At 68.8% G+C, this 56269-nt stretch carries 53 protein-coding genes and 1 pseudogene (1 of these 54 cut by a window edge); 26 read left to right on the top strand and 28 right to left on the bottom strand.

Annotation, left to right across the window (positions count from 1 at the left end; translation table 11 throughout):
* Nucleotides 1–224 (bottom strand): hypothetical protein (locus tag KEG38_RS34645; RefSeq protein WP_272424541.1); only part of this gene is annotated, 224 nt, incomplete at its 3' end.
* A gap of 529 nt (nt 225–753) precedes the next feature.
* Here KEG38_RS34645 and KEG38_RS34650 point away from each other — a divergent pair.
* The 3 genes from KEG38_RS34650 to KEG38_RS34660 all read left to right on the top strand — a co-directional run bounded on the left by KEG38_RS34650 (nt 754) and on the right by KEG38_RS34660 (nt 1937).
* On the top strand, nt 754–882 hold the full coding sequence (locus KEG38_RS34650) for a hypothetical protein (RefSeq protein ID WP_272424543.1): 129 nt from the start codon (nt 754–756) through the stop codon (nt 880–882).
* A gap of 94 nt (nt 883–976) precedes the next feature.
* Nucleotides 977–1201, top strand: a complete 225-nt coding sequence (locus tag KEG38_RS34655) for a hypothetical protein (RefSeq protein ID WP_272424544.1) — start codon at nt 977–979, stop codon at nt 1199–1201.
* Between the two features lie 52 nt (nt 1202–1253).
* A complete protein-coding gene (locus KEG38_RS34660; protein ID WP_272424546.1) occupies nt 1254–1937 on the top strand; it encodes a helix-turn-helix domain-containing protein in 684 nt (227 codons plus the stop codon).
* A 128-nt stretch (nt 1938–2065) separates the two neighbouring features.
* On the opposite strand, the gene KEG38_RS34665 is transcribed toward KEG38_RS34660, so the two are convergent.
* The 3 genes from KEG38_RS34665 to KEG38_RS34675 all read right to left on the bottom strand — a co-directional run bounded on the left by KEG38_RS34665 (nt 2066) and on the right by KEG38_RS34675 (nt 3443).
* Entirely contained in the window at nt 2066–2566 is a 501-nt protein-coding gene (locus KEG38_RS34665) for a hypothetical protein (protein WP_272424548.1), read from the bottom strand.
* A 346-nt stretch (nt 2567–2912) separates the two neighbouring features.
* Complete coding sequence (locus KEG38_RS34670) at nt 2913–3173, bottom strand: hypothetical protein (protein ID WP_272424550.1); 261 nt, start codon at nt 3171–3173, stop codon at nt 2913–2915.
* Between the two features lie 129 nt (nt 3174–3302).
* Nucleotides 3303–3443 (bottom strand): hypothetical protein, encoded by a 141-nt coding sequence (locus KEG38_RS34675; RefSeq protein ID WP_272424552.1) that lies wholly within the window; start codon nt 3441–3443, stop codon nt 3303–3305.
* On the opposite strand from KEG38_RS34675, the gene KEG38_RS56150 reads away from it, so the two are divergent.
* The 4 genes from KEG38_RS56150 (at nt 3396) to KEG38_RS34690 (ending at nt 5647) form a co-directional block, all read left to right on the top strand.
* Nucleotides 3396–3587 (top strand): sigma factor-like helix-turn-helix DNA-binding protein, encoded by a 192-nt coding sequence (locus tag KEG38_RS56150; protein ID WP_372518211.1) that lies wholly within the window; start codon nt 3396–3398, stop codon nt 3585–3587. The two genes, KEG38_RS34675 and KEG38_RS56150, sit on opposite strands and share 48 nt — an antisense overlap.
* The gene (locus KEG38_RS34680; protein ID WP_272424553.1) at nt 3544–4077 is read left to right on the top strand and encodes an RNA polymerase sigma factor; all 534 of its coding nucleotides are present in this window, start codon (nt 3544–3546) and stop codon (nt 4075–4077) included. The genes KEG38_RS56150 and KEG38_RS34680 overlap by 44 nt, the downstream gene beginning before the upstream one ends.
* 438 nt (nt 4078–4515) lie before the next feature.
* Nucleotides 4516–4731: a hypothetical protein gene (locus tag KEG38_RS34685; protein WP_272424555.1), complete on the top strand. Its 216-nt coding sequence runs from the start codon at nt 4516–4518 to the stop codon at nt 4729–4731.
* A gap of 103 nt (nt 4732–4834) precedes the next feature.
* Nucleotides 4835–5647 carry a hypothetical protein gene (locus tag KEG38_RS34690; protein ID WP_272424556.1) on the top strand — a complete coding sequence of 271 codons (813 nt, stop codon included), beginning with the start codon at nt 4835–4837 and terminating at the stop codon, nt 5645–5647.
* 103 nt (nt 5648–5750) lie between these two features.
* Here KEG38_RS34690 and KEG38_RS34695 read toward each other — a convergent pair whose 3' ends face one another.
* Nucleotides 5751–6284 carry a hypothetical protein gene (locus KEG38_RS34695; RefSeq protein ID WP_272424557.1) on the bottom strand — a complete coding sequence of 178 codons (534 nt, stop codon included), beginning with the start codon at nt 6282–6284 and terminating at the stop codon, nt 5751–5753.
* 10 nt (nt 6285–6294) lie between these two features.
* Nucleotides 6295–6693 (bottom strand): hypothetical protein, encoded by a 399-nt coding sequence (locus KEG38_RS34700; protein WP_272424559.1) that lies wholly within the window; start codon nt 6691–6693, stop codon nt 6295–6297.
* 454 nt (nt 6694–7147) lie between these two features.
* Here KEG38_RS34700 and KEG38_RS34705 point away from each other — a divergent pair, with 454 nt between their 5' ends.
* Nucleotides 7148–10990, top strand: coding sequence for an NACHT domain-containing protein (locus KEG38_RS34705; RefSeq protein ID WP_272424560.1), 3843 nt, complete (start codon nt 7148–7150; stop codon nt 10988–10990).
* A gap of 3 nt (nt 10991–10993) precedes the next feature.
* Here KEG38_RS34705 and KEG38_RS34710 read toward each other — a convergent pair whose 3' ends face one another.
* From KEG38_RS34710 to KEG38_RS34720, 3 genes are read right to left on the bottom strand one after another with little or no spacing between them, the layout of a single operon-like run.
* Nucleotides 10994–12196, bottom strand: coding sequence for a Bcr/CflA family multidrug efflux MFS transporter (locus KEG38_RS34710; RefSeq protein WP_272424562.1), 1203 nt, complete (start codon nt 12194–12196; stop codon nt 10994–10996).
* Nucleotides 12197–13888 (bottom strand): RluA/RlmK domain-containing protein, encoded by a 1692-nt coding sequence (locus KEG38_RS34715; protein ID WP_272424564.1) that lies wholly within the window; start codon nt 13886–13888, stop codon nt 12197–12199.
* A 4-nt stretch (nt 13889–13892) separates the two neighbouring features.
* Nucleotides 13893–14849 carry a LolA family protein gene (locus tag KEG38_RS34720; RefSeq protein WP_272424565.1) on the bottom strand — a complete coding sequence of 319 codons (957 nt, stop codon included), beginning with the start codon at nt 14847–14849 and terminating at the stop codon, nt 13893–13895.
* A gap of 153 nt (nt 14850–15002) precedes the next feature.
* Between KEG38_RS34720 and KEG38_RS34725 the strand changes: the two genes are divergently transcribed.
* The 3 genes from KEG38_RS34725 (at nt 15003) to KEG38_RS34735 (ending at nt 16913) form a co-directional block, all read left to right on the top strand.
* Entirely contained in the window at nt 15003–15659 is a 657-nt protein-coding gene (locus KEG38_RS34725) for a hypothetical protein (protein ID WP_272424566.1), read from the top strand.
* A gap of 91 nt (nt 15660–15750) precedes the next feature.
* Nucleotides 15751–16398 (top strand): hypothetical protein, encoded by a 648-nt coding sequence (locus KEG38_RS34730; RefSeq protein ID WP_272424567.1) that lies wholly within the window; start codon nt 15751–15753, stop codon nt 16396–16398.
* Nucleotides 16399–16445: 47 nt separating this feature from the next.
* Nucleotides 16446–16913, top strand: a complete 468-nt coding sequence (locus tag KEG38_RS34735; RefSeq protein ID WP_272424568.1) for a hypothetical protein — start codon at nt 16446–16448, stop codon at nt 16911–16913.
* 17 nt (nt 16914–16930) lie between these two features.
* Here KEG38_RS34735 and KEG38_RS34740 read toward each other — a convergent pair whose 3' ends face one another.
* The 3 genes from KEG38_RS34740 to KEG38_RS34750 all read right to left on the bottom strand — a co-directional run bounded on the left by KEG38_RS34740 (nt 16931) and on the right by KEG38_RS34750 (nt 20113).
* On the bottom strand, nt 16931–17521 hold the full coding sequence (locus tag KEG38_RS34740; protein ID WP_272424570.1) for a serine protease: 591 nt from the start codon (nt 17519–17521) through the stop codon (nt 16931–16933).
* A 57-nt stretch (nt 17522–17578) separates the two neighbouring features.
* The gene (locus KEG38_RS34745) at nt 17579–18604 is read right to left on the bottom strand and encodes a ParB/RepB/Spo0J family partition protein (protein ID WP_272424571.1); all 1026 of its coding nucleotides are present in this window, start codon (nt 18602–18604) and stop codon (nt 17579–17581) included.
* A 69-nt stretch (nt 18605–18673) separates the two neighbouring features.
* Nucleotides 18674–20113, bottom strand: a complete 1440-nt coding sequence (locus KEG38_RS34750; protein ID WP_272424572.1) for a serine/threonine protein kinase — start codon at nt 20111–20113, stop codon at nt 18674–18676.
* Between the two features lie 121 nt (nt 20114–20234).
* Between KEG38_RS34750 and KEG38_RS34755 the strand changes: the two genes are divergently transcribed.
* Nucleotides 20235–22076 carry a thrombospondin type 3 repeat-containing protein gene (locus KEG38_RS34755; protein ID WP_272424573.1) on the top strand — a complete coding sequence of 614 codons (1842 nt, stop codon included), beginning with the start codon at nt 20235–20237 and terminating at the stop codon, nt 22074–22076.
* Here the strand turns inward: KEG38_RS34755 and KEG38_RS34760 are convergent.
* Together KEG38_RS34760 and KEG38_RS34765 are read right to left on the bottom strand one after the other, a co-directional pair.
* Nucleotides 22015–23433 carry a hypothetical protein gene (locus KEG38_RS34760; protein WP_272424574.1) on the bottom strand — a complete coding sequence of 473 codons (1419 nt, stop codon included), beginning with the start codon at nt 23431–23433 and terminating at the stop codon, nt 22015–22017. The genes KEG38_RS34755 and KEG38_RS34760 overlap by 62 nt on opposite strands.
* A 13-nt stretch (nt 23434–23446) precedes the next feature.
* The gene (locus tag KEG38_RS34765) at nt 23447–24487 is read right to left on the bottom strand and encodes a tetratricopeptide repeat protein (protein WP_272424575.1); all 1041 of its coding nucleotides are present in this window, start codon (nt 24485–24487) and stop codon (nt 23447–23449) included.
* A gap of 98 nt (nt 24488–24585) precedes the next feature.
* Between KEG38_RS34765 and modB the strand changes: the two genes are divergently transcribed.
* The 5 genes from modB to KEG38_RS34790 all read left to right on the top strand — a co-directional run bounded on the left by modB (nt 24586) and on the right by KEG38_RS34790 (nt 30048).
* On the top strand, nt 24586–25263 hold the full coding sequence (modB, locus tag KEG38_RS34770; RefSeq protein ID WP_272424576.1) for a molybdate ABC transporter permease subunit: 678 nt from the start codon (nt 24586–24588) through the stop codon (nt 25261–25263).
* On the top strand, nt 25260–25985 hold the full coding sequence (locus tag KEG38_RS34775; protein ID WP_272424577.1) for an ATP-binding cassette domain-containing protein: 726 nt from the start codon (nt 25260–25262) through the stop codon (nt 25983–25985). Before modB ends, KEG38_RS34775 begins: the two co-directional genes overlap by 4 nt.
* The gene (locus KEG38_RS34780; protein WP_272424578.1) at nt 25961–26371 is read left to right on the top strand and encodes a hypothetical protein; all 411 of its coding nucleotides are present in this window, start codon (nt 25961–25963) and stop codon (nt 26369–26371) included. Before KEG38_RS34775 ends, KEG38_RS34780 begins: the two co-directional genes overlap by 25 nt.
* 134 nt (nt 26372–26505) lie before the next feature.
* On the top strand, nt 26506–28875 hold the full coding sequence (locus KEG38_RS34785) for a 3-hydroxyacyl-CoA dehydrogenase/enoyl-CoA hydratase family protein (RefSeq protein ID WP_272424579.1): 2370 nt from the start codon (nt 26506–26508) through the stop codon (nt 28873–28875).
* Nucleotides 28876–28884: 9 nt separating this feature from the next.
* The gene (locus KEG38_RS34790; RefSeq protein ID WP_272424580.1) at nt 28885–30048 is read left to right on the top strand and encodes a thiolase family protein; all 1164 of its coding nucleotides are present in this window, start codon (nt 28885–28887) and stop codon (nt 30046–30048) included.
* A gap of 298 nt (nt 30049–30346) precedes the next feature.
* On the opposite strand, the gene KEG38_RS34795 is transcribed toward KEG38_RS34790, so the two are convergent.
* The 3 genes from KEG38_RS34795 to KEG38_RS34805 form a co-directional block, all read right to left on the bottom strand.
* Nucleotides 30347–30745: a hypothetical protein gene (locus KEG38_RS34795; protein ID WP_272424581.1), complete on the bottom strand. Its 399-nt coding sequence runs from the start codon at nt 30743–30745 to the stop codon at nt 30347–30349.
* Nucleotides 30742–31017 carry a hypothetical protein gene (locus KEG38_RS34800; RefSeq protein ID WP_272424583.1) on the bottom strand — a complete coding sequence of 92 codons (276 nt, stop codon included), beginning with the start codon at nt 31015–31017 and terminating at the stop codon, nt 30742–30744. The genes KEG38_RS34795 and KEG38_RS34800 overlap by 4 nt, the downstream gene beginning before the upstream one ends.
* A gap of 131 nt (nt 31018–31148) precedes the next feature.
* Nucleotides 31149–31517 (bottom strand): AAA family ATPase, encoded by a 369-nt coding sequence (locus KEG38_RS34805; RefSeq protein WP_272424584.1) that lies wholly within the window; start codon nt 31515–31517, stop codon nt 31149–31151.
* A gap of 142 nt (nt 31518–31659) precedes the next feature.
* On the opposite strand from KEG38_RS34805, the gene KEG38_RS34810 reads away from it, so the two are divergent.
* Nucleotides 31660–32616 (top strand): patatin-like phospholipase family protein, encoded by a 957-nt coding sequence (locus KEG38_RS34810; protein ID WP_272424585.1) that lies wholly within the window; start codon nt 31660–31662, stop codon nt 32614–32616.
* A gap of 31 nt (nt 32617–32647) precedes the next feature.
* Here KEG38_RS34810 and KEG38_RS34815 read toward each other — a convergent pair whose 3' ends face one another.
* Genes KEG38_RS34815 through KEG38_RS34835 form a run of 5 tightly spaced genes read right to left on the bottom strand, consistent with a single transcriptional unit; the run spans nt 32648 to nt 36744 of the window.
* Nucleotides 32648–32944 (bottom strand): type II toxin-antitoxin system RelE/ParE family toxin, encoded by a 297-nt coding sequence (locus KEG38_RS34815; protein WP_272424587.1) that lies wholly within the window; start codon nt 32942–32944, stop codon nt 32648–32650.
* The gene (locus KEG38_RS34820) at nt 32941–33201 is read right to left on the bottom strand and encodes a CopG family ribbon-helix-helix protein (protein WP_272424589.1); all 261 of its coding nucleotides are present in this window, start codon (nt 33199–33201) and stop codon (nt 32941–32943) included. Before KEG38_RS34820 ends, KEG38_RS34815 begins: the two co-directional genes overlap by 4 nt.
* Nucleotides 33202–33255: 54 nt before the next feature.
* Nucleotides 33256–35115, bottom strand: a complete 1860-nt coding sequence (locus tag KEG38_RS34825; RefSeq protein WP_272424591.1) for a hypothetical protein — start codon at nt 35113–35115, stop codon at nt 33256–33258.
* Entirely contained in the window at nt 35112–35903 is a 792-nt protein-coding gene (gene hisF, locus KEG38_RS34830) for an imidazole glycerol phosphate synthase subunit HisF (protein WP_272424593.1), read from the bottom strand. The genes KEG38_RS34825 and hisF overlap by 4 nt, the downstream gene beginning before the upstream one ends.
* 43 nt (nt 35904–35946) lie before the next feature.
* Nucleotides 35947–36744, bottom strand: a complete 798-nt coding sequence (locus KEG38_RS34835; protein WP_272424594.1) for a hypothetical protein — start codon at nt 36742–36744, stop codon at nt 35947–35949.
* A gap of 263 nt (nt 36745–37007) precedes the next feature.
* Here KEG38_RS34835 and KEG38_RS34840 point away from each other — a divergent pair, with 263 nt between their 5' ends.
* Together KEG38_RS34840 and KEG38_RS34845 are read left to right on the top strand one after the other, a co-directional pair.
* Nucleotides 37008–37835 carry a siderophore-interacting protein gene (locus KEG38_RS34840; protein ID WP_272424595.1) on the top strand — a complete coding sequence of 276 codons (828 nt, stop codon included), beginning with the start codon at nt 37008–37010 and terminating at the stop codon, nt 37833–37835.
* Nucleotides 37836–38093: 258 nt separating this feature from the next.
* Entirely contained in the window at nt 38094–39095 is a 1002-nt protein-coding gene (locus tag KEG38_RS34845) for a DUF6607 family protein (protein ID WP_272424597.1), read from the top strand.
* Here KEG38_RS34845 and KEG38_RS34850 read toward each other — a convergent pair.
* Nucleotides 39079–42522 (bottom strand): annotated as a pseudogene (locus tag KEG38_RS34850) (CHAT domain-containing tetratricopeptide repeat protein). The gene KEG38_RS34845 and the pseudogene KEG38_RS34850 sit on opposite strands and share 17 nt — an antisense overlap.
* A 71-nt stretch (nt 42523–42593) precedes the next feature.
* Here KEG38_RS34850 and KEG38_RS34855 point away from each other — a divergent pair.
* From KEG38_RS34855 to KEG38_RS34865, 3 genes are all read left to right on the top strand, one after another.
* Entirely contained in the window at nt 42594–42854 is a 261-nt protein-coding gene (locus tag KEG38_RS34855; protein WP_272424598.1) for a ClpX C4-type zinc finger protein, read from the top strand.
* 594 nt (nt 42855–43448) lie between these two features.
* Nucleotides 43449–45305, top strand: coding sequence for a zinc ribbon domain-containing protein (locus KEG38_RS34860; RefSeq protein WP_272424599.1), 1857 nt, complete (start codon nt 43449–43451; stop codon nt 45303–45305).
* 2 nt (nt 45306–45307) lie between these two features.
* The gene (locus KEG38_RS34865; RefSeq protein WP_272424600.1) at nt 45308–46567 is read left to right on the top strand and encodes an outer membrane protein assembly factor BamB family protein; all 1260 of its coding nucleotides are present in this window, start codon (nt 45308–45310) and stop codon (nt 46565–46567) included.
* Between the two features lie 344 nt (nt 46568–46911).
* Here the strand turns inward: KEG38_RS34865 and KEG38_RS34870 are convergent, their stop codons facing one another.
* On the bottom strand, nt 46912–49110 hold the full coding sequence (locus tag KEG38_RS34870) for a sensor histidine kinase (protein ID WP_272424602.1): 2199 nt from the start codon (nt 49108–49110) through the stop codon (nt 46912–46914).
* A gap of 82 nt (nt 49111–49192) precedes the next feature.
* Between KEG38_RS34870 and KEG38_RS34875 the strand changes: the two genes are divergently transcribed.
* The 3 genes from KEG38_RS34875 to KEG38_RS34885 are packed head-to-tail and all read left to right on the top strand — an operon-like array spanning nt 49193 to nt 52139.
* Nucleotides 49193–50770, top strand: coding sequence for a L,D-transpeptidase (locus KEG38_RS34875; protein WP_272424603.1), 1578 nt, complete (start codon nt 49193–49195; stop codon nt 50768–50770).
* 54 nt (nt 50771–50824) lie between these two features.
* Nucleotides 50825–51214, top strand: a complete 390-nt coding sequence (locus KEG38_RS34880; RefSeq protein ID WP_272424604.1) for a hypothetical protein — start codon at nt 50825–50827, stop codon at nt 51212–51214.
* A 1-nt stretch (nt 51215) separates the two neighbouring features.
* Nucleotides 51216–52139 (top strand): alpha/beta fold hydrolase, encoded by a 924-nt coding sequence (locus tag KEG38_RS34885; RefSeq protein ID WP_272424605.1) that lies wholly within the window; start codon nt 51216–51218, stop codon nt 52137–52139.
* On the opposite strand, the gene KEG38_RS34890 is transcribed toward KEG38_RS34885, so the two are convergent.
* The 4 genes from KEG38_RS34890 to KEG38_RS34905 form a co-directional block, all read right to left on the bottom strand.
* Complete coding sequence (locus KEG38_RS34890) at nt 52123–53151, bottom strand: hypothetical protein (protein WP_272424606.1); 1029 nt, start codon at nt 53149–53151, stop codon at nt 52123–52125. The two genes, KEG38_RS34885 and KEG38_RS34890, sit on opposite strands and share 17 nt — an antisense overlap.
* Nucleotides 53152–53239: 88 nt before the next feature.
* Nucleotides 53240–54001: a 4'-phosphopantetheinyl transferase family protein gene (locus KEG38_RS34895; RefSeq protein ID WP_272424608.1), complete on the bottom strand. Its 762-nt coding sequence runs from the start codon at nt 53999–54001 to the stop codon at nt 53240–53242.
* Nucleotides 53998–54825: a metallophosphoesterase family protein gene (locus KEG38_RS34900; RefSeq protein WP_272424609.1), complete on the bottom strand. Its 828-nt coding sequence runs from the start codon at nt 54823–54825 to the stop codon at nt 53998–54000. The genes KEG38_RS34895 and KEG38_RS34900 overlap by 4 nt, the downstream gene beginning before the upstream one ends.
* Before the next feature lie 19 nt (nt 54826–54844).
* A protein-coding gene (locus KEG38_RS34905) for a serine/threonine-protein kinase (protein ID WP_272424611.1) crosses the window boundary here: on the bottom strand, nt 54845–56269 show its 3' portion. The gene runs 495 nt beyond the window's last position; 1425 of the gene's 1920 nt are visible here — the last part of the coding sequence; the start codon falls outside the window, past its right edge; it ends in the stop codon at nt 54845–54847.

Here is a 56269-nt window from a genome sequence, read left to right on the forward strand (position 1 = left end):
GGGCCGCGAACAGTGGCGGGGGCCTTCGAGGCACAAGGGAGGCGACTTTCGCGCGGCGCCCCGATCGGCGCGAAGTGCTCGTGAACGTCGCCGGGGCCCGGGGCCGGGCCTGCGTCGCCGCTCGCGTGCACGCCTTCCTCGCCGCTCTTCTCGGCCGTGGTCGCCGTGGTCGCCGTGGCCGCCGTGGCGCAGCTCGTCGGCGTCGTCGTGCTCGAGCAGGCCATGCGGCCCGTGGCAGGGCGAAGGGCCCTCGGGCGGGGCTCGTCGGCGTCGCCGTCGCCGTGAGGGCCGCGGCCGTGGCGGAGCTCGTCGCCGTCGCCGGCATCGGCCGGGAGCTCGTCGCGGTCGAGTGCGGCGGGGTCGAGGTGGCGTCGACCTCGTGCCCGAGGGCATCGCCCTGCTCGCGCCGCCGCTCGCGTTCCTGCCGGCCGGGGAACGCCTGGGAACACGGAACCACGGCGCGAACCTCGCCTTCGTCCAGGTGCGGCGGGTCGAGCGCGCCGGTCACCTCGAAGGCCCCGACGTCATCATCGGCGAGGTGGGGCCCGGGGCCGGGGTTACGCCGGGACGAACCATTGCGAGGGCCGTGGATCGCGAGGGCCGCGAACAGTGGCGGGGGCCTTCGAGGCACAAGGGAGGCGACTTTCGCGCGGCGCCCCGATCGGCGCGAAGTGCTCGTGAACGTCGCCGGGGCCCGGGGCCGGGCCTGCGTCGCCGCTCGCGTGCACGCCTTCCTCGCCGCTCTTCTCGGCCGTGGTCGCCGTGGTCGCCGTGGCCGCCGTGGCGCAGCTCGTCGGCGTCGTCGTGCTCGAGCAGGCCATGCGGCCCGTGGCAGGGCGAAGGGCCCTCGGGCGGGGCTCGTCGGCGTCGCCGTCGCCGTGAGGGCCGCGGCCGTGGCGGAGCTCGTCGCCGTCGCCGGCATCGGCCGGGAGCTCGTCGCGGTCGAGTGCGGCGGGGTCGAGGTGGCGTCGACCTCGTGCCCGAGGGCATCGCCCTGCTCGCGCCGCCGCTCGCGTTCCTGCCGGCCGGGGAACGCCTGGGAACACGGAACCACGGCGCGAACCTCGCCTTCGTCCAGGTGCGGCGGGTCGAGCGCGCCGGTCACCTCGAAGGCCCCGACGTCATCATCGGCGAGGTGGGGCCCGGGGCCGGGGTTACGCCGGGAATTACTCACGTTTCCATCGTTCGCCCTTGTTCGTGAGCCGTGAACAGATATGTTTGACGTTCACGGCGCAACGGAGCACACTGTTTCCATGGTTCGCTTCGACGCTCCGGACGGTGCCAGGTTCGCCACGTCATGCCCCGGCGAGGGGTGGGGTTCCGTCGGCTGGACACGCCTCGACGCATGGCGCGGAGCTACAGGTTACCGGGAGCTCGCCGCGCGTCTCGGGTGCAGTCCGGGCCTGCTGACAGGCTGGAAACAAGGCCGAACGCCAGCGGCGCCGTACCTCGAAAAGCTCGAAGCCCTGGCAGACATCCCGCCGATCGCGTGGTCCTGGTGGACGCGTACCGGCGCGGGGAAGGCCGCGCCTTCCGATGCCCCGCGCACGGAAGCGGAAGCGCCGCCGCCGTCCGATCCCCCGCACGATGCGCCGCCCGTTCTGGGAACTACCGCGGAGGAACTCCGCGCAAGCGTCGCACGGCTGACGAAGATCCTACAGACGGGCAAGCTCTCCCCGGCGCAGATCGCGACGTTGGAAGGCAAGCGGATCACGGCTCTAACCGCGCTGGCGAAGCTCGAACAGGCCGCATCGATCGAGAATCACCCCGAGTGGCCCGGGGTCATGGCGGATCTCGTGGACGCAGTGTTTGACGCGATCGACGCGGCCGGGGTCGTGGTGAAGGCCGAGATCGGGATCGGGGCCCTGATCGCCGACCGTTTCGAGGCTCTACAGGCCAAGCGCCACGGGCGCGAGCCCCGACGAAATGCCGCGTAAACGGACCCGCAACGCGCGAACGAACGCACGGACGAACGCCGGAACGCGCGCGTCCGTGCGGCAAACAACGTCGAGCGCTGGACGTGCCACGTGAGGTGACCCCGCGCACGTGCGCCTCCGGGACTGAGTCATTGGTGCGTTGTTGGTCCGAGACGCCGTGGCCAAACATAGTCGAAGAGGATCAGCTTAAGGGTATTGAGGTCATTAAACGTACGCCTGCCTTGTATAACTCTTCCAGTCGGCAGGGTGATTGACCCGCGCCAGCCACCAGTCACGGGGACAATACAAAATTTGTAACCTTGCGTTTTGAGCTGCATGCCCACGACAATGGGCCTGTCGCTTATCAAGCGTTGTGGCCAGTAACGCTTAACCCACTTCGCCCGTCGAGCCGCCCGGTTTTTCAAACGGCGCTCGCGGCTCACTCCCTCGTAACCATCAGCCATCTTTTCGGCGCATACGCATCCGACACGTAGATCCGGCACATGCTCTGGATGGTGCATCCAGTGGACGTAGCGGACATTTTCGTTGCCGCACATTTCACATGTGTGGATGGTATCCTCAAGGTCTTCGACGTCGATGCACACCCACCCGCGCTGGGGGATGTTCTCCTTGTTCCAAAGGAACGCCATCGATCATGCTCCCTAACTAAGCGCCGGACAGCAGCTTCAACGCTCGCAGGCTGGAGGGTACAATGCGCATGGAGCATACCGTACCCGAGCACGTGCTGCGCCGGAAGGCTGCGCATTTGTGCAGGTGCGGGCAGGCTCCGCGGGATTTGCATTCCCGGTCCGGCAACCGCCCGTCTTGCCTGATCCGTCACGCCGTGAGCCCTCCCCGATCCGCTCGCCGGGGTAGCAGGCGAGGCGGGAAGGCCGGATAGCTGTCGGCCGAATATCTGTCATTCGGTCCGATCTGTCCCTCCGCGTATCGTGGACATTCGCGATCGAACCTCGTTTCCGGCCGCGGAGCATATCATTACCAGATGATAATGTGCCAAGAAAAACGTTCGTCCTTCGCTAAAATGGCTTGAACTCGCCACGCGAGCGCCCGTAAATCGAGCTCGGGCCGCCCGATGCGGTCCGGGAGCGATGCACAATGCAGCGCAAGGGACCCGAGCGCCCGACGGGCGCCAGCGGGGCGGGATTCGTCCGCCTTTTTGCCAGAGAACGGCCGCGAATTGTCGCGAAGCTGCGCCGGCTCGGTGTGCATGAGGTCGACGCGAACGACCTCGCGCAACGTGTGTTTTTGCAATACTCCCGGCTAAACAGGGCGCCGCGGAACCCTGCCGAATGGCTCATGCGAACGGCATGGTTTCTCGCGATGAATTGGCGACGCCTCGCCCGTCATAGGGTCGAGGTGCTCATGTCAGGGAGAGACCTGCAAAGGTGCGCCTTCGACCCGTCGCCCTCGCCAGAAGAGCGCGCCTCGCTTGGGGAATGGCTCGATCGGGCCGAACGGCTGCCGCCCGTCGAGCGCGCAGCGCTGCGGCTCCACCTCGAAGGCCATTCGATCGACGAGATAGCGCGCAGGCTCGAAACCTCGCGCGCTACCGCTTGGAAACGATTGCACGCTGGACAAGAGCGGCTGAAACGAACGGAGGGACGCCATGCAACGGCAATGGGTGGTCAACGAAGAGACAGGCGAGCATAGCGAACGGATCACGCTGGATCAATCCGATCTAGAGAAACTTCGGCCCTACGTCTGCGGCATTGCTCGCCGGGTAGGCGTTATCCCTGCCGACCGTGACGATTTGGCGCAGGACGTGCTTTTCGCATTCTGGCGATATTCCGACGAGCGACGGATCCGCGTCATCGAGGGGAAGGCCGACGTGGACGCCGCACGGACGCTCATCGCGGCGTTTGCAGTCCGGGCCGCCCGGCGCTATCGGCGGAGCGCAAGGTGGAGCGGTGGGGGCCCGGCAGACGAAACACCCTCGCGCGGGGGGGATCCCGCTCTCCGTTTCGAGGCTCGCGAAGCTCTTCGGATGGTCGAGCGATTGCCTCCGAACCTGCGCAGGGTGGTCGAGCTCGACGCGCTCGAGTACACGACAAGCGAGACTGCCGAGAGCGTCGGCGTGGTGCTCGGCACTGCCAAAAGCAGGCTTTCCCGGGCGCGTGACTTGCTGGCAATCATGAGGTGATCCGCCTCCCTGGTTCGGTCGGCCGATCGGACGGGCGTAGAAGCCCCGGGCGCCCCCTCACGAGCTCGCCCGGGGCCATCGGCGCGGCTTACGCCTTCCGGCGCTTGCGAGTGCTCTTGACGGCCGAGACGGGCGCATCGTGGCCCGACGTCGGGGGCTCACCGAGGAGGGCGTCTAGGGCTCGCATGGCGCGCCGCGCGCCTTCGATGTCACCTGCCTTGATTGACGCGTCCAGGGCTGCCCGGAGGGCCGCCGTCGCGGCGTCCAAGGGGTTCGTCGGGGGAGTCGCGGTCCCCTCGCGTTCTTGTCGGGATTCTGTCACGCTACCAGGAATCGCGGGGTTAGCTTCTCCGATCGCCATGGGTGGACCGACTGACAGATCCTCGTTTCCCGCGGGTTCTAGCTCGATCGGGTCGATCTCGTACTTTGGAAAAGGCGATGGGGCGGGAGCTCGGGCTCACGAAGAAGCAGCTTGACAAGATACCGTCGGTGATCTTGACGGAGGCCCAGCACAAGAGGATCACGACGTTGCTCAATGATGCTAGGCAGCGGCTGCCCCCCACGAGCAAGGAAAACGTCTGGAAGGTATACGAGGAGGTGTATGAGGACTTTCCGCACTGGCTCGCAGCCATCAAGCCCTATTTCGTGAAGTGAGATATCGCGAGACGAGGACATGAAAACCGAGGTCAAGGTTCTTTTCCATGCTCAACACATCCCTGGTGGACTGGAAGCCGTGTTCGGCCCGGCGGGGATACCGATGGATGCCGCGAAAGTGCAAGACTTCATGCTGCAACGCAAACGGCAGATTTGGGTAGACCTGACGCTCGACGAGACGGACGAACGCCTGTCGCTGCTCTTGAACCTCCTCAAGGACCGCGGAATCAGATGGCTCGAACGGCGTTACGACTGCTTCACCGATGAAGAGCTTGAGTCAGCACGCCTGATCGCCGCGTGGTACGACGTCAACGCCAGGGTCTTCGGGGGGCCCAGGATGGGCACGACGTACGACATGTCAGACGCCTGCAATCGGTGCGGCGCCGGGGCCCGGCAGACGTCCGCGATGATCATCGAGGGCGAAGACCTCCCCAAACTCGAAGGCCGGCGCGCGGCCACGACGTCCTACGACGACGTGCTCGTGGACGAGAAGCTCGCCGCGGCGCTCGCGCAGAGCGGCGCGACGGGGCTTTCGTTCCGGAGCGTCTTCGCGGCGTTCGAGGAGCGGGGCTTCCAGATTCCGTGGCGGCAGCTCTGCGCCACGCATACCCTGCCTCCCATGTCTCCCCGTTCGACCGGGGTCTACCCCTACAAGCCCTGCGCATGCGGGCGGAGTAGCTTCACGGGGAAGGAGGAGGTCCCTATGCGCATTGCCTACCGCGCCTCGGACGTCGCCGATATCCACGACGTGAACGTGACGTGGGAATGGTTCGGTGAGGTGAATTTCGAGGGTGACGTGAGCGACGCCCTCTTCCCATACCCCTTGTTCCTCGTCACCCCCAAGGTCCGCCGCATCTTCCAGGGCGCCGGCGTCACCGGGTTCGACTGGATCCCGATCCGCGTCGAGGATGGCTGAGCCACGGCCCCCCGTCCACGCGACACCTTGAGAGGGGTAGGTCGCCGCGGCTGTTTCGAAATTTTCCTTGACAAACGTTCTGAAAGCAGGGCTGTCCAGCCCTCTACTGCGTCGACTGTGCCGGAGGTTTCCCGCCAAGGTCGCGAACCACCTGAAGCTCCATCTTCCCCGTGCGCGGCGCCGCCGATCCGGACGAAGCCGGCGAAATCCGGACGACGATGGGCTTCCCGGATCGGGGTGGAGTCTTCGCCGACGACGCGGCGGGCGCGGAGCTCGCGCTCGCACTCGCGCTAGGCGCGACGGGCACCGGCAACGCGGTCAGCGCAGCACACGACCACGCGCCGAGGAGCACATACGCGCGACTGCAACGGACGTCGACGGTGCCTCCCGTCGTGTTGACCTCGAGCGTGTGCGCCCATGGCACACGGTCCCACTTCATCGGCACCGCCTCGCACCCGGGAGGCTGCCCCATGCAGGCGGTTTCGCTCGCCAACTGGTCGACCTCGACCGTCGACGCGAACACGTTCACGACGCCGAGGATACACGCGACGAATATCAGCGTGCCGCCGACGAACTCGACCCAGGCAGCAGGTCCGCGAGCTCGAACGCGCGCGGGTGACTGTCGCTGCTGTTCCATCGTGGCACCCTCAGCGCGAACAGGCGTCACGCCTGTCCGCCTCGAAGTAGGTCAGCGCGCAGCACAGCGTGTACTCGCCCTGCGGTACGCCATTCTCGTCGAGCTCCGCGATGGGCGGGCCGTTTGGCTCGTACAGACACGACGCGTTCCGCAGTGGCTCGACGGGATAAATCCCGCGGAGGGGCAAGTCCTTCGGACACCGATGGACGCCCAGCCGACTCTTGCAAAGACGCGCCTGGTCGGGCAGGCGCAGGTGAGGGCCGAACATCATCGCGATCTTCATCGGCTCGCGGAGGACCATCTCCTCCTCGCGACTCGGCGCGCATGCAGCGGACACGAGGAGCGGCGCGACGAAGGAGAAGGCCGTGAGGTACAGAGGAAACCGTGCGGAGGTTGATGACCGAGGCATGTTCCTGGTCAAACTCGTACCTGGAAAAACCCACCTCCGCAATCCGTTTCTGACGCGCAGTGTACGCCCCCGGATCCTCCGACAAACTCCCACACCGAGCCGCTGCGCCGGGGCGCTGCCCCGGACCCCGCGGGGGCTGTTCGCCCCTCGACCCGAACCAGGGCAAGCCCTGGACCGTTCGTGGAAGAACTGCGCGATGCGCAGTTCTTCCAACAGGCCGGTGGTACCCCGTTGCCGGTTGAAACGTCAGCGCTGCTGTCTTGGCGGGCAGGCTCGTCGTTGGTCTTGACTCTGCCCGTTCGATGAACTGCGCATCGCGCAGTTCATCGACCCCGAGTCCAGCGCTTGCGCTGGTCCGGGTGCAGGGGCGGACAGCCCCTGCTGGGGCCTGGGGCAAAGCCCCAGCGCAGCGCCGTCTTCATGCCACGCCCCACTTCCGGTATGCTCCCTCGACGTGTCCTTCCCGCTCCTCGTCCTCCACCTCTCGGACCTGCATTTCGGCCCGCATGGTCGCTTCGGGGGCCAGGATGGCGAGCGGCTCGCTGCGCGCTTCGCTGCCGCGATCGACGCCGCGCGCGAGGAGCTTGGCATTCGGCAGGGCGTGGGGCTCGTCGTGGTCACGGGTGACATCGCCGAGGCGGCGCGCAAGAACGAATACGAGGCCGCGCTCGGGTTTTTTGGGCACCTCGATGCGCTTCTTCGTGTCCCGCGGGATCGATTCGTGTTCGTCCCTGGAAACCACGATGTCTCCTGGGCCGAGACACGCAAGGTCCAGATCGAGCAGGAAGACGAGGGGTTCGACGATGCCGAGCTCGAACGCCGCCTCGCTCTCGTGCGCCTCGCGCGATTCGAAGCGTTCGTGACGGCGTTCCACGGGCGCCCGCGCGCCGAGCTGCCGACCGTGACCTCGATCGGCCATGGCGCCGTCGTCCACCATTTCGCCATGCCGGATGGCGGGATCGCCGTCGCCGCCTTGAACTCCTGCGAGCGCGAGTCCCACGCGCGGCAGGGCGGATCGTTCGGCGAGGCGCAAGCTCAGCGCTTGCTCGATCATCTGCGCGGTTTGCCCCCGTCGTGGATGTCGATCCTCGCCGTGCACCACAATCCGATCACGCCCGTGCCGGAGGCCGTGGAGAGCTGGGTGCAATGGCTGCGCGGCCACCCCGGTCCGCTCAAGCCCGAGACGATCGAGCATTTCGCCGCCGACGCTGCCGGCTTCGAGGGCAAGGAGCACCTGCGCGCCGTGACCGAGGACGCGCGGGTCTCCGTGGTCCTGCACGGACATCATCACGGCGCCGATGCCCATGCATTCCCGTTCCGGCGCGGGGAGAAGGGGCACACGCTCGTGCTCTCGTCCGGGAGCTGGGGGCTTTCGCCCGGGAAGCTGCCCGAGAGCCAGCCGGCGATGGTGCACCTGCTGGAGCTCGATCCGGCCCGGCGGCAAGCGCGGTCGATCCTGCGGATCTACGCGCCGCGCGTCCGCGCCGAGGGGCAGGTCGAGCCGGGGACCTTTGCGGTGGATCCGGCGAGCCCGCGCGGCGCCACGCTCGATCTGTACGTGCCGAAAGGGTTTGGCGAGGAAAAACAGATCGTCACGCCGTCCGAGGCCGTCGAGGTTTCGGCGTTCGTCGAGGCGTATCGCCGGCGGTTCGGCGCACGTTATGTGCGCTGGGACCTCGGTGGCGTGGGCGTGACGCAGCCGAGCGGGGGAGGGCCGCCCGTGCCTTCGCGGCTCGACGAGATGTTCGTGCCGCCGAGGCTCGGGACGAATACGGACGCGGACCGGCTCGACGATGGCGCGCCGCTCGAGCCCTTCGCGCTTGCCACGCGCGAAACGCCGCTCGTCATTCGGGGCCCGGCCGGCTGCGGAAAGACCACGATCCTGCGCCATTGTTTCCGCAAGCTGCTCGCCGAGGGCGAAAAGAACTGTGTCCCGTTTTTGATCGAGCTCCGCGAGCTCGGGCGCGCATGGGAGCGGGCGGTGCCGAGCGAGCGGACGCTCGAAGCCTATCTCGCGGGGCGCCTCGCCGAGGTGCGCGGGCGCGACGAACGAAAGACGCTCGCCGTGCTCTTCGACGATCCCACGGGGCCGCGGCCCATTCTGCTGGTTGACGGCTGGGACGAGCTCGGCGATCTCGGGGACGAGGTGCGCGAGAAATTGATGGGCCTGCTCGGCACGTCGCCGCGCGTGCTCGCGGTCGTGACGAGCCGTCCTTATGGCGAGAGCCGGCCTTCGGGCGCCGAGGGGTTCGACGTGCTCGACGTGCAGCCGCTCTCGGACGAGGAGATCCGGGCGTTCGCGACGCGCTTCCACGGGCGCGTGCACGGCGAGGACGAGGCGTCCGCCCACGCCGCGAGCGAGCGCTTCGTCTCGGCCCTCGCGTCGAGCGCCGAGGCCGAGGCACTCGCGCGGACGGCGCTCCTGCTCGTGATGATGCTTTTCGTGCACCGGTCGAGGCCGCTCCCGGACAAACGGCACGAGCTATACCGGATTTGCCTCGACAACCTGCTTTCGGCCCGGCCGCGTGCGAAGGAGGCGGAGGGGGCGCGGGCGCCGTCGGCGGTGTTCCGGCCCGAGGACGCAGCCGAGCGGATGCGTGTGCTCGCGGAGCTCGCCGATCGGGTGCAGCGCGATGGCTATCGCGAGCAGAGCCGGAGCCCGATCGTACGCACGGAGGACGAGCTTTGCGCGCTCTTGCCCTCGCGCTTCTCGTACGAGGAGCGACGCGGGTTCATCGCGTGGCTGGTCTCCTCGGCGGGCGTGCTCGTGGATCGCGCCGACGAGACCTTTTCGTTTGCGCACCTGAGCTTCCAGGAATACCTCGTGGCGCACCATTGGGCCGCGGTGGTGGAGGGGGCGGAGGCGCGGGTCGCGCTTTGCCGGCGGTATTTGCACGATCTTGCGTTCTGGGAGACGCTCAGGCTGTGGGCGGCGGTCGTGGAGGACCGGAATCCCGCGCATCTCGCGGCGGTGCTGGAGAATCTCATCGAGGGAGACGCGGACGGGTTCTGGCTCGCGGGCGTGATGTTCGCGGACGGGCTCGGCGCGGGGCATTTCGAGGCGTGGTGCGCGCGGCTCTCGGCCCATTTCCACGTGCACGAGCAGGTGCGCGGGTTCGCGGCCGCGCGGGCGTGGGCGGCGAGCCGGCAGGAGGGGCGGCGGCAGCGGCTCGCGGCGGCGTGGCCAGAGGTGGCGTCGCAGGCGCGATGGCTGCCTGGGGTCATTGCGGCGTCGTGGTGGCAGGAGGCGCGGCTCGGGCGCGAGGAGGCGGAGCCGCCGGCGATGTCGCGATTGCTTTCGGCGGCGGGCGAGGGGCAAGGCGTGGCGCGTGGTCGGGCGCTCGGCGGGTCGAGCCCGGTTTGGCCGGGCGATCCGCCGGAGCTCTCGCTGCTCCATTTGTGGCCGGGTCCGCGGGGTCCCGCGGCGGCGCGATTGCAGACGTTGATCTCGCTCGGCGGCAAACGCGAGCACCTCGGGCGCGCGGCCCGGCGGGCGCTCGTGCCGGAGCGGGAGGAGCGGGATCTGGCGCGGTACATGGCGCGGTATCTGGCGCGGTCGTGGGCGAAGGAAGCGGCGCACGACGACTGGGTGCGCACGTGGGCGCTCGACCTCGCGCGGGACTGGGCGATGGATCTGTCGCGCTCGTGGGCGCGGGAATGGGCGCGGGATTTCGCGCTCGATCTGGCGCGGTACTGGGCGCGTTATCTGGCGCGGTACTGGACGCGGGATCTGGCGCGGGACTGGGCGTTTGATCTGTCGCGCTACTGGGCGCGGGACTGGGCGCAAGATTGGGTGCTCGACATGGCCTGGGTCTGGGCGCACGAGCTCGAATTGCCCGAGGAGCCGTGGACGCTCGATTTCGCGGCCGCGGAGCTCGCGGGGATCGGCCGGGCCGGGACACGCGCGGTGCTCGCGTTCTCGGAGCCGAAGGATCCACTCCTGCGCCTGTTCCACGAGGCATGCCGCCTGTCCTTGCGTCCGCGTTCGGAATCGATGCCTTTTCGCCGTGCGCTCGCGGAGCTGCCGGAAGGAATCGACCCGCTCTGGCCGGCGCTCGCGCGGCACGTGGCGCGCATGTCGACGCCCGAGGACCGGAAGCTCTTGTGCGAGCTCGCCGAGCGCCCGGAGAGCCGCGAAAAACCGCTCTCCTGGGGGCTTCGGTATTACGTGCGCGGCGACCTCGTGCTCGACGACGGGACCGAGGTCGAGCTCGACGAGCTCTGCGACGAGGCGGGGATCGCCCGATTGCCGTGGCTCGTGGATATGCCGGACGAGCTCGACGTCGAGTTCGATTGAGGGTCAGCGCCGCGCGAAAAAGCCGGCGAGGAAGGTGGCCGCGCCGCAGGCGGCCATGACGCCCGCCATCGGGCGCATCGAGCCATCGTTGAAGAGGCCCACGAGGGACGACGCGCAGGCCGCGATGCCGAATTGAATCGACCCGAGCAGGGCGGAGGCGAGGCCCGCCCGGGCCCCTTGCTCCTCCATCGCGAGCGCGGTCGCATTCGGCCCGATGAAGCCGATGCTCGCCAGGAATCCGAACAGCATCGCGGCCACCGCGGGCAAACCCCCGACCCCGGTCACCGCAATGGCGTAGAGGACCACGCCCACCGTCGCCGCCGCGACCGTTCCGCGCGCGAGGAGCCGGCCCGGCGCGAAGCGCGCGAGGAGCTTGTGGTTCACCTGGGACGCGGCGATGAACCCGACCGCGTTCGCCCCGAAAAACCACCCGTACCGCTGCGGCGAGACGTGGAAGAGGTTGATGAGGACGAAGGGCGAGCCCGAGATGTACGCGAACATGCCCGCCTGCGAGAATGCGCCCGTGAGCGTGTACGCGACGAACGAGCGGTGCCCGAGGAGCGCGCGGACATTGCGGGCGAGGGACCGGACCTCGATGCGCGTCCGCGTGGTCGAGGTCTCGGGCAGCGCCGCGGCCATCAGCGCGAGGCAGGCGGCGCCGAGTACGGTGAGCACGACGAAGATGGTTCGCCAGCCCGCGATTTCCAGGGTGAAGCCGCCGAGGAGCGGCGCCAGGATGGGCGCCGCGCCCATGACCAGGATGAGCATGGAGAGCAGCCGGGCTGCCGCGGCGCCCACATAAAGATCCCGGACCACCGCTCGCATGACGACGGGCCCGGCGGCGCCGCCCAGCGCTTGCAGGAACCGGAGCGCGATGAGCGCTTTTGCATTCGGCGCGAGCGCGCATCCGGCCGACGCGAGCACGTACAGGGTGAGCCCGAAATAGAGCGGGCGCTTGCGGCCGAACCGATCCGTGACCGGTCCATACCCGAGCTGGCCGATGCCGAGCCCCGCGAAATACGACGCGAGCGTGAGCTGCGTCATCGAGGCGGTGGTGCCGAGATCCCGCTCGATCGAGGGCAAGCTCGGCAGGTACATGTCGATCGTGAGCGGCCCGAGCGCCGCGAGCGCGCCCAGGATGAGCGCGAGCAGGCCCGGGCGATCACGGTGGGAGAGGTGATCGTCGGAGGGGAGGGAGGTCGCCATTCAACCCCTCTCGAGCGTGACGAGCACCGTCTTCAAATGGGCTTCTGCGCCCGGCTCCGGCGGGAAATCCTCAGGATCGGGCCACTCCTTCACCTGCGCCGCGCCCCGCCCCGCGTCGCGCGCGGCGTCCTGCAGCACACGCTTGAACTTGGCGCGCGAGATTCCCTTGTGATTCGTGCACGCGAGGAGCCGTCCGCCCGGCGCGAGCACGCGGAGGACGCTCGCCGCGAGCTTTTTGTAATCGCTCTCCGCGGAGAAACGCGTCTGCTTCGTGGTCGCGAAGCTCGGCGGATCGAGGAGCACGAGGTCGAATGGTCCTTCCTTGGTGGCGCTCTTTTCGAGCCATTTGATCGCGTCCGCCTCGACGAGCGCGTGCGCCGCGGGATCCACACCGATCCGGTCGAGGTTCCGCCGCGCCCAATCGAGCGCGCCGCGCGACACGTCCACGCTCACCGTTCGCCGCGCCCCGCCCGCGGCCGCCGCCACCGTGAAGGGGCACGTATAGGCGAAGAGGTTCGCGACGGACAACCCCGAGGCCATTTCCCGCACGCGGCGACGGTTTTCCCTTTGATCCAGGAAGATACCCGTGGACAAACCATCGCCGAGCCGCACCTCGTACGGCAAGCCGAGCTCGTGCACGACCATCGGATCGGGCGCGGGCGCGCCGCGGACCGGGTCCTTCGGCGCGAACTGCGGCTCCCGCGCGTCGACGATGCGGCTTGCGTGCTTCGGGCGGATCTTGAGGTAGATACCCGTCGGGCCGAGCCGGAAGGCCGCGTCGAGGATCCGCTCCCGCGCGGCCTCCGCGTCCTCGTCGTAAAGCGAAACGACGAGGAAATCCCCGTATCGATCCACCGTGACGCCGGGCAATCCGTCGCCCGCGGCATTCGCGAGGCGGAAGGCATCCGTGCCCGGGAGGCGCGCGATCCACGCGCGGCGCTCGGCGGCCTCGCGCAAGCGACGCTCGAGGGCGTCCACGTCGGAGAGCCCTTCTTTCCCTTCGAGAAAATCCGAAAAGAAGACCGGAATGGGGGCGCGGAGCGTGAGGGGGCGGCCGCCTTCCGGGTGGTCGAGGACGAGCTCTTCGAGGTGCAAGGCGAGCCGAGGCGCCGGATCTCCGCCGCGCGCCACGTCGCCCACGATCGGAGCTTGTTCGGCGCCGAGCTGGGCCGGGAGATCCACGGGACAACCAGGCTCGGGCGTGAGCGCGAGGAGCGTGCGATCGCCGCGCCGCTCGAGGACGCGGAAGTTCACGGTGGAGACCTGGCCCGCCCGCGCCGAGGGCGGCAAGACGCGATGGCCGCCGTCGCCCGGCGCGAGCCGATGCCGCAAGACGCCCTTGTCCGGCCCCTTGCCGCGGCCGAGCATGCCCGGCGTGCCGCGGACGAGCGCGACGTAGGTGCGGCGCGCGCGGCGGCGCTCGATTTGTTCGGCAATGGATCGGTTCGCCTCGCGGCGGCGCGTGAAGACGAGCACGCCCGAGGTGTCCCGTTCGAGGCGCTGGTGGACGCCAAGGTAGACGGGCGCGCCCGGCTGCATGGCCTCGTAATAGGCCGTGAGGCGGCGATGGACGTCGTCGCTGCGCTCGGGCGCGTGTGTCGGGACGAACGGGGGCTTGTCGATGGCGACGAGGTCTCGGTCCTCGTGGATCAGACGGCCCGGCGGGGAGAGCGGCCAGAGGTCGAGCGGCACGGCTTCAATTCTGGGTCACGTTGGTGCCCGGCGGAGGGGTGAAGGTGAACTCGGCGGGGTCGATCGTGGCGGGTTGCGTCGAGCCCTCGAAATCGAAGCGGTTGCGGTTGCCCTGGGCGTCGACGAGCATGACGCGGCGGATCACGCCGGGATCCTTCTTCTCCAGGAACGCCTTGTCCACGTAGAAATACACCGAGTCGTAATGTGGCGTCGCTTGCCGGGGTTTCCCGAGCAGGACGGGGCCGCCCTCGAACTTGGATTTGTCGTGGAACGCGAAGTTGAACGAGGGGCCGAGCCCCTTGCCCATCAGGAAGGCGAGGGCGCCGGGGTACTCGGTCTTGTCCACGGGCTGCACGAACATCTGGTTGTCCTCGCCGATGTAGACCTTGAGCGTCGTGCCGTCGGAGACGATGCGATTCTTGCTCGGCGCGTCGTACCGGAAGGAGATCTTGTTCGGCCGCTCGAAATAGAAGACGCCAGTCGATTTCTTCGTCGTGCCCGCCACTTTTTGCGTGTGCTCCTGCTTGAACTTCGCGAAGAAGGTCTTCTTGTCGAGGAAGACCTGATCGATCGCCACGGCCACGGCGTCGGCCGAGCCAGGCGCAGGCGCGGCCGAGGGCGCAGGCTCCGCGGCGGAGGCGGTGGCGGGTGGCGCGGCCGCGGAGGCGGTCGCGGGCGGCGCGGCGGCGGACGCGGTCGCGGTCGGGCGCGGGGACGCGGCGGCGGAGGCGGTTGCGGTGGCGGGCGCGGGCGCGGGCGCGGCGGCGGAGGCGGTTGGTGCGGCGGCCGTGGGCTCCGCGGCGGGGGCGGCGCTCGTGGTGGCGGCCGGGGCGGCGGCGCTCGGCGGGGGCGGCGCGGGCGCGGCGGAGGAAGTCGGGAGCGCGGTCGGGGCCGGGTCGTCCTGGCAGGCGGCGAGGGCGAGGAGCAGGGCGGAGGTGGCGAGGAGCGGGCGCTTCGGCATGTCGATCGTCTCGGCTTGTAGCAAAGGACAGGAGGGGCGTCGTCGGGATCTTTCGGCGGCGCGGACCCCGGGGGAACGGCACGGGGGCCTCGGAGGTTACATGCGAGGCGAGGAGGCCATTCCGCGGGGCGAAATCGGGTAGGATCGCCCGCGATGGAGCCACTCGTCGACCTTCCGTGGTGGCTGCGCGAGCATGTGGGGGTGCTCTTCGCGGGCTTGGCCTCCGGGGCGTACTGGGTCGCGCTGGCCCACAACCGGGACGTCGACGGGGACATGTTCGTCTCCGTCATCCGGAGGATCATCGAGGCCGGCAACCTGCCACGCGCCCTCAAGATCACGAACGCCGGTCACCCCCTGCCGGTCTGCGTGGCCACGAAGGCCGCGATCCTCGCGGCCGTGCGCGTGGGCTCACCGGAGAGCGCGGCGCGTGGCGGATATCGTGGCGGACCGAATGCCGCCCTCGTGCCCGTCTTCTCCGAGATCGCCCGTGACTACGACGAGGCGTTCCGGAAAGCCGCGGCGCTGCTCTGGAGGGCCTTGTTCCTCGCGTTGCCGTCGCCGTTCCTGCTCGTCCTCGCCGCGTGGGGCTCATTCGAAAGCTGGCGGCCCGCGTCCTTTCCCTGGGGGATGCTCCTCGCCGTGAGCGGGATCCTCGCGCTCGTGTATGCGGGGAATTGCCATGTCCGGATCGTGCTTTCGCGCGAACGCGTGTTCCGAAACCTCGCGCCGCTCTTCGAGCAAATCGCCCGGGACGGTGGGAGGGCCGTGGGAGGGCCGTATGAGGCGCAGGAGCGCACGATCGCGACGTGAGCCGTTTTCCCTCGCTCGGGCGTCCTTCGGTTTGGCGCGTAAACACGCGTATCGGCCGGGCGGATGCCCCGTTTCACGAGGAGAACGGAAAATGATGGCGAAAAGGCAGCTTTCTCTGGTGCTCGTGTCCACGATGGCTCTGCTCGGTATCGCGTGCGGGGGCGGCGAAACACCGCAGCCCGAGACGGCGCCGCAGCCGCCCGCCGAGACGACGACGCCGCCGGCGCCGGCCGAAACCACGCCGCCGCCCGCGACGACGGCCGCGGAGCCCGCCCCGACGCAGGCCGCTCCGGCCCCCGCGCCCGAGCCCGCCCCCGCGCCGAAGCCCGGCAAGGAGCGAATCGTCGGTCAATGGCAGTTCGATTTCTCGGGCGAGCCGCGCGCCAACGCCGAAGCCGAAGCCAAGAAAAAAGCCGGCAAGGACGAGAAGAAATATGCCGCGCTGATGAAGGAGCTCGAAGAGGCCGCCGCCGGCGAGTGGATCGAGTTCACCGTCGATTCCGTGTACGTTTCGCACGTCACCGAGAAGGGCAAGGACAAGGTCATCCTCAAGGTGAAGTACGAGGTCGTGAAGGACGAGAATGGGACCGTGGTGATGAAGCCCGCAGGCAAGGACGAGATCTCGAAGAAGGAGATGCCGAAGGATCTCGCGATCACCATCACATTGAAGGACGACAAGACGCTCGAGCTTGTGGACCCGAAGAAAAAGATGACGCTCGTCTTCAAGCGCAAGTCCTGATCCTGCTTCGTCGCGCGTGCGGCTTGCGAAGTGCCCCGCGCCCCTGCATGATCGTTCCTCCGGAAAATGGAAAACCCCCGCCCGACGGAGGGATCGTGACGCCCGATACACACACGGCTGGTGAGCACCGCATCGAGCGCGAGGAGACGGACCTTTTCGTCTATCGTTTCACGCGCGGAACGGCGACCGGCGCGCACGTCGGCGAGCTGAGCAAGCTCGAGAAACCCTTGTGGGACGAGTGCGCGCCGATCTACAACCTCGTCGTCCTCGGCGAGGATCTCTCCATCGCCCCCGGCGCGATCACCGAGACCGCCAAGCTCTTCCGCGCGTCGCCTCCGCGCACCGCCGCCTACGTGGTGCGGAGGTTCTTCCACCGGACGTCGATGGAGTTCCTCACGCGCATGATCCGCGCGTTCGGGGTGAACATGTACGGCAAGGTGTTCGACAACGAGGCGAGCGCGCGCGCATGGCTCGCCGAGCGGCGCAGGGGGCGCAACCGCAAGAGCGTGATGTAGGCGCGATCGGCAGGGCGTTACTTCGTGTCGGGATCGTCGCCGGCCGGGTCGCGGCTCTCGATGACGATCGTGCCGCGCTTCGTGGTGGCCTTGCGCGGCGGCGGGGACGGGTTCGTGAGGGAGGCCAAGAGCTCGGGCGCAGGGGCGCCGGCGATGGGCAGCACGATCTCCTTGGTTTCGGCGCCGCGCTCGTAGGTGACGCGAAGCTCGGGCGCGGTGGCGAGCGAGGTCCACGCGTCCCAGAGTTGCTCGGGGGTCTCGACGGTCTTGCCGTTGATGCGCGTGACGACGTCGTCCGGGCGGACGTCGAGCCCGGTCCACTCCTCCGGGATGGCCACGAGGCGCCAGCCGACGAACTTGCCGTCCCGGAAGACCTCCTCGGGCCAGACGCGGCGGAGCAGCCACGGCAGGCCCATCGGCAGGACGGTCTTCAAGGTCTCCCGTTCGATCTTGTCCGGGGCCTTCGCCGGGCCCTGGTCGGCGGCCCCGGACGCGCCCTTCGCCGGGGTTTTTGGCGCGGCCGGCGGAGGGGATGCCTCGCTCCCGCCGCCACAGCCGAGCAGGGCCAAGGAGAGCAGGCCGAAGAAGTACACGTCTCGCCGCAGCATGCGGGGACTATGGGAGAGCGGCGCGCCGCTTGCCAACAATCCGGACGGGTCCTCGCGTCAGGCGGCCTCTTCCATCGGCGGGCCGCCGGTGCGGGCGATCTGCTCGGGCCGCACCCGGCCGACGTCGAAGGCGTGGGCGGCGTCGAGCATGCGATCGAGGACGTCGTCCACGGCCATCGCAGCGCCCTTGCGGAAGCGGAGCGGATTCAGCCGCGCGACGACGAAGGGCTTGAGGAAGGGGCTCTCGAAGCCACGCGCCTTGAGCTCGGCGGCGATCTCGGTGACGCGGTCGTCGAGCTCGAGGAGCCGCTCGGCCTGCGCTTCACGGCGGGCGAGGGCCTCGGGGAGCGGGAGGTCGAGGAAGGCGTCCGAGGCGCGGAGGACGCCATGGTACGAGCCTCCCGAGAAGCGCGGGCGGGCCTCGTAGCAGAGTCCGAGCGTGAGCAGCGCGGGCTCCTCGAACTCGAAGGAAAAATCCTTCTCGGCGCGGTCCGAGCCTGCGTCGGCGAGGGAGCGGGCCATGCGGATGACCTCGATCGCGCGTTCGCGGACGTTGTGCGCCTTCTCGGTGTTGAGGGCGAGGATCTGGTAGGCGACACGCTCGTCCGGCACGACGAGGGCGACGAGGGCGCGGCCGCCGAGGCGCTTCATGGCCTCGAGGCGGTGGCGGCCGTTCGGGGTCCAGTAGCGGCCATCGGGACGGCGGAAGGCGATGATCGGGTCGAGGAAGATGCCGATCTTGTCGAGCACGGTCGCGAGCTTCTGCGCGTGGGCCTCCGAGAGGTCGCGCTGGAACGGCGTGGGCTCGACGCGGTCGAGCGGTAGGCCCGCGAGGAGGGTGGGGTGGGCGCCGAGCGGGTCGCGGTAGATGGCGAGGACCGAGCCGCCGTCCTCCTGGATGGCGTGCGCGAGGCTTTCGACCTCGGGCGGGACCGGGCCGGCGAGCAGGACGCCGGCGGGCAGGCCGCGCGATCCCTCGGCCGGGGCTTTCTTGCGGCGGGTGCGTTTTGCGGGCGGCGCGGCGGCGTCGGCTGTCGCGGGCGCTTTTTTGGAGTGGGGTGCGGCGCGTTTGGTCGTGGCCATGCACCGCGTTCGTTCGGCGCGACGTTCGTCCCGGCAACTGGATCAACGGAGATCCACCTTCGGGCGGGCTCAGTCTCGCGTGTAAATCGAGGTCGAGCGGGGCGGCGCGGTCGTGGTGGAAGCATCCGCAGGCGGGCGGGAAGATGGCCGCGGGGGCGCGCGGAGCGTCACGGCGGGCGCGGGCGTCGAGACGGACGCGGAGGGGACGGCGGACGGGGCGGGGGGCGCCTCGGCGGTCGCGGGGAGGATCGGGGAAGGGGCGGGCGTCGGGGTCACGATCACGGGGGGCGGCGTGCCCTGCGTGTCCTCCGTGGCCGGCGCGGCGAGGGGTGCGGGCGGGCTCGTGGGGCGCGGCGCGCGGACGGCGTATGCGAGGACGGATCCGGCGCCGAGCAAGCCCAGGACGAGGAGTGCGGCGAGGCGGAGGCGGCGAGGTTTGTCCGGGGAGGCGCCTTCTCCGAGCGTGTTCACGGGCGTCCCTACGGCGGGCACCTCGATGGTCGAGGCCTCGCTCGTGGTTCGTGCTGGGACCGAGGGTTCCGGGAGGAAGCCTCGTGGCGTCCGGCTGGGCGTCGACGCGGGCATGGCCGGCGTTTCGATGGGGGCCGCGTGGGAGATGCCTTCCCCCTGGTCGAGGACCCCGGCGAGGGCCCGCACGGCCTCGGAGGCGCTCTGGAAACGGTCCTCGGGTGCGAATGCGGTGACCTTCGCGAACCAGGCGTCGAATGCGGGCGGCAGCGTCGTCCCCGCCCGCGCGCACCGTGAGGTGGCGGGCTCGCTCGGGCCCACGCAGACCTTCGCCGCGAACGCGAAGACATTCAGGCCCGCTTGCGACTCCTCGTCCCAGTAGGGGATGCCAGAGAGCAAGGTGTACGCGATCATGCCGAGGGCGAACACGTCGGTCGCGGGCGAGATGACGGAGTCGGCATCGAATTGCTCGGGCGCCATGTAGAGCGGCGTGCCCATCGAGCGCGTGGCGTTTTTCGTGGCGCTGGCCGCGAGGAGCTTGGCGATGCCGAAATCGAGGACCTTGATGCGAGGAGGGCTCTCGTCCCGTTCGCACAGGAAGAGGTTGTCGGGCTTGAGGTCGCGGTGGACGATGTGGGCCTTGTGCGTCTTGTCGAGCGCGAGGGCGGTCTGGCGCAGGTACTCGAGCACCTCGGCCGGGGGGAGCGGGCCGAGACGGCGCAAACGCTCGCCGAGATTCTCCCCGTGCAGGAGCTCCATCACGAGGAAGGGCATTCCGCTCGTCGTCTCGATCCCCGCGTCGAGCACGTCGACGATGTGCTCGCTCTGCACGCTCGCCGCGACGCGCGCCTCCAGGCGAAACCGCTTCCGGAGCTCGTCGCTCGGGATGCAATGCGGCAGCATCACCTTGAGGGCCGCGTGGCGCTCGGTCTCGGTATGGATGACCTCGTAGACCGCGCCCATCCCCCCGGTGGCAAGGCAGCGGACGACCTCGTAGCGGTCCGCGAATACGCTGCCTGGAGTGAGGACGCCGGCGGACATGCCGCGATCGTAGCGCGAGGCGGCGCCGAAGAAAAGCGTGGCACTACGCGAATGAGGGGCTTGTCAGTAAGGCCTCCGACATGCGATCATCCAAACGATCCCGATCGAAGGAGAGTGTTTGATGACGAAGCGGTACAGTCGAGACGCTGAAACGTGCAGGTTTCGTGGCGCACGCGCCCATCTGATTGGATCCACGCTCGCTGCGGCGGCGATCTTCGCGACGACCGGCGCTCGCGCCGAACCGGCGGAGTGCTCGCTCGATCCGTCGATGTGGCCGGCGCCGGCGAAGCCTTACTTCTTGATCGCGTTCGACACCTCGGGGTCGATGTCGCAAAACGTCATGCAAGCTGGGGCGCCGGTGATGAGCTCCTGTGGCTTCGGGTCGTCGCGCGGGGACCACGCGAAGTGTGTCGTGAAGAACTTGGTCGAGACGTATGGCGAGCAGGTGAACTTCGGCCTCGCCGCGTTCGCCCGAGGGTCGGCCATGAACTGCACGTCGACCTGCGCCAACGTAGGGTTCGGAGATGGCAACGGGACGTGCACGTGGCAAAGTTATCCCGGGGGCGGCGTGCCCGGGGGCGGCTGCGGCACGGAGCCCACGTCACAGCCGAATTCGGAGGACCGGCACGGCGGGGAGATCCTCGTGCCCGTGCGTCTAGACAACTTTTATGCGCCGCCGCTCGAGCCCTCCAATGTCTCCGAGCTTTTGCAATGGGTGGACAACGATTGCACGCAGTCCGGGACGATGCCCAAGGAGCTCTGGGCCCAAGGCGAGACGCCGATCAACGGCTTGCTCCGTGACGCGTATCGGTACCTCTCGGTCGGATGGTCCAATCCCACGGGGACCAGGTCGTTCCCTTCGCCGATCGCGGACGCGGGCGAGCGGGCCTGTCGGCCGGTGCGTGTCCTTCTGATCACCGACGGCCTCGAGAGCTGCGACGCGAGCGCGGACGCGGTGGACGCTGCCGCCGACCTTTACGCAGGTTTCACGAAGGGCGGGATCCTCTGGAGCGTCAAGACGCACGTCATCGATTTCGCGGCTGCCAGCCTCAACAACGACGCCGTCGCCGCCGCCGGCGGCACCGGCACGGCGATCAAGGCGAACAACGAGGCCGCGCTCAGCATGGCGCTCGCGACCATCATCGAAGGCACGATCGGCAAGGCGGAGGTCTGCGACGAAGCCGACAACGATTGCAATGGCTGCACGGACGAGGGGTTCGGCCTCGATGGCCCGTGCTCCGTGGGCGTCGGCGCGTGTGAGCGGACCGGGTTCCTCGTGTGTGACGGGCAGGGAGGAACCGCGTGCGGCGTGGCGCCGGGGCAGCCGGAGACGGAGATCTGTGGTGACGCCATCGACAGCGATTGTGATGGCGATCCGAGCAATGGTTGCAACGAAGACCTGGATGGCGACGGCGTGCCCGGAGCGTTCGACAATTGCGCGGACGTCGCCAATCCGGATCAAGCGGACCAGGACGGCGACGGAGAAGGAGATGCCTGCGACGCGGATCCCGACGGCGACGGCATCCCGACGGGGATGGGCGACAATTGCCCGACGACGCCCAATCCGGACCAGGCGGACAGCGACATGGACACGCTGGGCGACGCCTGCGATCGGGACAGCGTGCTCGACGATGATCAGGACACGATCCCCGATGCGCAGGATGTTTGTCCCGCCGTACCCGATCCCGATCAGGCGGACCAGGACGGCGACGGGGTGGGCAATGCCTGTGACGACGATATCGACGGGGATGGGCTCCTGAACGACGTGGACGCCTGTCCCCTCGACCCGCGGCTCTCCTGCCCGAACCCCATCTTCGACGTCGATTGCGCTTACGGGGCAGGGAGCTCTTCCGATTTCACGCCCGCGGCCATGGCCTCGATCCTCGCGGGCCTCGCGCTCTTCACTCGCCGCCGCTCCATGCGTCGATCCGCATCCAGAACGGCTCGATCCACGAGGCGGTGATAGCGTCCTCCCCCGCCAGGAGCGTTCCCTCGAAATCACCCACCAGGAACACGCGTCCTTCCCCGTCGACGGCCATGCCCGTCGCGCGCTGCGTATACATGTCCCCGAAGGCGCCCGCTCGTACGGCCCGTAAGGACGCGTCGAGCTCGAGGACGAGCACGTCCTCGGCGCCTTTGCTCTCGAAGACACGATCGCCCACCTCGACCCGGCCCGTGAAATCGAGCGCGAGGTAAGTGCCGCCCCCGGGCCGCGGGGCCATCGCCCTGCCGCGCGTGACGCCCGTCTCGCCAAAGCTTCGGATTTTGACGAGTGCGCCTTGGGGATCCACGGCCGCGACGAACGCCGCGCGCTCGGATCGCGCCGTGGCGAGCGTGGCCCCGTGCCCCACGCTGCCCCCGAAGCTCCCGAGCACGACCGTCTGACCGAGCGCATCGACGACCACGCCCGCCGCCTCCTCGTCATCGACCGCATCGCCGAGCGCGAGCGTGAAGCCCGGCCCGCCCGCGGCGTCGATCGCGGCGACGAATACATCTTTTCCGCCGGCGCTCCACACCGTCCCCGCGCCGATCGAGCCCTCGAAAGCGCCGACCACGACGGCCCCGCCGTCCGGGCGCGCCGCGATGGCGATCGCCTGCTGGACGAGCGGGCCGCCGAGCCGCGTGGACCATCGAGGCGAACCACCTGCGGTCCTCGACGCGATAAAAACGTCGTAATCGCCTTCGCTCTCGAGCGCAGGGCCGCCGAAGCCGACGACGCCCGAGAACGCGCCCGCGAGCATGATGCCGTGGCCTTCGGCGACCGCCACGCTCGTCGCGATTTGCTCGCCCGTATCTCCGAAACGCATCGCTTCCCCGCCGATCGTCTCGCCCGGCGCGAACCCGTCGAGCACGGTGAGGAACGCGTCCTCGCCGGAGGTGCTTTCGAGCCGCGTCGAGCCGAGATCCAGCGCGCCCGCGAACTCCCCGACGACAACGACGCTGCCGTCGGTCCGCGTGGCCACGTCGACCGGGTGTACGGTGCCGAGCTCGCCTGCGACGAGGGACCGGGCGATCGCGCCGGCCGGGGAGAGCTCGATCAGGAAAAAGGCTTCCTTGCCGGGACACGGCGTGGGGCTATCGCCGAGGTGGAGCTCGCCGCTGCAATGCCCCACGAGGACGGGCTCTCCCGAGGGCAGGACCGCGACGTCCGTGATCGTGCGGGGACCCATGCCTTCGATTTTAGCGACGGCCGCGGCGCGCAGCTCGCCCACCGGGCGCTCCTCGAAGGGCGGAGGCGGATCCTGGAGCGGCGGAGCGCACGCCGGCAGGAGTGGGAGCGCGACGAGGGGAGCGAGCGCGGACGGCGAGGCCCTTCGCATGAGACGCGTCCTATCAGAAATGGCCGACGACGGCGGCGCCGCCGGCGCCCTTCGTGACCCACGGGACGAAGGCCGCGGCGTGGGGGACCTTCGTGGCCTCGGGCGACGCGCGAACGATCCCGGTGATGGCGGCGCCGATGCCGAGCGCGCCGAGCGCGCCGAAGCCGATGGCGAGGCCGAGGTCGCGGTTCCAGAGCCGGCGATACTCCGCCGCGAGGCCGGGCTCGACGCAGGTGCCGTCGGGGCAACGCTCCGCCACGAGGCCGCGGACGTGGAGGTGCGAGACCGTGAACACGATGCTGCCCGAGGCCGCGGCGAGGCCCCCGAGCCCGGCGACCCAGGCCCAGGTCGGGACTCCGCGGTAGGCATGCTCGGGAGGTTCGGGGTGGTGAGGGTCGGTGGGTAGGATGGGAGGGAAGCTCGTCGAACCGGCTGGACGCGTCGGGGTCGTCGCCTGCACGTCGAGCGCGACGGTCTTCGCCTCGCCTTGGGCCACGATCACGCGCTGCTCGATCGGCGGGGTGCCGGGGACCCACGTCGTGAGGAGGTGTTCGCCTGGATCCACGGGCAAGGCCGTGCCGAGCGAGGCGGCGCCGAGCTCGATCCCGTCGCGCGTCACGCGGGTTCCGGGCGGCGCGGTTTGCGGCAGGACGAGCGTGAGCGTGGGGATCGTGGGATCGATCGCGGCTTTTTCTTTGCGGGCGATCGTCGCGCGCTCCGCGTGTTTTTGCCGCAGCGGCGCGGGCATGCCGTCGAAGAGCCGCAGGTATTCGGCGTAATGGGCGGACGCCGAGGCAATCTTGCCGGAGAGCCGCTCGCATTCGGCGAGGGTGAACAGGGTTCCGGCGCGGGGATCGAGGCGCTGGCTCTCGGCGAAGGCGGGGCAAGCGACGTGGAAATGCCCGGCCTGCATCGCGACGAGGCCCCTGTTGAAGAGGGCCTCGGCCGCCGCCGGATCCTGCTGCGCGTGGGCAACGGGAGCGGCGAGGAGGGCTGCGCAGGCGATCGAGAAAGGCCACGCGGAAGCTCCGGAGGGCTTGCGTGGGCGGGCCATGAGAAACGGTATCGTCCGGCCGCGCGGGGCGTCAAGGCGACCGTGCGGCGTCGCATCGCGCGGGCACATGGCCGCTTCCCGGCGTAGAGTCGCCGCCGGTGGAGTCGTCCACGTCGTTCCCGATCCTGCTCTCGCTCCGCGTTGCCGGCCTCGCGCTCCTTTTCGTCGGGCCGATCGGGCTCGCGGTCGCGCTGCTCCAGGCGCGGTGCCGGTACAGGTTGCGTGGGCTCGTCGACGCGCTCGTGCTCTTGCCGCTCGTCTTGCCGCCTTCGGTCGTGGGGTATTGCCTCGTCGTGGTGTTCGGACGGCGGGGGCTCCTCGGGCGGATGCTGGAGGAGGGGCTCGGCCTTCGGCTTGTGTTCTCGCCGGCCGGCGCGGCGCTCGCGTCGGCGGTCGTGGCGCTGCCGATCCTCGTGAAGACGGCGCAACCGTCGATCGAGGCGGTGCCATCGCAGCTCGAAGACGTGGCGCGGACGCTCGGGCTCCGGCCGTGGGAGGTGATCTTCCGCGTGACCTTGCCGCTCGCGTGGCGCGGGGTGCTCGCGGCGCTCGTGCTCGGGTTTGCGCGGGCGATCGGCGAGTTCGGCGCGACCTTGATGCTCGCGGGCAACATCCCGGGCCGGACGAACACGATGCCGGTGGAGATCTTCTCGGCCTTCCAGGAAGGCGACGACGCGCGGGCCGGGTTCTACGTGGTGGTGCTCTCGGCGATCTCGGTCGTGGTGGTGCTCGTGGCGGGCTTGCTCGGGCCGCGGGAAGGGCGGGCGACATCGTGAGTGGTGCGCCGGCGCTCGACGTCGATCTGCACGTCACGGTGGGTCGCGGCGCGGCGGCGTTCTCCGTGGAGGCGCGGTTCTCGCTGCCTACGGGCGTGCTCGTCCTGTTCGGCTCGTCCGGCGCGGGTAAGACCGTCACGCTGCGCGCGATCGCCGGCCTGTTGCGGCCGGCGCGAGGCTCGGTGCGGCTCGCGGGCGAGGCCCTGTACGACTTTCCGCGTGGGGTCTTCGTGCCGGCCGAGAGGCGGCGGATCGGGTACGTGCCGCAGGACCAGGCGCTCTTTCCGCACCTCGACGTGCTCGGCAACGTGGTCTTCGGTCTGCCCCGCGCGGAGCGGAAAAAGCCAGGGTCCGCGACGCTCGCGCTGCTCGACGAGCTCGGGCTCACGGCGCTCTGCGAGGCGCGCGTGGACGCGCTTTCCGGTGGCGAGCGGCAGCGGGTGGCGCTCGCGCGGGCGCTCGCCGCGGAGCCGAGACTGCTCCTGCTCGACGAGCCGCTTTCCGCGCTGGATCGGCCCTCGCGGCTCGCGATCGGTCGCTCGTTACGGGAGGCGCTCGCGCGGCGATCGCTGCCGGCGGTGCTCGTGACGCACGACGCGGAGGAGGCGGCGGCGTTCGGGGATGTGTTCGTCCGGTTCGAGCGGGGAACACCGGCCCGCGAGATGCCGCGCGAGGTCGTGCTCGGGGAGGGGGCGCCGTGTCCGCACTGCGGCAAGCCGTGATCGGCGAGCACACGGCGACGCTCGAGCCGCCCGATCTGCTCGTCCTGACCTTCCGAGGCGTGATCCGCGCCCCCCATGTCGCGGCCTACGCCGCGCTGCGCACCGAGCTGCTCGCCGATCAGCGCTACCTCCTGACGCTCGCGGATCTACGCCGCGTCGAGGGCGTCGAGCCCGCGTGCCGCCGCAGCATCGCGGCCATCCGGGACGAACGAGCGCAGGCAACCGCGTTCGTCGGCGGCAGCTTTCGCTTCCGGGTCGTCGCGGAGCTCATCGCCAACGCGGCCCGCGTTTTCGCGCACAGAAAGCTCGCGTTCCGGTTCTTCCCGGACGAAGCCTCCGCCCGCTCCTGGCTCACCGAGATGCGCCGAACGCTCCGCGGCGCGTGAGCGGACCGGGGTGGACATGATGCCCGCTGGCCCCTACCTGCCCTACCTGCCGCGTCGCGGCATCTGTCCGTAGACACCGGCCGGCCTCCGCGGTACCCGTCTGCCGGCAACGACAACCCAGGGAGCCTTCTCGGATGAAGCCAATCCACCGTGCAGCCGTCATCGGCGCCGGGGTCATGGGCAGCGGAATCGCCGCCCACCTCGCGAATGCCGGGATCCACGTGGTCCTGCTCGACATGGTCCCGCCGAACCTCGGCGACGCTCAGAAGAACGACCGCACCGCCCGCTCCGCGTGGGCCCAGGGCGGGCTCGACAAGGCCTTGAAGGCCCGTCCCGCCGCGTTCTTCCACCCCTCCTTCGCCCGCCTCGTCGAGGTCGGCAACGTGGAGGACGATCTTTCGCGTGTGAAAGATTGTGACCTCGTGATCGAGGCGATCATCGAGAAGCTCGAGCCGAAGCAGAGCCTCTTCGCGCGCCTCGAAGCGCTGGTCAAGCCCGGCGCCATCGTCGCGTCGAACACCTCGGGCCTGCGCATCGCGGAGATGATGGCGGGGCGCGGCGAGGCGTTCCGGAAGAACTTCCTCGTCATGCACTTCTTCAACCCGGTCCGCTACATGAAGCTCCTCGAGCTCGTGGCCGGGCCCGACACGGATCCGGCCGTCTTCGAGCGCGTGCGTCGCTTTGGCGAGGACGTGCTCGGCAAGGGCATCGTCGTCGGCAAGGACACGCCGAACTTCGTGGGCAACCGCATCGGCGTGCACGCGATGCTGGCGACGCTCCAGGGCATGGTCGAGATGGGCCTCGAGCCCGAGGACGTCGACGCGATCACGGGCCCCGCGATGGGCCACCCGAAGAGCGCGACCTTCCGGACCGCGGATCTCGTCGGTGTCGACACGTTCGTGCACGTCGCCGACAACTGCTACGCGTCGCTCACCGAGGACGAGGACCGCGAGGTCTTCAAGGTCCCGGCGTTCGCCCGCGGCATGATCGAGAAGAAGATCCTCGGCGACAAGACGAAGGGCGGCTTCTACAAGAAGGGCAAGGACGGGCAGATCCAGACGCTCGACGTCAAGGCGCTCGAGTACCGAGCGAAGGGCGGCGACGAGGCGATCCGCAAGGCGACGAAGTCGATCGAGAAGATCGCCTCGCCCGAGGAGCGCGTGCGCAAGCTCGTCGCGGACGAGGGCAAGGCCGGCGCGTTCGCGTGGAAGGTGCTCTCGAAGTCGCTCGCGTACGCGGCGCGGCGGATCGGCGAGATCACGGACGACGTGACTGCGGTCGATGACGCGATGAAGTGGGGCTACAACTGGGAGCTCGGCCCCTTCGAGACGTGGGACGCGCTCGGCTTCGTCAAGACGGCGGAGCGCATGAAGAAGGACGGCATCACGCTGCCGGCCTCGATCGAGCAGATGATCGCGTCGGGCGCGACGAGCTTCTACCAGGGCGACGAGGTGTACGACCTCGTGAAGGGCGCCTTCGTGAAGCGCGCCATTGATCCGCGGAACGCGACGTTCTCGATCCTGAAGAAGGGCGAGGCGCCGGTGCTCAAGAACGACGGCGCCGAGGCGTGGGATCTCGGCGACGGCATCCTCGGCCTGACCTTCAAGACGAAGGCGAACAGCATCGACGCGGACGTGATCTCGATGCTCTCGCTCGCGGCCGCGAAGGCCGAGGAGGACTTCCGCGGGCTCGTCATCTCGAACGACGGCGATCACTTCTGCGTCGGCGCGAACCTTTTCCTCGTCGTGATGGCGGCCGGGCAGAAGGACTGGGAGTCGATCCGCGCGATGGTGAAGAACTACCAGTACGCGACGCAGCGGCTGAAGTACGCGCGCGTGCCGGTGGTCGCGGCGCCGTGGGGCATGACCCTCGGCGGCGGCCTCGAGCTCTGCTTCGGCGCGGGCGCGGTGCAGGCGGCGGCCGAGACCTACGCGGGCCTCGTCGAGGTCGGCGTGGGCCTGATCCCGGGCGGCGCGGGCACGCTGAACATGCTCTGGCGCGCGCTCGAGGGCATCCCCGAGGGCGCGAGCATCAACACGCAGGAGATCGTGACGCAGGTGTTCAAGAACATCGCGCTCGCGAAGGTCGCGACGAGCGCGGACGAGGCGAAGGCGCTCGGCTTCTTCCGCAAGACGGACGGTGTCTCGTTCGACAAGGCGCGCCTCGTGACCGAGGCGAAGGCGAAGGCGATCGGCCTTGCGGAGTCGGGGTATCACCCGCCGGCGCCGAAGGCGTACCGGCTGCCGGGCGAGAGCGGCATCGCGACGCTCCGGATGATGGTCGACACGCTCGTCGCGGGTGGCTACGCCACCGAGCACGACGCCAAGATCGCGAGCAAGCTCGCGGTCGTGCTCTGCGGCGGCGCGAGCGGCAACGCGCACGAGGTGACCGAGGACGAGATCCTCGAGCTCGAGCGCGAGGCCTTCGTGAGCCTGTGCGGCGAAGAGAAGAGCCAGGCGCGCATGCAGTCCATCCTGATGACCAACAAACCCCTGCGGAACTAGGTGGTAGCCATGGCAGACATCGTGATCGTGGAGGCCGTTCGTTCGGCCGTGGGCCGTGCCCACAAGGGAGCGCTCGCGCAGAAGCGCCCCGACGAGCTCGCGGGTGAGGTCATCCGAGGCCTGCTCGCGCGCGTGCCGCAGATCAAGCCGTCGGACATCGACGACCTGGTCCTCGGGTGTGCGATGCCGGAAGGCGAGCAGGGGCTCAACGTGGCGCGGCCGGTGGCCTTGCTGGGCGGCCTGCCCGAAGAGGTCTCGGCGATGACCATCAACCGGTTCTGCTCGAGCGGCCTGCAGGCGATCGCGCTCGCGGCGGGCAGCATCACGGCCGGTTACGCGGACATCGTCCTCGCGGGCGGCGTCGAGAGCATGTCGATGGTGCCCATGACGGGCAACAAGATCTCGGTCTCGCCCGAGGCGATGGATCGGTTCCCGTCGGTCTACACGCCGATGGGCATCACGGCCGAGAACGTGGCCAAGCGCTTCAACGTGGCGCGCGCCGATCAGGACGCGTTCGCGTTGTCGAGCCAGAAGAAGGCCTCGGCAGCGATCGAGGCGGGCCGCTTCAAGGACGAGATCGTCGCGGTGACGGGCGTGCGTTACAAGGGCAACGAGCGCATCGCGTTCGACTTCACGCGTGACGAGCTGCCGCGCCCGGACACGACGCTGGAGGGCCTGACGGCGCTCAAGCCCGCGTTCGCGACCGTAGGATCGGTGACGCCGGGCAACAGCTCGCCGCTCTCGGACGGCGCGGCGGCGGCGCTCGTGACGACGAAGGCGAAGGCGGACGCGCTCGGCGTGAAGCCGCTCGGCTACCTGCGCATGTTCGTCACGGCGGGCGTGGATCCGTCGATCATGGGCATCGGCCCGGTGCCGGCGGTGAAGAAGCTCCTGGCGAAGACGGGGCTCTCGATCGCCGACATCGACCTCGTCGAGATGAACGAGGCGTTCGCGAGCCAATCGGTCTACTGCCAGCGCGAGCTCGGCATCCCGGACGAGAAGCTCAACGTGAACGGCGGCGCGATCGCGCTCGGCCATCCGCTCGGCTGCACGGGCGCGAAGCTCACGGCGACGGCGCTCTACGAGCTGCGCCGCCGCGGCGGGCGGTACGCGATCGTGACGATGTGCATCGGCGGCGGGATGGGCGCGGCGGGGCTGTTCGAGCGGGCCTGAGCTCCACGTTCCTTCGTTGAAGAGGGCCCCCGTGCGGATGCGCGGGGGCCTTTTTTCTTAGGGGAGTCTCATGGACGAGGCTTCAACACGGAGGGGGACCGTAGCGAAGGGGCGTCGAGGGGAGCTCGGTACGGAGGGGGAGCGTGGCGAAGGTACGTCGAGGGGAGCTCGGTACGGAGGGGGACCGTAGCGAAGGTACGTCGAGGGGAGCTCGGTACGGAGGGGGAGCGTGGCGGAGGCTCATCGAGGACGGGTCCCCGTGCGGTATGCGGGGGGACCCTTGCATTGGCGGGAGATTTCAGTCTGCGGCGTCCGAGGCGCGCGCGATGGCCTGGATGGCCTCGCGGACGCACGGCACGCTGACGAGGGATGGAAAGTCCTGCTCGGCCAGAGCGGTCCCCGGTGTCACGCAGGTCTGCCGCGCTTCGTCCGGGTCTCCTGCGCCATCGGCATGGATGACAAGTAGCGTGAAGGCGCCCCAGTGCTCGGCGACAGCGGCGGCGATACGATCGTCTCGCTTCGGGGGATACGGCCTGGGAGCGTCGATGCCGATGGTCTCCGCGACGTCGACCCTGCTCGGAAGAAGCCTATTTCCCAGCAGATCGAGCAAGCGATTGATGAGTGGGGAGAGGAAATCGTAATCGCTTGGCCCCTCTGCATAGAGGGCAGCACAAAGGTAGATACGGCTCCGTGTCATTCGGCCGCCTCGGCGTCCGCGGCGTGGAGCAGCATGTCGACTTCGCGCAGCGAGGCGACGAAGGCGCTGTCGCTCGGCTTCTTGGGCTTGCCCACGGGGCGGGCGCGGGGCTCGCGCGGAGGCGTGTCCGCGAGTATCGTCGCGAGATTGGAGGCGTCGGGCGCGAGGATGCCGGAGCTGATTCTCTCGCTTGGCTCGCGGAGTCGGGTGGCATCGAGATGAGGGATGCGGAATGTGCCGAGTTCTTCCACGAGGGCGTTGACGAGACCCAAGAGAGGGGAAGAGAACTGGACCGAATGCGCCCCCTGGAGAACTGTGCCTGAAGACTCTCCGATGATATTGGTGACGAAAGAATCCGTCTCGTCACCGCCGTCGAGCTTTCCCCGAAGACTCTCGTGCTTGATCACGAATCTGTCGACGCCCGATTCCCGCGCTCGGCGCTCAATCGTGAGCTCGTATTGATATCCTGTTGGGAGCGTCGCGACTCCTCATCGAGAGCTGGAATGGGCGCGCGCATCGACACCTCGACCGCAAATCGAATCGTTTTGCTCGTCTCTCCCCCAAACCGGCTGAACTGATCGAGGACCCGTCCGCGTCCCTTCTTGAACGCCTCCTCCACGGGCATCGAGGCCAGCCGCCCGAGCAGCGCCATCGCCTCCAGCAGGTTCGACTTCCCCGCTCCATTCGGGCCGACGAACACGGTGAGCGGCTCCAGATCCACCGCGAAATCCCGCAGCGACTTGAACCCATCGACCTCGAACCGCGTGATCATGCCATCAGCGTACCACGTCGCTGTACGCCAGCCATCCGAACCCATGCGCTTTCGAGGGGAGACGGATTGCTCGACCCCGGTTGCTTCATGGATGACGCCGCCCCCACGCCCCGGATACCCTGTCCGATGGAGGGCTCGTGTCATGAAGATCGAGAATCTCGTGTTCGAGGGTGGGGGCATGAAGGGGATCGCGTATGCCGGCGCGATCGGGGAACTCGAGCGGCGTGGTGTGCTCGGGGGCGTCACGCAGGTCGCGGGCGCGTCGGCGGGCGCGATCACGGCGGCGCTTCTCGCGGTTGGCGTCGACGCCGCGGAGCTCGAAAAGATCCTGCGGGAGACCGACTTCACCAAATTCATGGACGGCAAGGGCTGGGTCTTCGGGGGCGCCTCGCGCCTTTTCGAGGCCTACGGCGTCCACCCGGGCAAGACCGCCGAGGACTGGCTGCGCAATCAGATCGCGCACCTCACCGAGCGCCTCACCGGTCGCGCTCAGCCCGACCTCACCTTCGCGGAGCTTTCGGCCCTCGCCACGGCATACCCTGGCCGCGCTCGCAACCTTTACGTCGTCACGACGAATCTCTCGCAGCGCATCGCCGAGGTCTTTTCAGCCGCCTCGCGCCCCGACGTCCCCGTGTACAAGGCCGTGCGCATGTCGATGAGCATTCCGCTCTTCTTCGAGGCGTACCCCTTCCATGGTGACCTCTACGTCGACGGCGGTGTCTCGTGGAATTACCCGATCGATCTTTTCGACGGCGTCCACAAGACCCCGGTCCTCGGCGCCGATCCGCACGCCCCGGCGGTGCAGCCGGCGACGCTCGGCTTTTGCCTGGGGACGAAGGCGGAGAACGATGCCTCCCTCGACGATTGGAGGCTTCCGCGCATGGACATCAAAGATTTCGAGACCTACGCCAAGGCGCTGACCTCGTTCATCATCTCCTCGTCGACGCTCTTGCACCTCGACGAAGCAGCGCTCGCGCGGACGATCTTCATCGACGACGCGGGCGTGGCCACGACCGAATTCAAGCTCTCGAAGGAGATGCAGGACAAGCTCGTGGCCAATGGCGCGGCCGCGGCGAAGGAATGGTTCGAGCGGGGGTAGGCGGGAAACCGAGGCTCGGCTTGGGGTACGCTCAGAGCTGCTCGGGCCAGAGCCTCGACGTGTGCAGGATTCGCAGGATCTGGATCTGCTCTCGTTCGGGCACGACGCGATAAGCGACGATGTAGTGCGTGCCTTCGACGACGAGCTCCCGTGTCCCGGGGCGTCGACCGCGACGCCCCATTTCCGGGTGGTCCTTGAGGAGCTCGATCTTGTCGAGAATCGAGGTGCCGATTTTCACGGCGGCTCGACGGTTGTCCGTGCCGATGTGGACGATGAGGTCGTCCAGGTCGAGCTTGGCCAGCCGCGTGAGCGTCAGCCGGAGCTTCATCGCTTCGGGGAGAGGGCGGACATCTTCTTGTGCATGTCCGCTCGGACTTCCTCGAAATCGAGGAGCTCGCCTGCGTCGGCCTCGGCGATGCCAGCGTCGATGGCGGCGAGCTGGCGGTCGTTCTCGTCGATGAAGTCGCGCAGGACGGCGCCTGCGAGCTCGGAGACGCTGCGGCCTGCGGCCTGGGCGATCCGTTCCAGACGCTCACGAAGCTCCGGATCGAGGGCCAGCGGCAAGGGCAACACGTGCGTGCTCATGGAACTGGAGGATACCAGCCTCGTCGCGCGGTTTCCAGCGCGTCGTTTGGCGCCCTACTCCGCCTCGTCCGTCGCTGCCACCGGCCTCTCGGCTCCTTCGCTCGGCACCGCCTTCCAGAACCGCGGCACGCGCGCGAAAATGCCCGGTCTTGCCCAGGCGAGCACCCCCGTCCCTGCCAGCACCACCACCAACAGCGCGAGCGGCAAAAGCACCCGCGCCCCCATTCTGCGTGAAACCGGCACCAGCGGCGCCGGCGCGAGCTCCGCCGGCTCCTTGCGTACTTGCGGCAGCCATTCCGGGCTCTTGCCTTCCGGCCGCGCCGGGATCCGGATCGCCGGCAGGACCTCCGGCGCGTAGGGCGTCGGCGCGAGCCCCGCGAGCTCCTTCAAGCTCGACGCCGTCGCCCGGAACAACGCCTCCTCGCCGCCTTCCGGCAATGCGAATCGCGTCAGCAGCTCGTCCACGCGGTCCGGCCCCACCTTCGCGGGCGCCGCCACGAAGGCCGCCTCCGCGGGTGCCTCTTCCACGACCGCCGCCGCCGGCTCCTCCGCCACCGCAGGCTCCACCGCCACCGGCTTCACGGACACCGAAGGCGCCACCCATACCGGATCCACCACCGACGCGGGCGGCTCCGTCGCTGGATGCTCGAGCGCTTCCACGATGCCCGAGAATCCCGACAGCGACAGCGCTTCCACGCCCTTTTCCACGGCCGGTGACGGTAGCGGCGTGAGCACCTCGAACTCGAAGCTCCGCAATTCCTCGGCCGAAGGCGGCACCTCCGACGGCACCGCATGCACCACGGCCGCCGCCTCCTCCACCCGCGCCTCCTCCACCCGCGAAGGCGGCGCCGCGACAGGCCGCGCCGATCCCGGCGGTGGCGCCTCTGGCCGCATCCCGAGCCCGACCGGCCAGGGCCACGTCGACTCGTGGGTCACGCGTGTCCCGGCGTCCTTCACGGACACCGGCGCCGCCGCGGGCGACGCCTCGGCCGGCGGCAAGAGCTCGACCGCCGCTTCCCGCGCGGAAAGCAACGTCGACTCCGCCACCGCGGGCACGACCGGCACCTGCGCCTGCGCCGCAACCGGCTCCGACGCTGGCAACACCGCCGCCGCGGGGCTCGACTTCTCGCTCTCGGCCGGCGCTTCCAGCAGGGCGAGATCGACGCTGCAGAGCGGCGTCGCGTCGGTCGTCTCGATCGACATCGGATCCTGGAGCGTCGGCGTCGCCTCGCGCAGCGGCCCCGAGGGCGGCGCGGTGAACAGCAGATCCGGCGGCAGGGAAGGGATGGCCGCGACCGAAACGACCTTGTCCACCACGGTCACGGACGCGGGAGCGGCCACGCGCGCGGAGACGGGAGCGGGCGCGGGCGCGGCAGCGGCCACGGGAGCGGGTGCCGGCGCCGCCACCACCACCGGAGCCTGCACCGGAGCCGCCACCACCACCGGCGCCGGCAGCGGCGCCGGCTCCACCACGAGCCCTGCCTCCACCGCGCGCGCCGTCTCCCTGGCCAACCTCGCCAGCGTCCGCTTCGCCGCACCCCGATTCAGCGGCACCAGCGCCGCCTCGATCTCCGCCGCCACCACGCCCGGACCTCGCTCGGCGGCCTGCGCCCTTGCCCTCGCCACCGCGGAAAGCCCCGGCGCTCCGCCTGCCGTCACCGCGAGGAGCCGCCCGAGCAACTCCCGCAGCCCGCGCGCGGCTTCCGCGCCGGACAGCACCTCGCCTTGCCGGTTCACGGCCACCACGCCTTCGGCCGACAGCGTCACGGCGGCGGGGTCCACCCGGATCGGCAGATTCCCGAGCGCGTCGCACAGCGAAAGCACGAGGTAGCCCGCGCTCTCCGGCACCATCGCCGCGGCCCGCGCGGATGCGGCCCCGAGGACCTCCGAAAGCGTCACGTTCGCCCGATTCACGACCCACCTCTCCTCGGTTCGCCTTGCCGCACCGCCACCCCGCGTCCCGCCAGGTACGCCTTCGCCTCCGCCACCGAGTACGTCCCGTCGTGGAAGATCGACGCGCAGAGCGCCGCGTCCGCCCCTCCCACGACGAGCCCCTCGTACAGATGCTCGAGCGTCCCCACGCCCCCCGACGCGATCACCGGCACGCTCACCGCGTCCGCCACGGCCCGCGTCAGCGCGAGGTCGTAGCCAGCCTTCGTCCCGTCCCGGTCCATGCTCGTCAGCAGGATCTCTCCCGCCCCGAGCCCCGTGATCCGCTTCGACCACTCGATCACGTCGAGCCCCGTCTCCCGCCGCCCCCCGTGCGTCACGACGGTCCACCGGGCCGGCTCCTCCGTCCCGACCCGCCTCGCATCGATCGCCACCACGATCGCCTGCGCGCCCCACCGCGCCGCCGCCCGCTCCACGAGCTCCGGTTCGCGCACCGCGGCCGTGTTGATCGCGATCTTATCGGCGCCCGCGTCGAGCAACGCCTCGATGTCGCGCTCGCTCCCCACGCCGCCGCCCACGGTGAGCGGCACGAAGATCTGATCGGCCGCCGCGCGCACCATGTCGAGCAGCGTCCCGCGTTTCTCGTGTGAGGCCGTGATGTCGAGGAAGGTGATCTCGTCGGCGCCGGCCTCGTCGTAGCGCCGGGCGGCCTCGACGGGATCGCCCGCGTCCCTGAGCCCGACGAACTGGACGCCCTTGACGACGCGTCCGTCCTTCACGTCGAGGCACGGGATGATGCGCTTGGCCAGCACACAGCGCGCTTAGCGCCAGGCGCCGCGATGGGCCAACTTCCCTTCAGCCGTCGGCCGGCAACGTATCGTCGTTCATCGGGTCCGGCGCGCTCTTCTCGCCCGCATACCGCCGCTCCGCCCGCTCGGACGCACGCAGGACCGGCCTCCGGATCGCCTCGATGTACTCGGCCGGCGCCTCCGACAGCTCCAGGTTCGATAGGACCTGCGACACCACCCGGAGCCAAAAGCTGCGCGCGGCCTGTGGCGACAGCACGCCCTCGGGCGTCGCCGCCTCCTTCGCGAGCAGCTCCGTCCGCGCGTTCTCGAGCTCGGCCAGGCGCGCGCCGGTCGCGATCCACGCGTCCACCACGTCCTTCAGCGTATGCGGGGGCGCGCCCGCCGGGATCTCCGTGAGGAAGTCGCTCATCCAGGGCTCCTCCTCCCGCACGAGCCGCGCGACCCGCGCCGTGTTGCCCGACTCCGCGAGCAGCGACGCGTTCACGATCGCCAGGCCCGTCGGGAACAACTTGCGCGAGATGTCCCGGGCCCGCGCCGCGCGCGCGAAGTCGGGCGGATGCCCCGCGAGGTAGAGCTCAGCGCGCGCGTCGAGCGAGAGCGAGATGGCGCGGGCGAGGTGATCGTGCCGCGCGTCGACGAGCGTCTCCTCTTCGAGGATCGAGGCGAGCGCAGTCGGCGTGGCCTTGGTCTGCGGGATGCTGATCACGGCCTCGTAGGCCTTCAGCACCTTGCCATGCAGCGGCGCGATCTCCGGGATGGAGAGGAACACGCTCTTGCGCTTCGACTCGTCCACCCAGGGCGCGATGATCGCCACCATCTCGTCGATGTTGAGGTGCTTCAGCAAAGTCAGCCTCCTGCCGTTAAGAACGCGCCCATGGTTTCGCGCGCCGCGAGGGGGCTGTCAACAGCGGAGATGTTGCGGAAGCGGGGGCGGAAGTGGAAGCGGGGGCGGAAGCGAAGCGGCTCGGGCTCCTGGTCTGCGTCTGCTTCAAGGCGGCGAATGGCCGCATCGTAGACCTTTCGTCCAACACACCGATTCGCTCGTTGCATAAATTTCCCCAGTGTTATTGGTGACCGGCCACCTTCGTCTCCGCAGGAGTGTCCTCGATGAACCGTGAAGACTCGCCCTTCGAGCTCGTTCGTCACCCGCTGAAGATTCGCCGTTTGGTCGTCACCCGCGTCCGCGATCTCTCGCCACGTATGCGTCGCATCACGCTCGGCGGTCCCGAACTCGAGGGCTTCATATCCCTGGCACCCGAGGACCACGTGAAGCTCTTGTTCCCCGCCGAGGGACAGTCCGAGCCTGCACTGCCCGTCATCGACGAGCGCGGCGAAATAAAGCCGCCACCGGGCGCACGTCCGATCGCGCGCGACTACACCATCAGGGCAAGGCACGCGGACACCATCGACGTCGACTTCCTGTTGCACGGGCATGGCGTCGCCTCCTCCTGGGCGGCACGCGCGACCCCAGGCGACGTGCTGGGCCTCGCCGGGCCGCGCGGCTCGCGCCTGCTCCGGCTGCAACCAGCCTGGCAGCTCTTCGTCGGCGACGAGACGGCGTTGCCGGAGATGGTACGTCGTCTCGAGGAGACACCGGCGACCGTGCACAATTTCGTGGTGGCGCTGGTCGAGGACACGAAAGACCAGGTCGCATGGCCCGAGCTTGTCCAGCCAGGCGTGGAGACCCGCTGGGTGCACCGTGCGGACGCGGGCGGAGCGGGCGACGTAGCAAAGCAGCTCGTGGACATCGTGCGCGCAGCCGAGCTTCCCGATGCGAGCAATGGATTCGCCTGGCTCGCCGGTGAGGCCTCCGAGACCGCCGCAGTGATGCGCATGCTCGTGCGCGAGCAAGGCTGGGCGCGCGCACGAATCCACGCCTCAGGGCACTGGAAGCGCGGCGTGGTCGCGCACGATCACCACGAGCCGCTGAGCTGACGTCTCTTTTTGGGGCCGCCGCCGCGCCGGGGCGCCGCCCCGGACCCCGCGGGGGCTGTTCGCCCCTCGACCCGAACCAGCGCAAGCGCTGGACTCGTGGTCGATGAACTGCGCGATGCGCAGTTCATCGAACGGGCCGGTGGCAAGACCAGAGACGGCGTTGCCAATCGCAGCGGCGAAAGGCTGCGCGCGTTCGTTTCGTGCGGTGCCCTTCATAGATATTGACTTTCATTAGCAACTTCATCTACGAGCCTCCGCATGCGCACTGTGGCTCTGGCTCTGGCGACGACGATGCTCGTGGGATGTGGACATGCAGGGAGCTCGCGAGCCGAGCGGCTCGCCCATGGAGTCCCCCGCACCGAGGCCTGGTGCGGCCCGGGCGTTGCTGCCTTCGACTGCGACCGCCGCGCGATCCTCTCGATGGCCGGCAGCTACCGCGTGTCGTTCCACTTCGACGAGACAACGCTCCTCGAGCCGGGCTACCTCCCGCGCCCCTCGAAGGACGTGACCGGCACGGAGGCCGTGGTGGTGGTGAGCGACGAGCCGCGACGCATCGAGCTCCAGCACCTCTTGGTGCTTCCCGCGGGCATGGTGGTGAAGCACTGGCGCCAGGTGTGGGTTTACGAGGCGCCTGATCACTTCCGGTTCCTCGGCGCGCAGCGGTTCGACCGGCGCACGCGCAGCGAGCAGGAACGCGCAGGCACGTGGACCCAGCTCGTCTACGAAGTCAACGATGCGCCACGTTATGCCGGCAGCGGCACCTGGGTGCATCAGAAGAGCTCGTCGACCTGGACCTCGGAGACGACGCTGCGCCCGCTCCCGCGCCGCGAGTATTCCAAGCGCAAAGACTACGATCTGATTGTCGCCGAGAACCGGCACACCATCACGCCGCTGGGCTGGACCCACGAGCAGGACAACACCAAGGTCATCCGCCGCGACGGTGTCGAGCGCCCGCTGGTTCGGGAATTCGGCTTCAACGAGTACACCCGCATCGACGATCCGCTCAGCGCGGCTCAGCGCTACTGGAAGGAGACCGCCGCGTTCTGGGCCGCGGTGCGCGCCCGCTGGGAAACGCACCTCGCGCACGGAGAGCTGTCTCTGGCCTACCCCGTCCACGAAGAGAAGCTGCTCATCGACGTGCTCAAGCGCGCCGAGGCGTTTCGCAGCACGCCCGATCTCGCGGAGGCCGAGCGCTGGCTCGATACGCACTTTGCAAAAATGGTGCGCGCCGAGCCCGCCGCGGTCAGCGACGCTCGCTAGAGGCCGAGTCAGGGCGGCCCCCCTCGTCAACGGTCTCCGCAGATGAGCGGAGGGGCGCATCATTTCCCGACGCAATGAAGCAAGCCCAGTAATACGGATGCGCGAGATCAGGGTGGCCTAGCATTTCGAGCTGGGCTCGACGCAAGGCTTCTACGCGCCCCTCCCCCGCAAGCAACTTGTCGTAATAAGCCTCCATCAATTCACACGTCGCCGCATCATCCACGCTCCATAGACTCATGACCTGCGTCTCCGCGCCGGCAATGCTGAGGGCTCGACGCAATCCATAGACACCTTCACCGCTGGCGATTTCACCCAGGCCCGTTTTGCACGCCGACAATATCACGAGCTTCGTCCCCAGCAGGTCGAGTTGCGAAACCTCGAACGCCGTCAGAATGCCGAGCGCCTGATTCTCGTGCCCGCGATTTGCACCAGCGAGCGCGATGCCCGAACGCAAGAGCGGGTTGTCCACGTTCGATTTGAAATGCGTGGGGCGATCAAAACCGAACAAACCCTCATCGAATGGCGAGGGCGCTTCCTGCGTCGATGGGCCCTGCAGAAAAAAGCCATGCGTCGCAATGTGGAGCAGCTTTGGCCCGGCTACCTTCATCAAGGCGCCTTTGGTGGCCGCCTCTCCCATCAGCAACGTGGAACCGTCGATCTTTCGTGCAATCGCGCGACCTTCTTGCGCGGCAAAGCGAAGCGGACGGAAAGACAACCCACGCAGCGCATCACGAGTAGGGTCCCGCGCGACGCTCTCCTGCGCATCCGGAGCAATGGGCGTGATATGTTCGTAATCGGGGGCGGCAATGACGACGGGACCTTGGCGCGATTGGAAGTGGTCCGCAAGGCGTAAGAGATCGCGGCCACTTGCCAATTAATTTAATTCGTAATTTTCGATGACGTAGCGACCATCTTCATCGATGAGCGCACCAAACGGCACGATGTTCAGCAAGGCATCGGGACTCAAGAGAATCTTACGAATTGGGCCGAGCAAACGCCGGATGGGTTGCATGATGAGAGCATCGAGCGTTCGGGCCGCTGTGCGATGCTCCGCAATGGCAGTGTCGACATCACCGAATTCGCGCGTCGTCGGCGTGGGTCGTCGAAGTGCCGCGAGAAACTCCACGGTCAGCTTGTGAATGGCATCGGATTCGCCGAGGTCCACCCAGGAAATCGCGCCATCGCGAAGTAGCACATAGGCAACATAACGACCGGGTTTGAATTCGTCGGTATCATGAACGACGGGTACATAGAGGAATAGCTCCACGAGCGCTGCACCTTCGGGGATTGCAGCTTGCACTTGCTCAATCGTCACCGGTTGCAGCTCGCCCCGCAGCTCGCCGCACCGATGACTCATGGCGATTTCGAGTTGTTGCCGTTCTTGATCGAGACGCGCGCGGGCCAACAGGTCTTCGACCTTGGGCGGACGGATGGATCCGCGCCACACGAGGGCGAAATGCTCCGCGCAGACGCGCTGCAGGCGCTCGAACAGCTTGCCATCCGCCGTCGTCAAGAATCGGCGCAGCGTGGAGAAGTTGTCGGTCATCGTATCGAGCACTCGACCTTTACGATTTAAAATGGTCCGAAGAGCGAGTTCCTTCGATTGCGAGGCGTTGGGGGCGTCGTGGGCGACAAGTGAAATGGCGTCGTTCGTCGAGCGCCAGAGGAGGTTCATGTGCTTCCGCTTTTGCTCCTCCGACCCGACGGTCAAACGCATCGCAATATGCCGATCTTCTGTGTGCACCGTCCGTGCGAGGTGTTTCACGGCATGTTCCGGCTTGCCCCAGACGATATACATCGTCGCGAGATTGCGGAGAAGAACGGCCACTTGCAGATGCCCCGCCCCGAGTGCTCTTTCGCCAATGGTCAGCGCCTGGAAAAAATATTCCTCGGCCTTCGAAAATTGCTTCTTGTAACTGTAAAGCATGGCGAGGTTGTTCCACGAAATCGCAACGTCGGGGTTGTCTGCTCCAAATGTCTCCACGGTCATGGCCAGCGAGCGCTGAAAAAGTGCCTCCGCAGCATCGAAGTCTTTCTTTCGGCGGAGCAAGAGATCCGCGAGAAGGTTCATGGCGTGCGATACACCGGGATGGCACGCTTCCGTTGTCTTTTCGTTGATGTCGATGACCCGCCGACAAAGACGCTCTACCTCGTCGAAGTCTCCCTTTTGGTTTTGAATGTCAGCCAATACGAGGAGTGAGTCCGTGATGCCCGGATGGCTCATTCCGAATGCTGCTTGTCGTGTGGCAATTGCTCGTCGAGCCAACGAAATGGCATGGTCGTAATGTCCTTCGTTGGTCTTGACGATTGCCATGCGGTCGAGCATGGACGCCACCGCGGGATGATCGCGACCGACCGCTTTCTCCATCGTGGACAGCGCGAGCTCGTAGCGCAACTGGGTCCAGGTGGAATCCATCTGAAATTCGCGCAATACCCCGATCTGGAAGGATAGCTTCGCAACAAGGGCATGGTTTGGTCCCAGCGCTCGTTCGAGGATGGCGAGCGCCTCCCGGCACAGCGATTCGGCTTTGGCGTAATCGTTTTTCAGGAAGTACATTTCCGCAAATCGATCGAGCGCCATCCCAACGCGAGGGTCGTTGGGTCCACACGTCTTTTTCAAGATGTCGATGGCTCTTGCGTAATGTGCTTCGGCTTGGGCGTAGTCTTCCTTTGCGGCATACAGTCTTGCAAGATCCTGGAGCGGAGTGGCCAATGTGAGATGGTGTGGTGACAACAATTTTTCGCCACTGACAATCGCGCGTCGGAGCTCCAGTTCGGCGTTGGGGTAGTCTTTCTTTCGCGCGTACGTCGTTCCCAGGATGTAACTCGATGTCGAAGACAAGTCAGAGGGGCCTCCGAAGCCATTCTCCAGCAATGTGCGTGCGCTTTTTGCGAGAAAAATGGCTGCATCATAATGACCTCGATCACGGAGCTTGGCCGCTTCTGCGTGGAGCAGCTGACCTTCTTCGATGGCCCATCCGAAGCCGCTGCCAATGGGATCTTCCGGGTCCGCACCTCGCGCCATACATTGAATCGCGCGGGCGAGCAATGGTTCTGCGGCCCGATGATCTCCGCGTGATCTGTACCGCCTGGCCAAATGAGTCAGCCACGAGAACATCTCCGGACTGTCCGGTCCCGTTGCTTTTTCAACGAGGAGGATCGCGTGTTGATAGAGCAAATTCGCCCGGTGGTCTGCGTGCTGATTGTCGTAATGATCCGCGGCGTTCTTCAGTGCATACGCCACCTGAAGAGGCTCCGGCCCAAAGGTGTTTTCGAGAATGGATAGGCCAAGCTGGATCATGGGAATGGCGGCGCCTACGTTTCCTGCGGCGGTCAACTTGATGGCCTCATCGTGAAGCGTTTCGAATTCGTTCAGCACGTCTGCATCGAAAAGGATTTCCATGCGTGCATTCCTCGATGATTGCATGCGCCGTCGAACGTGTGCGCCCACGCGCCGCTTGCATCCTCGTAACGCGAGACGACGCGCCCCCCTCGACAATGGATAGCTCGAGGCTAGCACACATCATCCCGGACGTTCGTCGTGGCTCACGCCATGCGGACGTCGCGTGCTCGTTCTGCGACCTCCCGCAAGCGAGCGTGAAGAAGCTGATCAAAGGGCCCAAGGGCATCTTCCTCTGCGACACCTGCGTGGCGGACTGCGCCGCGTTGGTCGAGGGCAATGACCCCCACGACCTCGCGAGATCCTCCTGGGCCGCGCGCGCTGCCCGCGTGCCCGGGGATCTTTCGACAGGCACGTGAGCGCGCTCGTCACCGAGTCGGACGGACGGACGGTCGTGCCTTGGACCACGCGGCCAGCACGACGCGCCTTGCGCGCGTGCGAATCGCCCGATGGCGGCTGCTCGGTGGGTGTTCCACGCGTGCAAGGCGCTCCAAACGACCTGCGCCGCGTGCCTTGCACGCGTTCAACGGACGCCGAGCACGCGGCGCGGGAGCACTTGCGCGCGTCCCAGCGTCGCCCTGACGTGTTCCTATCCGCGCTTGCATCGACGCAGGGGCGCTGCTCACGTCGTCACGGCCCCATTGGCTCCGGCGCACCCCGCGCTGTGCACGTGTCCCGGGCGCCTTCGCGCCGATGCAAGGACGACCGCGCAGGCGTTCGCACTCGATTGACACGACCAGACAGCCGCGCTGCCACTGCGCTCAGCAACACCGTCCCACCGGCCCGTTGGAAGAACTGCGCATCGCGCAGTTCTTCCACCCCGAGTCCAGGGCTTGCCCTGGTTCGGGTCGAGGGGCGAACAGCCCCCGCGGGGCCCGGGGCAGCGCCCCGGCGCGACGGCCCAGGCCAGGGGGGGCTTCCCCTGGCGAGCTTCCACGGTAGTATCCGCCCTGATGCACTGCCCCGAGTGCGGGACCAAGGCTAGCCCCGGCGCCGCCACCTGTGGCGGGTGCGGCTTTGCGCTGGCCACGCTCGCGTCGGCGCAGAAAGGCGCCGCCACCGCGCGCACGATGGTGGGCGTGTCGCTGTCGGACCTCGCCAAGGGCCCGAACGCGTCGATGGCGGTTGATCCCGACGCGCCGACCCTCGTGAAACCCGGCTCGAATGGCCCGGCGAGGCCCGTCGTCCCGCCGTCGCCCGAGAACCGCACGATCGTCGGCATGCCTGCCCTCGCGCCGTCCGAAGGCCGGAAGCCCGCGCCGGCGCACGCCCCCGCGCAGACGTTGCTCGGCGTCGCCGTCCCGAACGCCGCTTCGCCTTCCGCTGCGCCCGCCGTCAAGGCGCCGCCGCCTGCCGAGGGCACGTTGCTCGGCGTGGCGCGGCCGGGCATCGCGCCGCTCCGCGCGAGTGCGCCGATCGTCGACGGCGAACCTGCGGGTCGCGAGCGCGAGATGCCACACGAGCTCGGCGCGACGATCATGCCCGACGAGATGGAGCGGTACCGCGGCAAGAACCCGCGGCCGAGCTCCCGCGACAAGCTCGCGCGCAAGCGCCTCGTCTTGCCGCCCATGCAGCCGCGCGGCGGCGAGGTCGTGCGCGAGCGCGCGCGCAAGAACCGAAAGCGCGCGCTGCCGGTGATCATCACGGCGGGTTTGCTCGTGGTGTTCGCCGTCGTCTTCACGTTGCTCTACAGCAGCCCGCCTCCGCTCACGGCGCGGGTGAAGGCCACGCCCGAGGGCCGCGAGGCCGTGGAGATCGAGTGCAAGAGCTGCCCCGACGGCACGAAGGTGCAGATCGGCGCGGCGAGCGCGGACATCAAGAAACACACGGCCCTCGTGACCTTGCCCGCGCCGCTCGCGCTCGGCGAGAACCGGCTCAAGGTCTCGATCGACAGGCCGGGCAGCGGGCGCGACGAGTCCGTCGGCGTGAGCGTGCACGTGAGTTACCGGCTGCGGCCGGATCTCACGGGGCTCGCGAATGAAAAACCGTCGGTGCACGTGGCGGTCGAGGCCGTGGGCGGGACGGAGATCACGATCGACGGCAAGCCCGCGGCGGTGAAGGACGGGCCCGCGGTGCACGTGATCGACGTGGCCGCGGATTGCACGGGGCCCGCGGACGAACCCGCGACGCTCAAGCGCCGCGTGCCGTACGTGGTGCAGACGGAAGGCGGCACGCGCGAGGAGGGCGCGGTCGACGTCGCGGTGGGGATCGTGCCGCTGCACATCGACGCGCCGGGGCCGCGCGTGATCGTGGACGGCGAGACGTTCGTGCTCGCAGGGCGCACGATGAAGGGCGCGGAGGTGCTCGCGGCGGGCAAGCCGATCCAGGTGTCCGCGGACGGATCGTTCGCGCAGCGGATGAGCGTGTCGTCGGTGGGATCGACGAACATCGAGGTGCGCGCGAAGGCGCCCGGGATGGCGCCGCGGATCGTGCCGATCGCGGTGCGGCGCGTGGAGAAGCTCGCGGCCGCGGCGCACGAGTTCATGACGGACAAACCGCTCGGCTACACGGCGTTCGCCTCGACGCAGGCGAGTGACGTGGGCAAGGCCGCGGTGGTGTCGGGCGAGATCGTCGAGGCGCGGACGCAGAACCACCAGACGATCTTCTTGCTCGACGTGCCGGCGAAGGAGGGGTGTCCGAAGGGACAAGGTCCTTGCCGGGTGCGGCTCGTGCACGGCTTCCCGAACCCGGCGAAGGCGGGCGACGTGATCACGGCGTACGGTCAACTCGGAAAACCGTTCAGCGCGCCGGGTAGCAGCGTGGTGCCGGAGATCCAGGTGGCGTTCACGATGCCCGGAGAGCGGAAATGAGCATGAAGACACCGTCGCGCCTCGGGGCAGCCCTCGCCGTGGTGGCAGGGTTTTGCGCGCAGCCGGCGCCGGAGATCGCGCACGCGGAAGGCATCGACACGACGCGGCCGTACACGGTGGTCGTAGGTCCGCCGCGCGGGCACGCGCCAAGCGAGCGAGTGGACGCGCGGCGCACGGGGCAGAGTCGATCGAGGCTGCCGTTTCCGCCGGTCGACAAGTGGCGGAGGCACCTCGGCGGGACGATCGAGGTGCCGCCGGTCGTGGACGAGACGGGGCGGATCTACACGGCGCTGACGGTGCCGGAGGTGGTCGCGTATTCGCCGGACGGCAAGGAGGTGTGGCGGACGCGGCTCGGCAGCGCGCCAGCCATCGCGCCGCCCGTGCTGACGAGCGACGGGACGATCCTGCTCGTGACGAGCGCGGGCGCGGCGGTAGGCCTCGGGCGGGACGGTCGGGTGCAGTTCGCGACGCCGCTCGGGCAACGAGGCCGCGATCTCGACGTGGCGCCGCTCGCGCGTTCGGACGGAAGCGTGGTCGTCGGGGGACGGGCACTCGTGGAGCTCGACGCGAACGGCGGGGTGCGGGCGCGGGCAAGCTTGCCGGAGCGTGCGGTGGGGGCGCTGATCGAGGGTCCAGAAGGGACGATCGCAACGGGCGAGGCCGGCGGTGTCTACGTGTTCCGGCCGCCGAACCCGCCAAAGAAGGTCGGGACGTTCGGCGGGCCGCTGCGGCGCGGAGCAGCGCTCGAAGGCGGGCGGACGCTGCTCGCAGTGGTGAACGGCAAGACCCTCGTGGGGCTCGACCTCAAGACGGGGCTCACGCACGTGCGGGCCGGCGACGTGGGGCTCGGGACGTACGACGAGCCGGTGACGATCCACCCGCGGGGGTTCGCGATGTTTTCGACGTCGACGGGACTGCTCTTCGGGGTGGACGCAGCAGGCAACGAGCGGCTGCGGATGGTGCTCGACAAGGGGGCGCAGCCGGCGGCCCCAGATCCGGCGGCGCCGGCCGGGACGGCAGCGGCGACAGGATTTTTCAACGCGCCAGCCGATGCACGGCCGAGCCCAGCGATGATCGTGGACGCAGAGGGGCGCGTGGCGTTCGCGCGGCAAAACGGGCGCGTCGGGGTGGCGCGGCCAGATGGGAACGTGGCGCTCGTGAGCGAGAAGCTATGCGCAGCGCCGGTGGCGATCCAGCCAGCAGGCGATGACAAGCTGGTGGCAGCTTGTCGGGATGGAACGATCTGGATGCTGGGGATCTGACGGCTGTCTCGTGTCGAAGCCGCTGCACTGGGGCTTTGCCCCAGGCCCCACCAGGGGCTGTCCGCCCCTGGACCCGGACCAGCGCAAGCGCTGGACTCGGGGTCGATGAACTGCGCGATGCGCAGTTCATCGAACAGGCCAGGTCAAGACCAACGAAGGCCCTGCCAACCAAGACCGCCGTGACTGGCAACGCTGTCTCTGGTCTTGCCACGGGCCTGTGGGAAGAACTGCGCATCGCGCAGTTCTTCCCCAAATGGTCCAGGGCTTGCCCTGGTTCGGGTCGAGGGGCGAACAGCCCCCGCGGGGCCCGGGGCAGAGCCCCGGCGCGACGGGACAGCGAGCGATCAGGCCAGCGGGATTCGACAGACGAACCGTGCGCCGCCGCTCTCGGCGCGCTCCAGGGACAGCGCGCCGCCGTGCCGCCGGGCGATGTCGCTCGAGATCGACAGGCCGAGGCCGGTGCCTTGGCCGCGAGGTTTTGTGGTGAAGAAGGGCTCGAAGATGCGGCAGGCGATGTCTTCGGGGACGCCTGGGCCGTTGTCGCTGACGGCGACGAGGGCTGCGCCGCCGTCGCGACGGGCCTCGATGACGATGCGCGGGGTCGGTTTGCCGGAGCGCCCGTCGCTCTCGACGGCTTGGATGGCGTTGACGAGCAGGTTCATGCAGACCTGGCTCATCTCGCCTGAGCGACAGAGGACCTCGGGCACGTCGCCGTAACGTTTTTCGACCTCGATGCCCGCGTCGCGCAGACGGCGGCCGAGCAGCACCAGGGTCTCCTCGATGCCGGCCACGAGGTCCGTGGGCACGACCTCGCCGGGTGACCGGGAAAAACTTTTCAGGTTGCCGACGATGCGGACGGCGCGATCGCTGGCGCGGCGGAGCAGGTGCGAGATGCCGACGAGGTCTTCGAGCGCGGCGTCGACGTCGAGCTCCTTCATCGTGCTTTCGAGCTCGTTTCGCCGCGCTGGCGAGAGTTCCGGCAGGGCGGCGCGGAAGGCGGCGAGGGTTTGCCCGAGCTCCGAGGACAGGCGTTCGAGGGGGGCTGCGGCGCCGGCGATGGCCGTGAGGGGGTTGTAGATCTCGTGCGCGACGCCGGCGAAGAGCTCGCCGATCGAGGCGAGACGCTCGCCCTGGACGAGCGCGGCTTGGGCGCGGCGGAGCTCGTCCAATGTCTTCGTGAGCTCGGCTGTGCGAGCTACGACGTTTTCTTCGAGACCGGCACGCTCGCGTTCGAGCTCGGCGATGGTGCCGGCGAGCCGCACACGCATCCGCTCGATGCTCTCGCCGAGGCCGACGACTTCCACGGGCCCGGTGACGGGCGGCGCTGCGGCGTCGAGTGCGCCACCGGCCACGAGATCGGCGGCGCCGGCGAGGACGGCGAGGGGGCGGCTGAGTTCACGCGCGGCGCGGGCCACGACGCCGAATGCGGCGACGACCATGGTGGCGAAGGCGGCGATGAGGGCGGCGATGGCGTCGATGTCCTGGCGGAGATCGCTGCCGACGGAGAGGGCGCGGTAGAGACCGACGGAGGAGAAGAGGGAGAGCGTGGTGGTGAAGAGCAGCGGCAGGCCGAAATCGCGCAGCATGCGGCGGCGCAGGGTGATGGGCTCGGCGAGCATGGCCGCGCCCCGGCCGGTCCAGGCTCGCAGCCGTTCGAGCAGGGGCGCGACGGTGTCGAGGTCCCAGCCGCGCTGGTAGAAGGAGACGCCGAAGGCGAAGAGGATGCCGAGGCAGATCTCCATGACGGCGTCGGCGACGGACCAGGCGGCGCGGCCGGGTCGGGCGTAAAAGACGCCGATCGTGATGAAGGCCGACCAGACGGTGAAGTTCAGGTAGGAGAGGGTGTTCGGCAGGGCCTCGGCCTGGGCGATGGCGCGCTCGTGCATGGCGCGGTCGCCGTTCGGGCCCGCGGCGAGGGCGCGGGCGACGTGGCGCGTGGCGGGGCGGACGGCGAGCGTGAAGCCGATGGTGCCGACGAGGGCGAGGGCCGGGACGATTTCGAGCCAGGCTTTGAAGAGGACGGGGCTCTGCGTGCGGAGGAAGGCGACGCAGAAGAGCATGAGGGTGTGGCCGCCGACGATGCCGGCGACCATGGCGGACTCGGCGAGTTTGTCGCGGAGGTTGCGGGCGTCGGTGGGAGCGTCGGCGAACGGGTTCAAGCGGCGGTAGAAGGCGCGACGGATGCCGCCGGCCATGAGGCCGAAGCCGGCGGCGGCGAAGAGCACGCGGGAGCCGATGTGCGGGACGAGGGGGCTGACGGAGAGGGGCCAGGAGAGGGTGCGGACGAGGGCGGCGACGAAGAGGCCGCGGGATCCGCGGCGGACGAGCGCTGGGCCGGCGAGGGCGGAGAGGGAGAGGGAGACGACGCCGATGGTGATGGCGACGGGCAAGGCTGCGGAGAGGGCGTCGGGGACGACGGTCCAGACGAAGAGGAGCGCGGAGAAGGCTTCCCAGGCTGCGGCGAGGAGCTCGGCCTGGAGGTGGCTCGGGGCCTTCGGGGGGCGGACGGTCGAGGGCGGGGGGAGGGTCGCGCGCGGGGCCATGGGGCGTTCCGCGATGCTACGGGTTTTTCGGCGCGGCGGAGTTGCGCAGGCGAGCGAATCCGGGGCATAGCTCGGGATCAGGATGCGCGGCTTCCCGTTCGCTCCCGTCGTGCTCGCGCTCGGATGTGGTCCGGCGGAGCCCGCGCTCATGCCCGCGCCGCCGCCGAAGGCGCCCGTGGTCGTGGCTGCAACCGCTTCCGCGCCCGCTCCCGCGCCCGCCGCCGCTTCCGCCGCCGCTCCCGCTTCCGCCTCCGCGCCCGTGGCCGAACCCGCGCCGGCGGCTCCTTCCGGGCCGCGCCTTTATGCCGTCGAGGGCATTCCCTGGATTTACCCGACGCCCGAGAAGAAGGGCGAGCGATACCTCGGGTACATTCGGGTCGGCGAGTCGGTCGCGTTGAAAAAGCCCGAACCCGTGCGCGGGGCCGGGTGCGCGCGGGGGTTCTGGGCGATCGAGCCGCGCGGGTACGTCTGCAACGACCCGCTCGTCTCGCGCGAGCCGCTGCCCGAGGTCCGGCCCGCGTTCGACGCGACGTTGCCCGCGGCGGGACCCTTCCCCTACAAATACGCCATCTCCAATGGCGCGCCGATGTACAACCGCGTGCCCACGCCGCGCGAGCAGGCGCGCATCGAAAGGCTCCTCGGGCCCGCCGGCAAGTTCGAGCCGCTGTCGAAATTCCTCTCCGCGCACGAAGACCTCGCCCAGACCGAGCCGATCACGCCGACCGACCCGCTGCCCGCGTTCCTCGAAGGTGGCAAAATGGTGCGTCCCGGGCGATTCGATCTCGTGCGGCAAAACATCCCGCATGGGTCGATGCTCTCGTACACGAAGGCGTTTTCCGCCGAGGGACGCACGTTCCTGCTCTCGGTGGACCTCACGGTCGTGCCCGCCGACCGCGTGCGCTCGTTCCGACCGAGCTCGTTCCACGGCGTTCGCCTCGGGGACGACGTCGCCTTGCCCCTCGCCTGGTTCCGCAAATCACCACGCGCGAAATGGCGCAGGCTCGACGGCGGCGCGATGGAGCGCACCGGCACGTCGTTCCCGGCGCGCTCGTATGCGATGCTCACGGGCCATACGGCCGAGGTCGCGGGGGCCACGTACCTCGAAACGAAGGAGCGCGAGGGCGGGCAGCCGGTGTGGGTGGAGCAATCCGATGCGACGGTCGTCGAGCCGCGGCAAAAGCTGCCGTTTGGCGTGCGCGAAGGGACGAAGTGGGTGCACGTGCGGATCACGCAAGGCACGCTCGTCGCGTACGAGGGGCTCAAACCCGTGTTCGCCACGCTGATTTCGCCCGGATCCGGCGGTGTTCCCGTGAAGGGGATCGACAACGTGAAGGCGAGCACGACACCGACCGGGACGTTTTACGTGACGTTCAAGGACAAGGCGGCCACGATGTCGCCCGAAAAAGGCGAGGATCGCTCGTTCTGGATCGCCGACGTCCCTCACACGCAGTATTTCAACCCGCCCTTCGCGCTGCACGCCGCGTACTGGCACGAGCGTTTCGGCGAGCCGACCAGCGCCGGCTGCGTGAACCTCTCGCCGATCGACGCCGAGACCCTGTTCCATTGGAGCGACCCACCCGTGCCCGCCGGCTGGCAGGGCGCGTCGGGGGCCGGCGCCCCGGAGAACGGGCCTACGACGGCGGTCGTGATTTCGAGGTAGAATCGTCACCTGCCGCCTTGCGTCGTGTGGCGACGATGGCCATCGTGGGGCCCCATGCGAACCGAGATCCGACGCAGCACCTGGGTCAAGCCACTCCTCTCCGTATTCGGCGGAACGGCCGAGCGATCGTACGTCGACATCGAAGGCGACGAGATCCACGTTCGTTTTGGCTGGCTCTTCGACGAGCGCATCCCGCTCTCGCGGGTCACCTCGGTCGAGCGCGCGCGCTGGCCGCTGCTCGGCGGGCTCGGATGGCGAACCAATTTCGTCGATACGGTCGCGGTTGTCGGGTCGTACGACGACGTGGTGCGCATTCGCCTCGCGCCGGCCCAGCCGATGCGCGTGCTCGTCCGCGTTCCGACCGAGACGCTTTATGTCTCGGTCGAGGATCCGGACGCCTTCGTGGCCGAGGTCCGGCGCCGCATCGCCTCGCGGGTGTCCTGAGATGACCTTCCCCCCGCATCACCCGTTCCGCTCCGCCGAGGCCCGCGAACGGTTCCTTGCCCGCTACGACGAGCGCGCCGCGCGCTGGCCCGTTCCCTGCGAAGGCCGCACGATCGAAACGTCCCTCGGACGGACGTTCGTCCGGGTGAGCGGGCGCGCGGGCGCCCCGCCGCTCGTGCTTTTGCACGGGATCTCCGGCAGCTCGCTGCAATGGGGGCCGAACATTGCGAAGCTCGCCGAGCGGTTCGAGGTCTTCGCCATCGACGGGATCCACGACTGCGGCCAGAGCGTCTATTCGCGGCTCGCGAAGGAGGGGTACGATTACGCGTACTGGCTCGACGAGGTCGCGACGGGCCTCGGTATCCGATCGGAGTTCGCGCTCGCGGGGCTCTCGTACGGCGGGTGGATCGCGAGCCAGTACGGGCTGCGATATCCGCGGCGGGTGCGAGGCCTCGTGCTCGTCGCGCCGGCGAACACGGTGCTGCCCATCGTGGTGAAATGGATGGCGCGCGCCATTTTGACCGCCCTGCCCATTCCGTGGCTCACGCGGAACTTCATGCAATGGATGCTCGCGGACACGGCGGCGAAGGGCGAGGAGGGCCGGAAGCTCGTCGAGGAGGTGATCGAGGACTCCTACCTGGCCGCGCGATGTTTCGCGTGGAAGCCCACGGCGCAGCCGACGGTGCTACGTGACGAGGAGCTCCAGGCGCTGCCGCGGCCGACGTTTCTGATCCTGGGGGAAAACGAGACGATTTATTCGGCGAAGGATGCGATCGCGCGGGTGAAGCGCGTCGCGCCGCACATCCAGACGGAGCTCTTGCCGAATGCGGGGCACGATCTCACGCTCGTCCAGGCGGACCGCTTCAACGCGCTCTTGCTCTCGTGGCTGGGCGAGGGCGCGACGACGGCTACCGCGACTGGATAGCCTGCGCCTGGTACGTCTGGCAGAGGAGCGCCGGCAACCCTGTGTTGCAACGAGCCTCGGCGTAGAGCTTCGCCACGAAGGACGACTGGGCGAGGCCGTGCGCGCCCAGGATCACGCCCATCAGCGCCAGACTCGTGACCCCGCGCCGAACCGCGCGCCGGAGCGCGCCGAGGGCCTGCTCTGGATTGCCCTGGACGAGCTCGACCGCGCGATCCCGGCCTCGATACGCGGCGGCGCTCCGCGCGAGGCGCGAGGCGAGGTCGTCGCCGAGGCCGAGATCGACGCGCGGAACGGCAAGGTCCACGAGCGGCGCGGGCCCGTCGTTCTCGGCCTCTAGCCCCGGCGCGAGCGCCGTCTGCGCGCGCTTCAAAGCACGAAGGTCGGCCGCGAGGACGACGAGCGTCACGAGGGCTGTCGCGAGCAGGATGAAGAGCGCCGGGATGGGCTTTTCGGTCTCCTCCAGGTGCGCCGCCGGCCAGTCGAGGGCCGCGAGCAGCGTGGCCGCGGAGAGGGCCGCCGCGAGGATCCCCCACACGGCGCGGCGATCGCTGCCCGCGACGATCGAGCCGAGGCGGGCCCGCTGGGCGCGGCGCGCGGACGAGAGGATGAGCAGGCAAACGGGCAAGAAGAGGATCGCGGAGAAGACCCCGCTCGCGGCGCCGCCGAGCGTGCCGTCGCTGGCGTGGTCGAGGCTCGCGACCATCGCGCCGGCCGCGGCGCCGGCGAGGAGCACGACCAGGACGTGATACCCGGTCCGGTCCGACGTCGGGCGGGTCTCGGCGTTGGGTGTTTCGATCTCGTACGAATATCGCCACCCGAGGCAGAGCTTTTTCAGGAGGACGCCGGTGACGGCGGCGATGAGCATGGTGCCGAGGGCGGCGAGGGGTTTGATCTCGCCGTACGTGACGCCGAGGAGCGGGTTCGAGAGCAGCTCCGCGGAGAGCCAGCCGGCGGCGGCGCCGGTGATCGCGAACGGGGGAGCGAGCCTGGGGAAGCGGGATCCGTCGGCCATCGGGTCTTCCTTGGATGGGGGGCGTGCTTCGTGAAACGCAAAAGACGCCGCCTTCCTTGGGACAACCGTCAGGCCTTGGGGTTCCTCTTCATCCACGCGACCGCGGCACGTCCTCGAACGGGACACAACGAAACATCTCGACGGCGACGGGGCCCTCGCCGGGCCTTCGCTCGATTGCCGTCGCCACGCGATGACGACCGCCCAGTGAGGTGAGCGAGAATTGCCAGCGCGAAGGGGCGTCCGGGAGCTCGGGCTCGAAGGAGATACGAATGGGGCCGGTCTCGTCGAGGTGGTAGGAAAAATGATCGAGCGGGATGGCGAGGCCCATGCCGCGCGCCTTGATGTAGGCTTCCTTGAGGGTCCAGTAATCGAAGAATCGATCCCGCTGGCGGTGCGCGGGCAGCCGGCGTAGCGAGGCGGATTCGAACGGGGAGAAGAAGCGGTCGGCGATGCTGACGGTCTCGCCGCGCCGGTGGGTGTCCTCGACGTCGAGGCCGACTTCGCGGTCCTGCGCGACGAGGATGGCAACGAGGCCGCGTGTGTTCGAGAGGTTGAAGCGCACCCTCGGCGCGCCGCTCGGCCCCGCGATCTCCGGGCGGCCGTGGCTGTTTCGCACGAAGACCCAATCGCGCGGGGCGACGGGCGCATACGCGCTGAGCACGGCGCGGACGAGCGCGCGCGTGACGAGGTATTCGCGTCGGCCCTCGGCGAACCGAAAACGAGCTTGCTGCCGGGCCTCGTCGGGAGACATGACGGAATGGTAGGCCGCGAGCAGGTACCAATCGTCGATCGCGTCGGGATCGACGTACCAGAGGTGCGCGGCGCCCGAGGGCAAGGAAAGAGGGCTCAAGGCGTGATCTCCGGCGTCGGGAGGATCTGTTTCACGTAAGCGTCGATCGACCGGTCGCTCCGGCGTTCGCGCGGGTATCCGAACGAGACCTCCTCGAAGCGGACGCCGTCGACGTGCACCGTCCGCCGGACGTGCAAATGGCCCTGCACCACGACGCGCGCATCGAAGCGGACGTGCCAATCCGTGGTTTTTCGCGTCCCGCACCAGGGCGAGAAGCGCGGCACGCGCGGCAGGAAGACGAGGTCCTGGCGCAGCGGGAAATGATTGATGAGCACCTTCGGCAGCGCGGGCGCTGTGCGGAGGCGCGCTTCGGTCTCGGCGACGCGCGCGTGGCACCACGCCGGCCGGCTCGGAAAGGGCGCGGGATCGAGCAGGACCTCGTCCGCCGCGGCGATGCCTTGCTCCGCGGCCCAGGCGACGGCTTCGCTCACGGGCACGTGGTCCGGGCGGAACGTGTAATCGTAGAGCAGGAACATGGGGACGATGAGGTGCGGGCCGCCCTCGCCTTCCCAGATGGGATATGGATCCTCCGGCGTGAGCACGCCGCGCTCGCGGCAGAGCTCGATGTACCGCGCATATCGGGCGGCGCCGCGGGGCTCGCCCGGCTCGTGGGGGTTGACGTACAGCTCGTGGTTTCCCGGCACCCACACGAGCTTCCGGAACCGCGGCGCCAGCGTATCCAGCACGAATCGTACGTGCTCGAACGTTTCGCCGAGATCCCCACCGAGGATGAGCCAATCGTCGGGCCGCGCGCCGAGGGACGCGACGGCGGTTCGATTGTCCGGAAATCCGACGTGCAGATCGCTGATGGCGAGGAGTTTCATGAGGTCAGACGCGCGCATTCTACACGCGGTCGTGCCGCGCGTCAGCCGTCTCCGCGGCGCCGCTCGGCTTCGATGCCCGGAGGACGAGCGCGACCGTGACGAGCGTGCCGATCGTGCTGATCGCGCCCGTCGCCCAGGGGACGTAAAACGAGAGCAAGCCGCCCGCGAGCTGGATCGCCGCGGGCCAGAGGAGCTCGAGCGTGCTGTTGATCGCGGTGACCACGAGGCAAGAGCCGATGATGAGCTGGCCCATCGCGCCCGAGGTCCAGACGTGCTCGCCGCGAGCGTAGGAGAGCACGTCGTGCAGGGCATTCAGCGCGAACGAGGCCGTGACGGTGAAGAGCAGCCGGCGGTTGAAGAGGTTCGTGAGCAGCCGCCTGCGACCAAAAAAGAGCCCGGCGAGGAACAGCGCGAGGATCACCGCGTCGAAGACGAGGACGTCGGCCCAGGACGAGGGGCGGCGCGTGTTCGCTTCGCGGATCGAGAGGGCGCCCATTGCGATGGCGCCGGTTCCGACCACGGCGCTGATGAAGAGCGTCCGCGCGCGGCGACCCACGCTGGAATCCATCTCCTTGGCCATCTTCGCGGCCCTCCGCTCGAGCCGCCGGCGTTCCTCGATTTTTTCTTCCAGCAGGGCGACGCGCGTTTCGAGCGCGGAGCGATCTCCTTCGATTCGTTCGAGCAGGGCGCGGGCGTTCGCAGGGTTTTCCAGGGCGAGCTCGCGCTCGACGAGGAGCGAGAGGCTCCGCGCGAGCCCCTCCTTGGCGCGCGTGTTGTCGGGCCATTCGCGGAGGGCTTGCAGAAAGCCGAAGCGGCATTCGCTGAGCCCGCCCAGCATTTCCGCGCTGGTGACGAGCTCAGGTCCGCCGTTACCCATGGCCTTCTCCAAGGCCGCGAGCCGCTCGCTCGCCGCATTCGCGATTCCGAGCGAGGAGCGGTGATGCAGAAAATCGGCCACGCGCTCGCGGAATGTCGCGGCGCTCGGGGGCCGCTCGTCCCGATCGCGCGACATTGCGGCATTGCAGAGCGCGACGAGCTCGTCCGGGGCCTCGGGCGGGTAGTCCTGCGGCGTCCCCGCGCTCGCCGAAAGAAGCGCGTCGTAAAGGCTCGGCCGCGCGTGCGGCGGGTTGCCCGTGAGGATCTCGTGGAGCGTCGCGCCGAGCAGATACACGTCCGTCCGCGCGTCGACCTCGTGCGGCTTTCCGCAAGCCATCTCCGGGGCCATGTACGCAGGGGTCCCGACGAGCGGCTCCGCCTCCTTGCCCGGCGTCGTGTCGATCTTCCGCGCCACCCCCCAATCGAGCAGGTACACCTCGCCGAATTCGCCGACCATCACGTTGTCGGGCTTCATGTCCCGGTGGACGATCCCGCGGGTATGGGCGAAATGCAATGCATTGCATACCTGCATCAGGATCTCGAGGTGCGCGACGAGGCGTGATTCGCC

The organism is Polyangium jinanense (assembly GCF_028435265.1).
GTDB lineage: Bacteria > Myxococcota_A > Polyangia > Polyangiales > Polyangiaceae > Polyangium > Polyangium jinanense.

Coding starts and splice junctions, on each gene's coding strand:
- KEG38_RS34840 (WP_272424595.1), top strand. CDS start 37,008: ATGAACCGTGAAGACTCGCCCTTCGAGCTCGTTCGTCACCCGCTGAAG.
- KEG38_RS34880 (WP_272424604.1), top strand. CDS start 50,825: ATGCGAACCGAGATCCGACGCAGCACCTGGGTCAAGCCACTCCTCTCC.
- KEG38_RS34695 (WP_272424557.1), bottom strand. CDS start 6,284: ATGGAACAGCAGCGACAGTCACCCGCGCGCGTTCGAGCTCGCGGACCT.
- KEG38_RS34815 (WP_272424587.1), bottom strand. CDS start 32,944: ATGAAGCTCCGGCTGACGCTCACGCGGCTGGCCAAGCTCGACCTGGAC.
- KEG38_RS34890 (WP_272424606.1), bottom strand. CDS start 53,151: ATGGCCGACGGATCCCGCTTCCCCAGGCTCGCTCCCCCGTTCGCGATC.
- KEG38_RS34690 (WP_272424556.1), top strand. CDS start 4,835: ATGGATGCCGCGAAAGTGCAAGACTTCATGCTGCAACGCAAACGGCAG.
- KEG38_RS34865 (WP_272424600.1), top strand. CDS start 45,308: ATGAAGACACCGTCGCGCCTCGGGGCAGCCCTCGCCGTGGTGGCAGGG.
- KEG38_RS34810 (WP_272424585.1), top strand. CDS start 31,660: ATGAAGATCGAGAATCTCGTGTTCGAGGGTGGGGGCATGAAGGGGATC.
- KEG38_RS34795 (WP_272424581.1), bottom strand. CDS start 30,745: ATGACACGGAGCCGTATCTACCTTTGTGCTGCCCTCTATGCAGAGGGG.
- KEG38_RS34740 (WP_272424570.1), bottom strand. CDS start 17,521: ATGCTGCGGCGAGACGTGTACTTCTTCGGCCTGCTCTCCTTGGCCCTG.
- KEG38_RS34685 (WP_272424555.1), top strand. CDS start 4,516: ATGGGGCGGGAGCTCGGGCTCACGAAGAAGCAGCTTGACAAGATACCG.
- KEG38_RS34700 (WP_272424559.1), bottom strand. CDS start 6,693: ATGCCTCGGTCATCAACCTCCGCACGGTTTCCTCTGTACCTCACGGCC.
- KEG38_RS34720 (WP_272424565.1), bottom strand. CDS start 14,849: ATGCCGAAGCGCCCGCTCCTCGCCACCTCCGCCCTGCTCCTCGCCCTC.
- KEG38_RS34665 (WP_272424548.1), bottom strand. CDS start 2,566: ATGGCGTTCCTTTGGAACAAGGAGAACATCCCCCAGCGCGGGTGGGTG.
- KEG38_RS34730 (WP_272424567.1), top strand. CDS start 15,751: ATGATGGCGAAAAGGCAGCTTTCTCTGGTGCTCGTGTCCACGATGGCT.
- KEG38_RS34790 (WP_272424580.1), top strand. CDS start 28,885: ATGGCAGACATCGTGATCGTGGAGGCCGTTCGTTCGGCCGTGGGCCGT.
- KEG38_RS34885 (WP_272424605.1), top strand. CDS start 51,216: ATGACCTTCCCCCCGCATCACCCGTTCCGCTCCGCCGAGGCCCGCGAA.
- KEG38_RS34680 (WP_272424553.1), top strand. CDS start 3,544: ATGCAACGGCAATGGGTGGTCAACGAAGAGACAGGCGAGCATAGCGAA.
- KEG38_RS34860 (WP_272424599.1), top strand. CDS start 43,449: ATGCACTGCCCCGAGTGCGGGACCAAGGCTAGCCCCGGCGCCGCCACC.
- KEG38_RS34765 (WP_272424575.1), bottom strand. CDS start 24,487: ATGGCCCGCCCACGCAAGCCCTCCGGAGCTTCCGCGTGGCCTTTCTCG.
- KEG38_RS34785 (WP_272424579.1), top strand. CDS start 26,506: ATGAAGCCAATCCACCGTGCAGCCGTCATCGGCGCCGGGGTCATGGGC.
- KEG38_RS34745 (WP_272424571.1), bottom strand. CDS start 18,604: ATGGCCACGACCAAACGCGCCGCACCCCACTCCAAAAAAGCGCCCGCG.
- KEG38_RS34710 (WP_272424562.1), bottom strand. CDS start 12,196: ATGGCGACCTCCCTCCCCTCCGACGATCACCTCTCCCACCGTGATCGC.
- KEG38_RS34675 (WP_272424552.1), bottom strand. CDS start 3,443: ATGGCCTTCGAGGTGGAGCCGCAGCGCTGCGCGCTCGACGGGCGGCAG.
- KEG38_RS34760 (WP_272424574.1), bottom strand. CDS start 23,433: ATGCGAAGGGCCTCGCCGTCCGCGCTCGCTCCCCTCGTCGCGCTCCCA.
- KEG38_RS34660 (WP_272424546.1), top strand. CDS start 1,254: ATGGTTCGCTTCGACGCTCCGGACGGTGCCAGGTTCGCCACGTCATGC.
- KEG38_RS34855 (WP_272424598.1), top strand. CDS start 42,594: ATGGATAGCTCGAGGCTAGCACACATCATCCCGGACGTTCGTCGTGGC.
- KEG38_RS34820 (WP_272424589.1), bottom strand. CDS start 33,201: ATGAGCACGCACGTGTTGCCCTTGCCGCTGGCCCTCGATCCGGAGCTT.
- KEG38_RS34755 (WP_272424573.1), top strand. CDS start 20,235: ATGACGAAGCGGTACAGTCGAGACGCTGAAACGTGCAGGTTTCGTGGC.
- KEG38_RS34870 (WP_272424602.1), bottom strand. CDS start 49,110: ATGGCCCCGCGCGCGACCCTCCCCCCGCCCTCGACCGTCCGCCCCCCG.
- KEG38_RS34725 (WP_272424566.1), top strand. CDS start 15,003: ATGGAGCCACTCGTCGACCTTCCGTGGTGGCTGCGCGAGCATGTGGGG.
- KEG38_RS34875 (WP_272424603.1), top strand. CDS start 49,193: ATGCGCGGCTTCCCGTTCGCTCCCGTCGTGCTCGCGCTCGGATGTGGT.
- KEG38_RS34805 (WP_272424584.1), bottom strand. CDS start 31,517: ATGATCACGCGGTTCGAGGTCGATGGGTTCAAGTCGCTGCGGGATTTC.
- KEG38_RS34900 (WP_272424609.1), bottom strand. CDS start 54,825: ATGAAACTCCTCGCCATCAGCGATCTGCACGTCGGATTTCCGGACAAT.
- KEG38_RS34735 (WP_272424568.1), top strand. CDS start 16,446: ATGATCGTTCCTCCGGAAAATGGAAAACCCCCGCCCGACGGAGGGATC.
- KEG38_RS34845 (WP_272424597.1), top strand. CDS start 38,094: ATGCGCACTGTGGCTCTGGCTCTGGCGACGACGATGCTCGTGGGATGT.
- KEG38_RS34750 (WP_272424572.1), bottom strand. CDS start 20,113: ATGTCCGCCGGCGTCCTCACTCCAGGCAGCGTATTCGCGGACCGCTAC.